The organism is Comamonas sp. BIGb0152, assembly GCF_024809975.1.
GTDB lineage: Bacteria > Pseudomonadota > Gammaproteobacteria > Burkholderiales > Burkholderiaceae_C > Comamonas.
The window spans coordinates 113,676-171,346 of the sequence record NZ_JANUDY010000011.1 but is presented as its reverse complement, the minus strand read 5'-3'; the positions used below and the strand labels follow the sequence as shown (position 1 = coordinate 171,346).

The following is a 57,671-nucleotide window of genomic DNA, read 5'->3' as shown; positions in this document are numbered from 1 at the left end:
GGTTCTTCCTGACGGCTGACTATGCTTTTGGCCATTCGCTCGAATCCGATACCACGGCCGTCATCAAGGCCAAGGGCGGCCAGGTGCTGGGCTCGGTGCGCCACCCACTCAATGCGTCTGACTTCTCGTCCTTCCTGCTGCAGGCGCAAAGCTCCAAGGCCCAGATCCTGGGCTTGGCCAATGCGGGTGGCGACACCATCAATGCCATCAAGGCAGCGCGTGAGTTCGGCATCAACAAGACCATGAAGACCGCCGGTTTGCTGGTGTTCCTCTCGGATATCCACAGCATGGGCTTGAAGAACACCGAAGGCCTGCTGCACACCACCAGCTGGTACTGGGATCTGAACGACGACACGCGCAAGTTTGCCGACAAGTTCTTCGCCAAGACCAAGCGCATGCCTACCGATCTGCATGCGGCGGACTACTCGGCCACGATGAACTACCTGAAGGCGGTCGAGGCGGTCAAGACCACCGATGCCGATAAGGTCATGGCCTACCTCAAGAGCACGCCGCTCAACGACTTCTACGGCAAGGGTGTCATCCGCCCTGATGGCCGCTACGCCCACGACATGTACCTGGTGGAAGCCAAGTCGCCTGCCGAATCCAAGAAGCCCTGGGATTACCTGAAGGTCCTGTCCACCTTGCCTGCGGACCAGGTCTGGACGACCAAGGCCGAATCCAAGTGCGCGCTCTGGAAGTAAGCACCGCTCACGCCTAAGCTGCGCCATGGCTGCCTGCTGCGGCCCCTGCCCACGCCTGGTGGATGGGGTGCCGGTGGCAGCAGCAGCCTGATGCCAGGCGTGTTGTGTTCATTCACCGATTCGTGAGCTTTTCATGGAAATCTTTGGTATTTCACTACCGGCCTTGATGAGCCAGCTGTTGCTGGGTCTGGTCAATGGCTCGTTCTATGCCATTCTCAGTCTGGGATTGGCCGTGATCTTTGGCCTGCTCAACGTGATCAATTTCGCCCACGGCGCATTGTTCATGCTGGGCGCCATGTTCACCTGGATGGCGGGGTCCTACTTCGGGATCAACTACTGGGTCATGCTGCTCTTGTCGCCGATTCTGGTGGGCATCATCGGGGTGCTGATCGAGCGGTTTTTGCTGCGCCATATCTACAAGCTCGACCACCTCTATGGCCTGCTGCTGACCCTGGGTCTGTCCTTGCTGATCGAGGGCGTGTTCCGCTCGATCTACGGGGTGTCGGGCCTGGGCTATGACACGCCCGAGCTGCTCGAAGGCGCCACCAATGTCGGCGTGATGCTGCTGCCCAACTACCGCATGTGGGTGGTGGTGGCGTCCTTGGTGGTCTGCTTTGCGACCTGGTTCGTGATCGAAAAAACCCGCCTGGGCGCCTACCTGCGTGCCGGCACCGAGAACCCGCGTCTGGTGGAGGCCTTTGGCGTCAACGTGCCGCTGATGATCATGCTGACCTATGCCTTTGGTGTAGGCCTGGCCGCCTTTGCCGGTGTGCTGGCAGCGCCGGTCTACCAGGTCACGCCACTGATGGGCCAGAACCTGATCATCACGGTGTTTGCCGTGGTGGTGATCGGCGGCATGGGCTCCATCATGGGGGCCATCGTCACCGGCTTGGGCTTGGGCGTGATCGAAGGGCTGACCAAGGTTTTCTACCCGGAAGCTTCGGCCACGGTCGTGTTCGTGATCATGGTCATCGTGCTGCTGGTGCGCCCGGCTGGCCTGTTTGGCAAAGCGAAGTGAGGTGAGGGGATGAATTCCAAGAAGTTTGCCAAACTGGGTTATGGGCTGCTGCTGCTCGGCATGATTGCTGCACCGTTCATGGGGGCCTACCCCGTGTTCGTGATGAAGCTGATGTGCTTCGCGCTGTTCGCCTGTGCGTTCAACCTGCTGCTGGGCTACACCGGTCTGCTGTCCTTCGGTCACGCCGCCTTCTTTGGCGGTGCGGCCTACATCACCGGCCATGCGATCAAGGTCTGGCATCTGACGCCGGAGCTGGGCATCTTGCTGGGTGTGGCCTTTGGTGCCGCACTGGGCGTGGTGTTCGGTTGGCTGGCCATCCGCCGCCAGGGTATTTATTTCTCGATGATTACCTTGGCGCTGGCGCAGATGCTGTTCTTTGCCTGCCTGCAAATGCCCTTTACCGGTGGTGAAGACGGCCTGCAAGCGGTGCCGCGCGGCAAGCTGTTCGGCGTGCTGAGCCTGGAGAGCGACTGGACCATGTACTACGTGGCCCTGGCCATCGTGGTGTTGGCCTTCCTGCTGATCATGCGCACCGTGCATTCGCCCTTTGGGCAGGTGCTCAAGGCCTTGAAGGAAAACGAGCCACGCGCCATCTCGCTGGGCTATGACGTGGACCGCTTCAAGCTGCTGGCCTTTGTCATCTCTGCCGCACTGGCCGGGCTGGCAGGTTCGCTCAAGACCGTGGTGCTGGGTTTTGCCACCCTGACGGACGTGCACTGGACGGCATCCGGCCAGGTCATCCTGATGACCCTGGTCGGCGGCCTGGGTCTGCTGTCCGGCCCGATCGTCGGCTCGGCCGTGATCGTTGCCTTGGAGAACAAGATCGGCGATATCGGCACCTGGCTGTCGCGCCTGACCGGCGTCGAATGGTTCAATACCTTGGGCGAGTCGGTGACCATTGTGACCGGCCTGATTTTTGTGATCTGTGTGCTGGCGTTCCGCCGCGGCATCATGGGCGAGTTGATCGCCTTCATCGACCGCAAGAAGAAATAGCGGAAGGTCGCAGACCTCCTCCAAGTCAAAGGCCCGCATTGCGCGGGCCTTTGTTTTTTGCCGGGAAGAGGGGAAATCTACTTCCAGAGCTTGCAAGTGGACTCGGCTTTGGTCGTCCAGACCTCGTCGGGGCTCAGCGTCTTGAGCACCTTGAAGTAATCCCAGGCGCCCTTGGATTCGGCAGGCGCTTTCACCTGCATCAGGTACATGTCATGGGCGTAGCGGCCATCGGGCCGGACGATGCCCTTGGCATAAAAGTCAGACAAGGGCTCGGCCTTGAGGGCGGCCATCACTTTGTCCGAATCGGTGGATTTGATCTTGTCCGCCGTCTTCAGGTAGGTCATCATCGCGGAGTAATCTGCCGCCTGCAGCGAGGTCGGCATCTTCTTGAATTTCTCGAAGAAGCGCTCAGAGAACTTGCGGCTCTCGGGGTTCAAGTCCCAATGCCAGCTGTCGGTGAACATCAGCCCTTCGGTCTGCTTGAGCCCCAGGCTGTGGATGTCCGAGCTGAACAGCAGCATGCCAGCCAGCTTCATGGTTTTGGTGACGCCAAACTCCCGCGCGGCCTTGATGGTGTTGATGGTGTCACCGCCTGCATTGGCCATGGCCAGAATCTGTGCCTTGGAGCTTTGGGCCTGCAGCAGGAAGGAGGAGAAATCCGAGGCATTGATCGGGTGCCGCACGGCCCCAATCACGCGGCCGCCCGCCGCCTTGATCACCTTGGTGGTATCGGCCTCCAGTGCATGGCCAAAGGCATAGTCGGCCGTCAGAAAGAACCAGTCCTTGTCTCCCAGGCCCACAATGGCGCCGCCGGTGCCCTTGGCCAGTGCGACGGTGTCATAGGCGTAGTGCACGGTGTAGGGGCTGCACTGGTCGTTGGTGAGGGCCGATGTGCCCGAGCCATTCACGATAATGAGGCGCTTTTTCTCTTCGGCCACCTTGGCCATCGCCAGGCCGGTGCTGGAGGTGGTGCCACCCACCAGCATCTGCATATCACGCTGGTCAAACCACTCTCGGGCTTTCGAAGCCGCCACGTCCGCTTTGTTCTGGTGGTCGGCCACCATCAGCTCCAGTGGTTTGCCCAGCAGCTTGCCGCCAAAGTCGTCCATCGCCATCTGCAGCGCCAGGGCGCCGCCCTTGCCATCGACGTCGGCATAGACGCTGGACATGTCGGTGATAAAGCCGATCCGGACCTTGTCTTGCGCCAGCGCACCCTGGGCAAACAGGGCCAGCACGCAGCCGGCGGCAGCGGCCGCAACCGCTCGTCGCCGGTGCGGCAGCGCAGAACGCAAAGAGGGCATTGCAGGAACTTTCATCGGAAGGTCTCCTTGTTCATATAGACATGCGTACAGCGCGACGGCCAGGTGCGGCGCACCCGTGGGCTGCTGCGCCCCGATGGTTGCAGGCTGCATGGCGTGCGCCTACTGGGGTAAGCACCAGCGCAGGCCCGCCCTGCGGCAGCATCCGGGCGGCGGGGGCTGGCGCAGCAGGGCCTGAAACCGCTATACTCCACGCAGCTCCGGGGTGTGCATAAGCGCTGAGATGCCAAAGGGCTGTTGATTGATACGAATCGGCAGCTGCTGCGGTGAACCCGACGAACTTGATCCGGTTCATGCCGGCGGAAGAAGAGCGGGACCCTGAAGCACAGCCCTTGGTGGGCAGGCAGCGTTGCATGGCACGCGCCTGCAAGCCTAGGCAACGCACACCCCAGGCGCCTCGCGCACTGGGGTTTTGTCTTTTTGGGGCAGCACCTGTCAGCGCGCAGCAGGTGCCGCCATCGCCCCCAAAGGGGCCGACGGCGCAGCGCACAGCACGGCCGGGCCGGTGTGCAGAGCATGGGGATGGTGCGGCCAAGCAGCAATGCCTGGCCTGGTGCATGCAGAGCAGGGCCGGCAGGTCTCGGAGCGTTCGATGAAATCAACCGCTTTGAGGAGACAGCCATGAACGCACCTGAGTCCCTGTTTACCCCCGCCGCAGGCGATGCCCCCGATGCCGCCCGCTTTACCGAGTTGCTGGCCCAATCGCGCCAGCCTTTTCCGGCATCGACCAAGTCCTATCTGAGCGGCGCCATCCACCCGCAGCTGCAGGTGCCGGTACGCGATATTGCGCTCACCTACGGCGAGCAGGTCAGCGTCTACGACACCTCGGGCCCCTACACCGACCCGGCCGTGGCCATTGACGTGCGCCAGGGCCTGCCGGCTTTGCGCGCCGAATGGATCGCTGCGCGCGGCGACAGCCAATACTATGTGGGGCGCCAGCGCGTGGCCTTGGATGACGGCGGCAAGCGCGGCGAAGAGGACCTGCGTGTGGCCCAGCTGCGTGCCGAGGCCGCTGCCTTGCAGCGCCAGCCGCGCCGCGCCAAGAGCGGCGCCAATGTGACCCAGATGCACTACGCCCGCCGGGGCATCATCACCCCCGAGATGGAGTATGTGGCCCTGCGCGAGAACGGCCGCCGCGAATGGATGGCCGAGTACCAGCGGGATGCCGCGCGCGAGGCACGCCTGGCCGGCAACAGCCTGGGCGCGGCCATCCCCAAGATCATCACCCCGGAGTTTGTGCGCGACGAGGTGGCGCGGGGCCGCGCCATCATCCCCGCCAATATCAACCACCCCGAGATCGAGCCGATGGCCATTGGCCGCAACTTCAAGGTCAAGATCAATGCCAACATCGGCAACTCTGCCGTGACATCGAGCATTGAGGAAGAGGTGGAAAAACTGGTCTGGGCCATCCGCTGGGGTGCCGACAATGTGATGGACCTGTCTACGGGCAAGAACATCCACACCACACGCGACTGGATCGTGCGCAACTCGCCCGTGCCCATTGGCACCGTGCCCATCTACCAGGCGCTGGAGAAGGTGGGCGGCGTGGCCGAGGACCTGACCTGGCCCATCTTTCGCGACACCTTGGTGGAGCAGGCCGAGCAGGGCGTGGACTACTTCACCATCCACGCCGGCGTGCGCCTGGCCTATATCCACCTCACGGCCCAGCGCCGCACGGGCATCGTCTCGCGTGGCGGCTCCATCATGGCCAAGTGGTGCATGGCCCACCACCGCGAAAGCTTTCTGTACGAACACTTCGAGGATATCTGCGACATCATGAAGCAGTACGACGTGAGCTTCTCGCTGGGCGACGGCCTGCGCCCGGGCTGCGCATCGGATGCCAATGATGAAGCGCAGTTTGCCGAGCTGGCCACCTTGGGCGAGCTGACCCAGCTGGCCTGGAAGCACGATGTGCAGACCATGATCGAAGGCCCCGGCCATGTGCCCATGCACATGATCCAGGCCAATATGACCGAGCAGCTCAAGCACTGCCATGAGGCGCCGTTCTACACCTTGGGCCCGCTGACCATCGACATCGCACCGGGCTACGACCATATCGCCAGCGCCATTGGTGCGGCCATGATTGGCTGGTTTGGCACCGCCATGCTGTGCTATGTCACGCCCAAGGAGCACCTGGGCCTGCCTGACCGCGATGACGTCAAGCAGGGCATCATTGCCTACAAGATCGCCGCCCATGCGGCCGATGTGGCCAAGGGCCACCCAGGCGCCCGGGCGCGTGACGATGCACTGAGCCAGGCGCGTTTTGACTTCCGCTGGGAAGACCAGTTCAACCTGGGGCTGGATCCGGACACGGCCCGTGCCTTCCACGACGAAACGCTGCCCAAGGACAGTGCCAAGGTGGCGCATTTCTGCTCCATGTGCGGGCCCAAGTTCTGCTCGATGAAGATCACGCAGGAAGTGCGCGAGTTTGCCAAGAACCAGGGGGTGGCAGCGGAGCAGGGCATTGCCGTGGGCATGCAGGCCAAGGCGGCGGAGTTCAACCGGGCTGGGGGCGATTTCTACATCCCGATCGCCAGCGACACCACGGCGCGGTAAGGCGGTGAGGGATTGGAAGGCGCTAAGAGATCGAGATCGATAGCGATAGCCAAGGCGACCACAGCGCGTGTGGCCGCCTTGGCGCATCGGTGTCAGCTGCTTTTGCTGCGCTGCACTAAACTGCGTGCTGCAATGTGCCAGCCCCTTTCAACGCCAGAAAGCCCTTTGCCATGAACGTCACGCAAGCCATGAAAGAGCGCCGCTCGGTGCGCTCCTTTTTGCCCAAAGCCCCGCCTGCCCTGGAGGTGCGCAGCCTGATTGCCGACGCGGCGCAGGCGGCATCAGGTGGCAACCTGCAGCCCTGGCGGGTGGTGGCGCTGGCAGGCGATGCCTTGCAAGCGCTGACCGATGCCATTGGCAGCGCGCAGCCGCTGCCCGAAGGCGGCAACAACTACACCTACCCGCCCAACCTGTGGGAGCCTTATCGCAGCCGCCGCTTCAAGAACGGCGAGGACCTGTACAAGACGATTGAGATCCCCCGCGAAGACAAGACCGCGCGCCTAGAGCAGCTGGCCAAGAACGGCCGATTTTTTGATGCCCCCGTGGGCCTGCTGGTGTTTGCCGACGAGCGCATGGGTTATGCGCAGTGGGTGGACCTGGGCATTTATCTGCAGTCCCTCATGCTGCTGGCCACCGAGCGCGGCCTGGCCACCTGCGCCCAAGGCTACTGGCGCCGTTATGGCGATACGGTGGAGCGGGTGCTGAAGGCGCCCGAACCCTACCGGGTGGCCTACGGCATTGCGCTGGGCTATGAAGACCTGGCCGCACCCATCAACACCCTGCGCGCCGAACGTGCGCCCTTTGCCGACTGGGCGCAGATGCGCGGGTTTGACGGCATTTAGGCCGAGAGATCAGACCGCGATATAGCGGTCTTTGCGGTGGTTCATCGCCACGATCAGGTTCAGGATCACCGCACCGGCAATCGACCAGGCCACCGACACCGCTGGCACCAGCCACAGCGCGAACGCGACGATGATGCAGTCCAGGCCCATCTGCAGCTTGCCGGCCGACCAGCCATGGCGCTCCTGCAGGTACAGCACCAGAATGCCAAAGCCGCCCAGGCTGACCCGGTGGCGGAACAGAATCAAAAAGCCGGTGCCCAGCAGAACGCCACCCAGAATGCCGGCTAGGGGCTGCGATACATAAGAGATGGACAGCAGGCCGGGCAGCAGCTCGGTGAGCCAGGAGGTGGCGACGACGCTGATAAAGGTCTTGACCACAAAGGCCGTGCCCATGCGCTTGGCGGCGAGCCAGTAAAACGGCAGGTTCAGGCAGAAAAACAGCAGGCCCAGATCGGTGCCCGTGGCGTAGTGCCCCAGCAGGGCAATACCTGCAATGCCGCCGCTCAGCAGGCCGGCGCTTTTGTACAGCACCAAGGCGGTGGAGATCAGCAAAATGCCGACGGCCATTGCAATGCCATCCTCCAGCCAGGAATGGCCGGAGGAGCCGGACTTGAGGGCCCAGCGGAATTTATCAGTCGTGAGCTGGCTCACGCGCGCAAAGCCGGCGCTGGCGGAAAGTCGGTATCGGGTCATGGCAAGAGGGCAAGCAAGAGTCCTGCCAGCTTGGGCGCAACGCATGCGCCCCCGTCTGGCCAGGCCCCGGCAAAAGGCGAGATAGCCCTGAAATATAGGGCTAACCCTTATCCCTCAAACCCTGACGAGGATTGGCGCAGCGTTATGGCTGGTTGCGCACATCGCTGCATGTCAGCCGCTGGCACGGCCCAGCAAACTGCAGGTTTGCGGTTGAGACTTGGCGCCCCCGACTAGGCGCCCCCGACTAGGCGTCCCCAACTAGGCGTGAAGCCGCAGGCAGTACAAGCGTACGACAAGGCTTCACAACGACGTATCCAGGGTCGTGGTCGCGGCGCTTACTTCCAGATCGGGCACTGCGCCTCTTGCTTGCTGGCAAACAGCGTGTCGCCCGGCAGCGCCTTGATCAGCTTGAAGGAGTCATGCTTGCCCTTGGATTCCTGCGGGGTCTTGACCTGCAGCAGGTACATGTCGTGCACATAGCGGCCATTGGGTTCAATCTTGCCCTTGCCGAACATGTCGTTCAGCGGCATGGACTTGAGCGTCTGCATCACCTTGTCGGCATCCAGGCTCTGGGCTTTTTCCACAGCCTTGAAGTAGCTCATGGCCGACGAGTAATCGGAGGCCTGCAGGGAGGTGGGCATCTTCTTGGTGCGGGCGTAGAAGCGGTCCGTCCAGGTGCGTGCCTCGGGCGAGCGGTCCCAGTACCAGCTGTCGGTAAACATCAGGCCACCGGCCAGCTTGAGGCCCAGGCTCTCGACCTCGTTGGCAAACACCATCAGTGCGACGGGTTTCATCTTGGGGGTGATGCCAAACTCACGCGCGGCCTTGAGCGCGTTCATGAAGTCGCCGCCGGCATTGGCAAAGCCCAGAATCTCGGCCTTGCTGGCCTGCACCTGTACCAGGTAGGACGAGAAATCGTTGGCATGGAAGGGCGCGCGCACCGATTTGACGATCTGGCCGCCTTGGGCCTGCACGACTTGGGTCACATCGGCTTCCAAGGTGTGGCCAAAGGTGTAGTCGGCCACCAAGAGCGCCCAGGTCTTGGCGCCTTGCTCGGACACCGCCCGGCCCGTGCCGCGCGCAATGGCGGTGGTGTCGCTGTTGTAGTGCACCCAGTAGGGGGAGCATTGGCTGCCGGTCAGGTTCGATGAATAGGCACCGTTGATCAGCAGCACGCGTTTTTTCTCATTGGCCACCTGGCCCATGGCCAAGGCGGTCGCCGTGTTGGTGCCGGCAATCAGCAGCTGCACATCCTGGGTGTCTACCCATTCGCGCGATTTGGTGGAGGCGATATCGGCCTTGTTCTGGTGGTCGGCCGACAGCAGCTCAATGGGCCGGCCCAGCAGCTTGCCGCCAAAGTCTTCGATGGCCATCTGGATGGCGGTCACGCCGCCTTTGCCATCGCCGTCCGAGTACTGGCTGGACATGTCGGTGAGAAAACCCAGGCGCACCGGCTCTTGCGCATGGGCGGCGCTGCTGAGCGCGCAGCAGGCCAGCGCGCAGGCGCTGAGTGCGGGCAGACGAAAGCGCAGAGAAGAGGGCTTGGACATGTTGACTCCTTTGTTATGGGTAGGTAGGTGCAGGAAGACCCATGCTAAGAGCAGAAGCCGCCCAGCGCCAAGGGGCCAGCGGCGCCAGTGCGCCATGCTTGTCACCCACGTTACCGGCCAGCGGTGGGTGGGCAATATTTAGTAATTTGATAAATACAAATACACACCAAATAACACTAAGTTTTTTCTGTCTAGAGGGCATGCTGTTCTCAGAGCGGGAATGTCAAATTTTCTTCATCAGGATGTCACCTATCGTTGCAACACTCCCGCCTTTCTGTTGGGAACCCTATGCGACGCTTACCCCTTGTGGCCGCCCTGGCCTCTTTGCTCATCCTCACGACACAAACCACCGCAGCCGCAGACCTGGGTTTGCAGGCACAGGCCCGCCAGGCACTGGAGGCTAAGCTGGCCGTGGCCGATCCCCAAGGCCAGGTCTATGCCGACCATGTCTTCAGCAACAAAGCGGCCGTTGGCTTGCCCGCAGGCTGGCGCACCGCGAGCTGGAACAAGGGCACGGTCTCGATCGATGCGAACACCGGCAATCTGCTGATCAATGGCAAGGCCGACAGCACGGCGATGACGGCTGTGCTGTTGCCGCAAAGCCTGGAATCGCTGTCCAACTACCGGGTGGACATGGAGTTCAGCTTCGAGCAGCCCAACAACACCGCGCGTTGGGGCAGCGTGATGTACCGCAGCTCCGCGGCTACCAACACCCCGGCGCATGAGCCTTACTACCAGTTCGCCATTCGCCAGGCAGCCACCGCCAACAATGGCACCGAGTTCGCATACCGCAATGCGGGTGCCTGGTCGGTGCAAGCGACCAAGCCCTTCAGCGAAGCCATTGACCAGACCAAGACCTATACGGCCAGCGTGGTGGTGCACGGCAACCGGGTGCGCCAGTACCTCAACGGTGCCTTGCAGCATGACACCATCCTGAGCGCCGAGCTGGCCAAGGGCGGCATCGGCATGCAGACGGCAGGCCTGATCATGCGGGTCAAGAGCATCAAGGTGACCGAGCAAATCACGCCACTGCCCGACCTGGACATGCCCGTGGCCGTGCAGGACACCGGCACACCGGCAGCGATGGCGCCCACCTTGGTGCAGGCCGCAGAAGGCCTGCCATCGGTCGAGGGCACTGGCGCTAGCAACGCGCTGTGGACGCTGGACAGCGCCCTCAACCTGCGCGACGCCAGCGGTGCCGCCGTGGGCACGCTCCAGGCCTACTACGCCCAGGCCAAGCGCAACACCATCCCACTGCTGCGCATCCAGGATGAAGCCACCTTGAATGCCTTGCTGAGCTTCTCCGACCAGGTGCACAACCTGGCCGATCTGACCCTGATGTCCAGCGATGTAACGCTGCTCAAGCAGGCCCGCGTCGCCCTGCCCAAGCTGCGCACGGCGGTGGATTTCAGCGAGCGCAAGCTGACGACCTCCCCAGCCGATCTGCTGACCATCGTCGGTGACACCAACCGCGCGGGTGCCAAGATCGCCATCCTGCCCGAGAGCCTGACCAGCCGCGCGTTGGTGTCCCACCTGCAGCGCCTGCTGATCACGGTGTGGAGCAATGCCGAGGCCACAACGCCCGAGCAAGCTGCCCAGGTGCTGGTGAGCGGCGTCAACGGCGTGGTCTCGCGCAACAGCGCCGCCTATGCCGATGTGCTGCGCAAGCTGCCGGCCAACACCTTGCTGCGCAAGCCCCTGGTGATTGGCCACCGCGGCATGCCCAGCCGCGAGGACGAAAACACGCTGGAAAGCGCCCGTGCGGCGGTCGCAGCCGGTGCCGATGCGGTGGAAAACGATATCTACATCACCACCGATGACCACCTGGTCATCATGCATGACGACACCGTCAACCGCACCACCAGTGGGACCGGCAATGTCGAGGGCATGACGCTGGCGCAGGTCAAGGCCCTGACCACCAAGACCAAGGGCTACCAGGTGCCCACCATGCGCGAGTACTTCAAGGCGTTCAAGAACGATCCCATCACCCATGTGATCGAGCTCAAGAGCAGCAACCCGCGCATCATTGCCCAGCTCAAAAAGGAAATGGCCGAAGAGGGCGTGGCGGACCAGTCCGTCGCCATCTCCTTCATGGCCGATCAACTCAAGCGCAGCGGCGAGCAAATGCCTGAGCTGACCGGTGGCTTCCTCAACAGCATTGCCGACAGTGCCGACGTACCGGCCAGCGTGCGCAATGTGCTGGAGGCCACGCAGGCCAACTCTTCCACCTTCAACCCCAGCTTTGCCGCCATCCGCCAAAGCACGATGGAGGCGGCCAAGCACCGGGGCGTGAGCTTCTGGCCCTGGACCGTGAATGACGCGGCTACGTTCTACAAGTACTACAGCTGGGGCACCAACGGCATCACCACCGACCATGCCTACCTGGCCAGCAACTTCCCCGTGGAGATCGCCGCCAAGCCGCAGACCGCCGCACTGGCCTTGAACGAGCCGCTGAGCCTGGGCTTGAATTTGACCACCCAGATCCGCACGCAGACCGAGGCCGTGGCCAATGAGTTGGTGTACCTGGGTGGCACGGCTACCGCCGTGCGCAATGGCAATGGGGCGCTGAGCTTCAGCAGCGCTGGCACGGCTATCGTCATGCCCGGCTACCGCCACCAGATGGATGGCACCTACAGCTATGTGATCATGGGCAAGCCTGTGACCTTGGTGGTGGGCGACGGCAGCGATGGTGTGGTGGGCACGCCCAATGCGCCCGCTGCCGGCAATGTAGCCTGCAGCAGCGCCGTACCCGGCCAGACCAGCACCTGCACGGTGCTGCCGCAACCGGGCTACCAGCTGGTGGGCCTGTCGGTAGACAGCACCTGCCCGGCTGGGCAATGGAACGCCGATAACACGGCCTACACCACCGGCACAATTGCCGCGCAATGCCAGCTTCGCTTTGACTTTGCCGCCAAGCCCGCCAGCGCCTCCCTGACGCCTATCGGCAAGGAAGGCGAGATGCAAGCCACCGTGCGCGGCGGTGGCACGGGCCTGTGGGCCTTTGATGCCGCGCAAGCCGTTGCCGTCAGCCCGGCTGCCGCACCGCCCAAGGGGGTGAGCTTTCCCTTCGGCGTGGTGAGCCTGCAGCTGAACGGCGGCCAGCCAGGGCAGAGCGCCACGGTGGAGATGACCTACCCCCAGGCGCTGCCCGCGAATGCCAAGTACTACAAGTACGGTAAGACCACCGACAACAAACAGGACCACTGGTATGCCTACCCCAACGCCACGATCAGCGGCAACAAGGTCGTGCTGACTTTGACCGACGGCCAGACCGGCGACGACGATCTGCTGGCCAACGGCGTTATTCGCGATCCAGGTGGTGTGGCGCTGTTGGCGGATGACCCAGGCAGCCCTGGCACGCCGGGCGCGACTGCAACCCCGGTGCCAACTTTGGGGCACGCCGCGCTGGCACTGCTCTCAGGCGGCATGGGCTTGCTGGCCTGGCGCCGCAAGCGCAAGGCGCTGGTCTGATCTTTAGCTTTTGAGCGGTAGTTGACCGCCAGGGTGTCTTAGGGCGCCCTGGCGGTTTTTTTAGGAGAAGTGGGGACGGTCCGCATGCCTCGCGGTGGTGCTATTGCATTGCAATTGCCATGGCCGACGCTGCTTGCGGCCACGCTGCTGACAGCGGGTGTGCACCGCTCCGGCGCTAATCCCGTCTGGGAAAGCGAAGGCTGAACTGGGTGCCCGCATCCGTGCTGCTGACCACCACTTCACCACCATGCATATGCATGATCGACTGGACAATGGCCAGGCCCAGGCCGCCTGAATCATCGGGGTGGGAGCGGGATGCATCACAGCGGTAGAAACGGTCAAATATCCGGGGGAGGTGTTCTTCTGCGATGGGCGCCCCTTGATTCAGCACCTCAATATCCAGCCACTTCGGGGAAGGCGTGTTGCAGCGCAATGTGACGACGGTATCCGCCTCCCCGTAGCGAATCGCGTTTGCCAGAAGATTGGCCAACGCACGGCGTACCAGGCTGCTGTCCGCGCTCAGATGGCCGTGGGCGGTGGCCTCGATCCGAATTCCCCGCTCTTGGGCCATTCCCTCGAAGTAGCCAGAAAGCTGTTGGAATAATTTTTCCAAATCCACCGACTCCAACTGCAAGGCCGCGTCTTGCTTTTCTGCGCGGGCCAGAAACAGCATGTTGTCGATCATCCGCGCCAAACGCTCGTATTCCTCCTGCTGGGAGTCAAGCAACTGCGCATAGTCGTCAAACGTTCGGGGCTGGCTCAAGGCCAACTGGTTTTGAAGCATGAGATTGTTCAGCGGTGTCCGCATCTCATGGGCCAAGTCTTCCGAAAACTGGCCCAGTTTTGCATAGCCTTGCTCAAGCCGTGCAAGCATCAAGTTCAAGGCAGCCGTCAAGGCTTGCAGCTCTTGGGGCTGTTTTTGTTCATCCAGACGCAGGCCCAGATGCTGGGGGCTGACAGCGGCCGCTTGCTGGCTGAGCCGGTGCAAGGGGAAAAGCCCACGGCGCACCACTTCCCAGCCGACAGCAAAAGCCAGAAGCACACCGACCATCCACGCCGCGCCCAGGTTCCAGCGATAAGCGGCCATCATCTGCTCTCGCTCGGCCAGTAATTTGCTGGCGATGATAAACAGGTCCGAATCTCCGTTGTTGATCCGCTTCCAGGCCATGCGCGCTGTTTTTGCGCCTGCGGTGGTGAACAAGGGAAGGGGATTGAGTTCGGAGATGACCGGTGTCGGCAGGTTTTCCGGGTTCACCTCAATCAAAAGCGCACCGCTGCCATCCATAATCCATAGCGCATTGTCTTTGTTGCCCAGCATATTGGAATAAATCTTGGGCTGCTTTTTTAATAAATCGATGTTGTTATTGTCTTTGATAATGTTTTTGATGCGATCAATTCGCCCAAGCAAGGCCATGTCATCGCGGTAGGCGACTTCTCTTTCCAGCGCGTTGAAAACATAAGCCCCCATCAAGGCAAACAAAACTGCACTTGCCAATGCAAACAGCAAGGCGAGTCGTAACCGCAGGCTGGCATATTTTTGGCCTGTCACGGCAGTGGGTCCTCCATGCGGTAACCCATTCCGCGCACGGTTTGGATGAGCTTGACTGCAAACGCATCATCAATCTTGGCGCGCAGGCGGCGGATGGCCACATCCACCACATTCGTGTCGCTGTCGAAGTTCATGTCCCAGACCTGGGAGGCAATCTGGCTGCGCGACATCACCTCCCCCTTGTGCTGCAGCAGCAATTGCAGCAGGGCAAACTCTTTGTTCGTCAGGTCAATGCGCTGGCCGCCGCGCGTGGCCCGGCGTTTGCGAATGTCCACCTCCAGATCGGCCAGCGCAACAATGTCTTGCTGGCGCATCGGGGTTCTGCGCAGCAGGGTACGCACCCGCGCCAAAAGCTCGGCGTAGGAAAAAGGTTTGATCAGGTAGTCATCAGCGCCCAGCTCCAGGCCTTTGACGCGGTCCTCCACGGAATCTCGCGCCGTCAAAAAAAGCACGGGAACCTGGCTGCGCTCGCGAAAGCGGCGGATCACACCCCAGCCATCCATGCCGGGCAGCATGACATCCAGGATCAGTAGATCAAAGTCGCTGGATTGGGCGATGAACAGGCCATCAATACCATCGTGGGCCACCTCGACCTGATAGCCTGAATCTCGGAGACCCTTCTTCAGGTATTCTGCCGATTTTGTTTCGTCTTCAATGATTAATATGCGCATAAATTTATTAGTATTAATGCTGCGTTTTTAAAATCCAGAAATCATAACCATAAATAGAGGCTGGAACATTAAAAAAATGTAATGAAGCTGCCATCTTGGTGTTAAGCGCCCTGCGCAAAATGCCCGCTAATCGCTAAACAATTCGAATGCAGGATGACCAAAATGCAATGGCTTTCCACCACACCCGTGTGCGGTGTTCTTCTGATGACCGCAGTCCATGCCTTTGCCGCCCCGCCTGCGCCACTGCAGCAAAGCAATATGTCTCTCCCTTTGGCAAATGCTTTGGTGGAGGCAACCATGTCGGCCTGCCACGCACAAGGCCGTGTGGCCGTGGCCGCCGTGATTGACCGGGGTGGCCATCTGCTGTCTTTGCAGCGCGACGACCGGGTCGGCCCGCATAACACCGACGCTGCGATCAAGAAGGCATTCACTGCGCTTTCAACCAAGACACCTTCGCGCATTTTTGCGGAAAACGCCCGCAAGAACCCCGAATCCAACAATCTGAACACGATTGACAGCCTCTTGCTGATCGGCGGCGGCGTGCCCGTCAAAGTGGGCGACGAAGTCATCGGCGCGATCGGCGTGGGTGGCGCAGGGGGCTCCGTCTTTGACGAGGCTTGCGCCTTGGAAGCCATCGACAAAGTGCTGGGCACCGCCAAGTGACTGCCTTTATTACTTCAATTTCTTGTTCATTGACCTAAACCCAGGAGTTTTCATGCAAAAAACCAAACTGCTTCTCACCGGCCTGCTGCTGAACGCCGCCATCGCCACCTCCGCGCTGGCCGCGCAGAACCCTTTGAGCGTTCATGTGCTGAACTTGCAAGACGGCCTGCCGTCAGCGGGTGTGAACGTGAAGCTGGAAAAGAAGGTCAATGACAAGTGGGTGCAAATCAATGAAGGCGTCACCAACGCCCAAGGACGTATTGCCGCACTCTACCCCTCCGAGTCCACCATGGACAAAGGCAGCTACCGCGTCACCTTCCAGACCGAGGAGTGGTTCAACAAACAAAACACCTCCACCTTCTTCCCGGAAATCCCAGTGATCTTCAAGGCAGACGGCTCGGTCCCGCACTACCACATCCCCTTGCTGCTGAGCCCTTATGGCTTCTCAAGCTACCGGGGTAACTGATCGAGGTTTGAATGCTTGGCGGGCCTCGGGAACAGCAGCAACCTGAAGTGCTCTAGGACCGGCCAAGCGCGACCCTGGTCATCCATACGCGCTCAAACCGCCTGCCCAACCCCCCGCGTATCCGGCATGCGCGAAGCCCAGGCAAACACCGCCATCCCCAACAGCACCGTCACCGCCAGCCCTAGCGCCAGCATCAGGCCGCTATGAAAGAGCTGGGGGGCAACCAGGGCGGAGATGATGGTGAAGACCATCATCTGGCTAAAGCCCTGCAGCGACGAGGCCAGGCCGCGCATCTGGGGGAACTGGCCCATGGCTTCCAGGGTCAGGATGGGCATCAGCTGGGAGATGCCAAAGGTGTAGAGCGTGATCGGCAGGACGGCCCAGGGCACAGTGGGCTGCTGGGTCAGGCTGTTGTAGAGCAGGTTGCAGGCGCAGGCGATGAGCAGGCAGGCGTAGCCGATGCGCTTTTGCACGGTGGGCGGAATGCGGCGGGCAAAGATGCTGGAGACGGCCGAGCCCAGCATGGTGCCGGCGATCAGCGGGATGAACAGCCAGCCCAGCGAGGTTTCGTCCATGCCCAGGATGGTCATCACAAACTCAGCCGCTGAGCTGATGTAGATGGAGTTGGCGCCAGCCATCAGCGCCAGGCCGATGAGCATGGTGCGGAACTTGCGGTTGCGCAGCGCCTGCAGGTAGTTGCCGGCGATGACCTTGAGCTTTAACGGCGTGCGGCGCTCGGGCGGCAGGGTCTCGGGCAGTTGGCGCCAGATCAGCAGTGCCAGCACGGCGCCAAAGGCGGACAGAAAATAGAAGCTGTAGCGCCAGCCGCCATGGCTTTGCAGCCAGCCACCCAGCACGGGCGCCAGGGCTGGGGCCAGGCCAAACACCATCATGACGAGCGCCATCATGCGCTGCGCCTCGGCCCCTTGGTGCTGGTCTTGCACCATGGCACGCACGATCACCATGCCCGAGCCGGCGCACAGGCCTTGCACCAGGCGCATCAGCACCAGCGATTCGATGGATGCGGCAAAGGCCGCTGCCAGCGAGGTGACGCAGTAGCCCAGGGCGGAGACCAGCAGCACCCGGCGGCGGCCAAAGGTGTCGCTGAGCGTGCCGTAGAACAGCATGGTGGTCGCCATCGCAAAGACATAGACGCTCAGGGTCTGCTGCACCGCTATGGGTGATGCACCAAATTCCTGCCCAATGGCATGGAAGGAGGGCAGGTAGGTATCGATGCCCAGTGGACCAATCATGGTGCACAGGGCGAACAGCAGGGTGAGCGTAACGGGTGACTTTTGCATGGGGCGCTGGGCGCGCTGCCCCAGGCCGCAATCGCAGCAAGCGCTGCTTGGCCGTGCTGGCCAAAGGCTTGGATGGAGGAACAGGCGGGTGGGGGCGAGGGCGCCGAAATGAAGAAGCACTGGCCGCCCAGAAGACCTGAGCGGCAAAGCGGCAAGCAAGCATTTAACCAAAAAATGCGGTTGCCCGTGCTGGCTGGCTGCGCAGCTTAAAAGACCTGGGGCATTGGCCGCCTGAAATGCAAAGAGCGCGAAACTGTGTACACATTTCGCGCTCTTGGTTGGTGATCTTTGCTGTCTGGAGCGCCTAGCCCGCGCTGGGGCGTTCGGCGCCTTTGGGGCGGAAGGCTTTGCAAACAGCTTCCACGGTCTGCAGATAGGGGCCGCCGATCAGGTCGATGCAGTAGGGCACTGCCGCAAAGATGCCGGGCACCTGCTGCTGGCCGTCTGCGTCCTTCAGGCCTTCCAGGGTTTGGGCAATCGCCTTGGGCTGGCCGGGCAGGTTGATGATGAGGCTGCTGCCCCGGATGACGGCCACCTGGCGCGACAGAATCGCGGTGGGCACAAACTGCAGGCTGATCTGGCGCATTTGCTCGCCAAAGCCGGGCATCAGCTTGTCGGCCACGGCGAGGGTGGCCTCGGGCGTTACATCGCGCAAGGCGGGGCCCGTGCCGCCGGTGGTCAGCACCAGCGCGCACCCAGCGTCCACCAGCGCCACCAGGGTCTGGCTGATCAGCGCCTGCTCGTCGGCAATCAATCGGGTCTCGTACTGCACGGGGTTGCGCAGGGCGCGGCCCAGCCAGTCTTGCAGTGCGGGCAGGCCCTTGTCTTCATAGACGCCAGTGCTGGCGCGGTCGCTGATGGAGACCAGGCCAATCTTGACGGTGTCGTAGCTTGCGCTCATGGGGTTGCTTGCCTTGCTTGGCTGTGGTTAAGCCTGGTCGTCTTCATCGTCGCCGTCTTCGGCATCGGCAGCGCTGCGGCTGGCACCGTGCGAGGCCATCACGTGGTCGCGCACCAGCTGGAACAGCTCGCGGTAGGCCCGGCCTTTGCGGGCGGCCAGGCCGGTGGATTCCTGCACATTCGCGTCATGCGCGCTGGGCAGATCCTTGCGGGCCTGGCGCACCAGCGAGCGCAGCTGCTGGATGTCGGTATCGGGGGCTTCGTTGATCCATTGGGCGACCGCGTCGTCGCTGACGATCATGCGATCGCGCCACTGCTCTGCCGCATGCAGCAGGCCTTTTTCCAGGCTGGAGCCTTCTTTTTGCTCGGCCAGGGCGGCGTTGACAGCGGCGAGCTCTTTCTCATCGAGCTTGCGCATCAGCTTGCCGATGAACTGCATCTGGCGGCGCTTGCCTTCAAAATTGGTGATGCGCTTGGCCTCGGCCAGGGCAGTGGCCAGGATCTCTGGCAGCTCCAGCCGCTTGAAGAGGTCGCTGCGCAAGGTCAGCAGTTCTTTGCCCAGGTCTTGCAGGCCATCCATCTCCTTTTTCAGGTCGGATTTGCTCGACTCGGTGGTGCCTTTGAGTTCGGCCTTCAGCTCGATATCGAGTTCGCTGCCTTCGGCCACGAACTTGCCGCGTACGAAATAGCCTTTTTTGGGTTTGCGTGACATGGTTAAATGCTTTTGTTCAAAAGGCCATCGCCCGGCGCAGTGCCTGGGCGATGGCGGTTATCAGTATCATAGCGGGCAGTATGAAAAAATCCGTATCCAGCTCTAACAGCCAAGGCGATGCCAAGGCTGAGTCCGGCTTTAGCTACAGCCGCGCATTTTTCAAAGATCTAGTCGAGCAGGCGCTCTCGCATGCCAAAAAACTGGGGGCCAGTGATGCCGGGGCCGATGCCTCCGAAGGCTCCGGTCTGTCGGTCAGTGTGCGCAAAGGCGAGCTGGAGACGGTGGAGCGCAACCGGGACAAATCACTGGGGGTGACAGTCTATCTGGGCAAACGCCGTGGCAATGCCAGTACCTCCGACTTTTCTGCCCAAGCAGTGCAGCGCACCGTGCAGGCGGCCTATGACATTGCACGCTTCACCGCCGAGGACCCGATCGCAGGCCTGCCCGACGCAGCCGACATTGTGCCAGTAGCCGAGCACCGTGACCTGGAGCTATTCCATCCTTGGGCCATTGACAGCGAAGCAGCGGCCCAATTGGCCCTGCAATGCGAGGCCGCAGCTTTTGCCACCGACAAGCGCATCAGCAACAGCGAAGGCGCCGGTGTATCGGCCCAGCAAAGCCATTTCTACAGCGCCCACACCAACGGCTTTGCCGGTGGCTATGCCAGCTCGCGCCACAGCCTGTCGGTGGCGCCCATCGCTGGCAAGGGTGCCGATATGCAGCGCGATGCCTGGTACAGCAGCATGCGCCATGCGGGCGATCTGGCCGATCCGGCGGTGGTAGGCCGCTATGCCGCAGAGCGGGCGCTGTCGCGCCTGGGCGCACGCAAGATCCCCACCACCGAATGCCCGGTGCTGTTCGATGCACCGCTGGCCGCAGGCCTCGTGGGCTCGCTGGTGCAGGCCATCAGCGGTGGCGCCCTGTACCGCCGCAGCTCCTTTTTGCTGCATTCGCTGGGCAAGAAGGTCTTCCCCAAGCACATCCAGCTGGTGGAAGACCCGTTCATCATCGGCGGCAAGGGCAGCGCGCCTTATGACGATGAAGGCGTGCGCGTATCCAAGCGCTCGGTGATCGAGGACGGCAAGGTGGCCGGCTATTTCCTGTCCACCTATTCGGCCCGCAAGCTGAGCATGCACACCACTGGCAATGCCGGCGGCGCGCACAACCTGCACTTCTACTCGACCAAGACGCGCCCTTCGGACGACCTGGACGCCATGCTGCAAAAGCTGGGCACGGGCCTGTTTGTGATCGAGCTGATGGGCCAGGGCGTGAACCCGGTCACCGGCGATTACTCGCGTGGCGCCAGTGGCTTCTGGGTCGAGAACGGCAAGATTGCCTTCCCGGTGGAAGAAATCACTATCGCCGGCAACCTCAAGGACATGTTCAAGGGCATTGAGGCAGTGGGCGCCGATGCGTACAACGCCGGCTCCAAGACTTTGGGCAGTATCCTGATCAACCGCATGAAGGTGGCAGGGTCCTGATCCCTCGCCGCTGACTAGCGTCCAGCCCGCTCACAGCCATCCAATCGACGGGCGGCGGGCGGGTTTTATTTTTTTGTGTCAGCCGCTGGCCCAGGCTTGCCAGCGCTGTAAGGAGTGGGCTGTGTTTACCGGCATTATTCAAGCAGTGGCGCGCATCAGCGCCATCGACGACCAACCGGGGCTGCGGAGCTTTACCGTGGCCTTTCCCGATGGCTTCTGCGAAGACCTGGCCATAGGGGCCAGCGTGTCGCACGACGGCGTATGCCTGACGGTGACCGAGCTGGTGGATGCCACGCACGCACGCTTTGATGTGATGCAGCAAAGCCTGAACATCACCACCTTGGGCGCGCTGGAACTGGATTCGCCCGTCAACGTGGAGCGCGCCGCCAAGGATGGCGCCGAGATTGGTGGCCACCCGCTGTCAGGCCATGTGGACTTTACTGGCACCCTGGCGCAGGTGCGCCAGTTCGACAACAACCATGTGATGCGCGTGGCGGTGCCCGAGGCCTTCCGCCGCTATGTGTTTGCCAAGGGCTACATCGCCATCAATGGCGCCAGCCTGACCGTCGCCGAGGTGAACCGGCAAGAGGGCTGGTTCGAAGTCTGGCTGATCCCCGAGACCTTGCGCATGACCGTGTTTGGCAGCAAGCGCGCTGGCGACCGCCTGAACATCGAGATCGAGCGCAGCACTCAGGTGGTGGTCGACACCGTGCGCGAAGCGGTGGACGAGAGCCTGGGCCAACTCAAGCCCCTGCTTGAAGCGCTGCTGCGCGAGAAGGGCTTGAGCCTGGATGACCTGGTAACGCCGCCGCAGTTGCCCAAGGCCTGAGGCCCAAGGCCCAAGGACTGGATTAACGGGTCGCCACGATAAAGATCCGAGGAAAGGGCAGCAGTACCGTGCCGCTGGGCAGCGCCGGATAGGCCTGGCGGATGGCGGCCAGGTAGTCCGCCAGGTACTGCGCCTGCTCTTGCGCATCGAGCTGGGCCAGAAAAGGGCGCAGCGCCGAGCCTTTGAACCATTCCACCACCGCCTGGTGGTTGGCCAAAGGATGCATATAGGTCGTGCGCCAGGCATCGACCCGGCTGCACAGCGGCTGCAGCAGCGCGTAATACCAGTCAATGCTGTGCCGGTCCGGGTGGCGCACCGCGCCGATGCGCGAAGCCCAGGGGCCTTGTGCCGCCACCTCGCGCGCCAATACATGCGCAGGCTCTTGCAGGTTGTCGGGCGTCTGCACCGCCAGGCTGCCGCCAGCGCGCAACTGCTGCAGCAAATGCGGGTAGAGGCGGGCGTGGTCGGGCAGCCATTGCAGGCTGGCATTGGCCAGAATCACATCGACGGCTGGCGCCGCTTGCCAGTGGCCGATATCGGCCAGTGCAAACGCCGTTTGCGGCAGGCGCTCGCGGGCAGCGCGCAGCATGTCTTCGTCGTTGTCCAGGCCCGTCACGGCGGCGCCGGGGTAGCGGGCTTGCAGCACCTCGGTGGAGTTGCCGGGGCCGCAGCCCAGGTCAATGGCGGTCTGTACCTCCGTGTTCGGAATGGCGGCTACCAGGTCGCGCACGGGGCGGGTGCGTTCGGCTTCAAACTGGCTGTACTGCTGGGCGGACCAGGTCATGGGGTTCTCCTTGTGTGGTGCAGGGCACTGTAGTGCGCTTTACCCATGCTGACAAATGCGCTATAAAAACCTTATCCATACTTTTGAGGTATTGCTAGATGGAGCTGAGACATTTGCGGGCCTTGGTCTGCATTGCCGAATGCTGCAACCTGACCCGGGCTGCGCAGCAGCTGGGCATGCAGCAGCCGCCGCTGACGCGTTTGCTGCAGCAGCTGGAGGCGGAGATGGGGACTGCCTTGATGGAGCGCCTGCCGCGTGGCATGCGGCCCACCGCCGCTGGCCTGGCGCTGGTGCAAGAGGCACGCATTGTGCTGGCCAAGGTCGAGGCGATGGCCGCCCTGGTGCAGGATGCCGCCCAGGGCGGGCGTGGCCATGTGGCCATCGGCTTTACCAGCTCGGCAGCCTTGCACCCCTTGGTGGCCCAGGTGCTGCGGGCCTTCCGTGCCCAGTGGCCGCGTGTGAAGGTCACGCTGGAAGAGGCCGGCTCGGGTGAATTGCTGGAGGCCTTGCTGGCGCAGCGCCTGCATGCGGCCCTGGTGCGCTCGGCCTGGGAGGCGCAGCCCAGCCTGCACAGCCGGCATTTGCTGAGCGAGCCCATGGTGGTGGCCGGGCCGGCCGGGCATGCGCTGATGCAATCCAAGCGCGCCTTGCCGTTGGCCCAGCTGCGGGGCCAGCCGCTGGTGCTATACAAGCGGCCTGCGGGCCCGGGTCTGCACGATGGCATTGTGGCCGCCTGCGTGGGTGCGGGCTTTCATCCCCAGGTGGTGCAAGAGGCCCCGCGACTGACGGCCACCCTGAGCCTGGTGGCTGCGGGCCTGGGCCTGAGCATTGTGCCGGCCTCTATGCAGCACCTGCGCAGCGATGGGCTGGCCTACCGGCGGTTGACTGCTGCGCCCGGCCTGGTGGCACCGCTGATCCTGGTCAGCCAGCGCCGCCCGGAGGCCCAGGCCCGCGTGCTGCTGCAGCACCTGGGCAGCATCCTCGACCAGCAGCTGGCCCTGCAGTCGCCGCGCAAGGGAGCCGCCTGATATGCAAAAACGCGTTATGCCGTCGATGATGGCCTTGCAGTGCTTTGAGGCCGTAGCGCGCCACATGAGCTTTACCCTGGCGGCCCAGGATTTGTTTCTGACCCAAAGCGCGATCAGCAAGCAGATTGCGCAGCTCGAGGCCACCGTCTGCCAGGCGCTGTTCCACCGCTCGGCGCGTGGGCTGGCGCTGACCCCTGCTGGGCGCATGTACCTGGGCGAGGTGCGCAGCATCCTGAACCAGGTCGATGCCTCGGCCCGCTATGTGATGGGCTATGGCGAGGCGGACGAAACCCTGACGATTGCCGTGCAGCCCACCTTTGGCATCACCTGGCTGATTCCGCGTTTGCGGCAGTTCATGCAGGCCTACCCGCATATCCAGGTCGTCACCAAGGGCGATGCGCGGCCTTTTGACCTGATGCAGTCGCGCATTGATATCTCGCTGTTTTATGGCGAAGGCAGCCTGCCGGGCGCGGATTGCCATCGCCTGTTCGAGGCCGGTGTGGCGGTGGTCTGTGCGCCGGAGATCCTGCCCGCCCATGGCCTGGCGTCGCTCACCGATCTGGAGCAGTTGCCAATGGTCCAGTGCTCCTCCCGCCCCGAGATCTGGCGCGACTGGTTTGCCTGCCAGGGCTTTGTGCCGGCCGATGCCTACCGGGGCCCGCGCTTTGACACCTTCTCGATGTGCTTGCAGGCTGCGCAAGAGGGCATTGGCGTGGCCATCATGCCGCGCATGTTTGCCGAGCAGGCGCTGGCCCGGGGCAGGCTGGTGCTGCCCTGGTCTTTTGTGCAGCCCAGCGACGGCGCCTACCACGTGGCCTATGCCAGCCATTGCGCGGCCTTGCCCAAGATCCGCCATTTTGTCGATTGGGTGCTGGCGCAGGCCAGTGCCAGCCCGCCGACCGCATGAGCTTTTGGAATAGCCCGATCATTTAATTTCGTTTGCCCCGGGCCGGGGTGCTGTCAACAATGCGTGGCTTGAAGAAGAAACAACCACGGAGACCGCGCACCATGGCCGCGCTGCACCACTACCTCTCGATTGCCGATCTGGAACGCGCTGCCCGCCGGCGCATGCCCGCCTGTGTGCGCGGCTATGTCTGCGGCGGCACGGAAGACGGCGTATCGCTGCAAGAAAGCCTGCAGGCCTTCTCGCGCCTAGGCTTTGTGCCGCGTGGCCTGCGCCATGTGGCCCAGCGCAGCACGGCCACCAGCTTGTGGGGACAGACCTATTCGCTGCCCATGGGCTTTGCGCCCACCGGCTTTGCCGCCATTGTGATGAAGGACTGCGATGCCGCGCTGGCCAAGGTGGCGCAGGCGCAGGCGCTGCCCTTTATCATCAGCGGCGCATCGACCGTGCCGCTGGAGCAGCTGCAAAGCGTCCATGGCCAGCGCTGTTGGTACCAGGCCTACCTGCCGGGCAATATGGCGCGCATTCTGCCGCTGCTGCAGCGCCTGGAAAGGGCGCAGGTGCCCGTGCTGGTGATCACGATTGATACCTGCGTGGGCGCCAACCGCGAGAACCTTCAGCGCCTGCGCTTTACCGTGCCGTTTCGCCCCAGTTGGCGCCTGCTGCTCGACGGCCTGTGCCACCCGCGCTGGAGCTGCGATGTGTTCCTGCGCACGGTGTTGAGCCAGGGCGTGCCCCGCTTTGCCAACCTGGCCCATGAGGCCGGGCCGGCCATCACCGCCGACCCGCCCAACGGCTTTCGGGGCGAGCGCGACCAGCTCGACTGGGACTGCATTGACCAGATACGCGCCGCCTGGAAGGGCAAGCTGGTGCTCAAAGGCGTGATGCACCCGGATGACGCCAGGCAGGCCGTTGCCCACGGCGCTGATGCCGTCATCGTCTCCACCCATGGCGGGCGCCAGCTCGACGCCTGCATCTCGCCTTTGCAGGCGCTGCCCGAGATTCGGCAGGCCGTGCCGGCCGGCTATCCGGTGTTTATCGATGGCGGCTTTCGCCGGGGCAGCGATGTGCTCAAGGCCATGGCGCTGGGCGCCGATCTGGTCTTTACCGGCCGGCCGCAGCTGTTTGGCGCGGCCGTGGCTGGCGAGGCGGGCATTGCGCACGCGGTGCAGCTGTTCCGCCAGGAGCTGATGACCAACCTGGCCTTGCTGGGCGTGAACCGCCCGCAGGAGCTGACACCCGACTGGCTGCGGGTCCAGGGAGATTTTTCGCTGCGCCAGGGCCAAAGCTCAAGCCAACGCTAAAAGCTAGAAGCGGGAAGCGCAGCCTTCGTTTGCAATCAAGGAGACAAAAAATGATGAAACCAAGCAAGGCCGTACTGGCCGTGGCCGCCGCATTGGCGGTGTTGCCTGCAGCACATGCACAAGGCGCCGGCTACCCCAGCAAGCCCGTCAAGCTGGTGGTGGGCTATGCACCCGGCGGCGCCACCGACATTGGTGCGCGGCTGATGGCCGACGCGCTGGGCAAGGACCTGGGCCAGACCTTTATCGTGGAAAACCGCCCGGGCGCCAACAGCAATATCGGTGCCGAGTATGTGGTGCGCGCGCCGGCCGATGGCTATACCTTGTTTGTGGGCTCTATCTCCACAGCGATCAACCAGGGCCTCTACACCAAGCTGGGCTTTGATGCCGGCAAGGACCTGGTGCCCGTGGCTCAGCTCAATGTGGTGCCCAATATTCTGGCGGTGAGCGCCAAGCTGCCGGTCAACTCGGTGGCCGAGTACATCGCCTACGGCAAGCAACACCCGGACAAGCTGAGCTGTGCGTCGCCGGGCAGTGGCTCGTCGGCCCATCTGGGCTGTGAGCTGTTCAAGCTCAAGACGGGAACCAGCATCTTGCATGTGCCCTACCGCGGCAGCGGCCCGGCCGTGTCGGACTTGCTGGGTGGCCAGGTGGATTCGATGATGGACAACCTGCCGCCGCTGCTGGCGCAGATCCGTGCGGGCAAGCTCAAGGGTTTGGCGGTGACCACGGCCGAGCGCGTCGATTTTGCGGCAGACATCCCCACCGTGGCCGAATCCGGCGTGCCCGGCTTTGAGGTGGCCGCCTGGTTTGGCGTGTTTGCGCCCGCCGGCACACCGGCACAGGTGGTGGAGTCCGTCAACAAGGCCATCAACCGGGCGCTGAATACCAACCCCGATGTGCGCGCCAAGTACCAAGCCAACGGCTTTATGCAGCCGCCGGCGCCCAACTCGCCGGCCAGCTTTCAGCGCTTTTTCAACAGCGAAATCAAGCGCTGGGCCGACGTGGCGCAGGCCACCAAGCTGAAGATCGACTGATACCGTTCTCGGTCCGGGGCGGCCGCATCAGTGCGTCGTGGCTGCCAGCTTGCTGGGCAGCAGCAGCGACACCCCGGCGGCCAGCACCAGCAGCACGGCGGCAGCGCCAAAGGCAATCCAATGGGTGCCGAACTGCTCGTAGGCCCAGCCGCCCAGCCAGCTGCTGATCATCGCGCCAATTTGGTGGCCCAGGTAGGCGCAGCCATAGAGCATGCCGACCAGCTTGATGCCGTAGAGATCACCCAGAATGGCCGAGGATGCGGCAATCGAGCCGGCCCAGACAATGCCGCCCAGGGCGGCCACGGCATAGAGCTGCCAGTGGTGGATGACGGCAACGAGCCCGACAAAGCCCAGTCCGCGCACCAGGTAGATGACGGCCAGGATATAGCGGCGCGGCACCATGTCGGACAGCTTGCCCAGGCCCAGGGTGCTGAAGATGGCGACCAGGCCAATCAAGCCGATGCCGCCTGCGCTGCTGCCGGCATCAAAGCCATGGTCCATCAGCATGGGCACGCCATGGGTGCCCAGCAGGTTCATGCTGAAGCCGCAGGCAAACAGGCCCAGAAAGATCTGCCAAAAAGGTGCCGTGGCAACGGCTTGCGCAAAGCGCAAGCTGGGCGCGGCCGGCTGGCCGGCCATCGCGCGCAGGCGCTCCTGGCGGGCCGCCTGCTCGGCGGGGGTCAGGTCGGTGTGCTCAGGCGCATCGTCGCGCACCACCCACAGCGCCATGGCCGTGACGATCAGCGCAAACACCAGCGCAAAGCCCAGCAGGGTGTGCTGCCAGCCCCAGCGCGCAATCGTGAAGGTGAAGACCGGCGTCATCACCGCAATGCCGGCCATGGAGCCGGTGGACAGAAAGAACAGTGCCATGCCGCGCTGGCGCGTGAACCAGCTGCTGATCATGGGCGTGACCGCCACCGGGCTGGTGAAGGCCAGGCCCAAGGACAGTGCCACGCCGTAAGACCAGAAGAACAGCCAGGGCGTGCGGGCGTTGACGGCCCAGATGCTGGAGAGCACCACGATGACGGTGCCCAGCAGCAATACCCGCCGCGTGCCATGGCGCGCTACCAGCCAGCCGGCCAGGGGCATGCCCAGGCCATAGCACAGCATGCCAATGGCGATGATGGAGGACAGCAGGCTGCGGCTGAAACCCAGGTCTTGCGACAGCGGCACGATGAAGGGACCGATCCCCATGCGCATGCCCACCGTGAGCAGAGTGAGGAGGGTGGAAGCTGCGACGATCACCCAGCCAAAATACAGGCCGCTCGGCGGCGTAGGGCCCGGAGGCAGGGAGGGGTTGAGCGCTGTCATGACGCGTTGGCCGCGAGGCGCCCGTCAGAGGCCTGCGCAACAAGGGATGAGTGAGTGCCGATGATAGGCCTGGGCGCAGGATCGGCAAGCCCGAAGGCAGGGCTGGATGTCGCCCGCGCGGCAGCCTTGCTGGACGGGTGTTCAGCGCTGGGGTGCTGGAGCGGCCGTTGCTGCGGTATCGGGCAGCAGCATCAGCAAGCTGCGGTTGTAGTCTTCAACCACCATCAGCTGGCCTGCATGGTTCAGTGCCAGGCCGGTGGGGCGGCCCAGCGGGCGGGTTTTGCCGTCTGCTGTCCATCCAGTGAGCCATTCCACGGGTTGGCCACCGGGTTTGCCGTCTTTCTGGCGGGCAAAGCCCACCACGCGATGGCCTTGTGGGCCGTGCCAGGCCGCCAGCAGCTGGCCGTTGAAGGGGCTGGCCAGCGGGGTGGCGAGCAAATGCAGTGGTGCGGTGTGGGCGGGCCAGCGCATATGGGGTGTCTTGGTGGCCGTGCAGCGGGCGCGTTGCTCATAGCCGCGTGCCAGGCGCTGCTGGCCCAGGCAATAAGGCCAGCCATAGTCGGCGCCTTCCACCAGCTCGTTGAGCTCTTCGGGGGGCTCGTTCTTGTCGCGGTAGTCGATGTTGTTTTCGGCCTGCCACAGGCTGCCGGCAGCGGGGCCGTCGGGTAGGGTGGCAAGTGCCACAGAATTGCGCAGGCCCAGCGCAAAGGGCGCAAACTGCTGCACCGGCGACTGCCCTTTTACAGCGGGGTTGCGCAATACCGCGCGCCAGACCGCGCCCCGGAACTGCATCGCGCCGCGCTCGGGGCAGGGGTAGGGCAGCGCGCCCTGCGCGTCTTGGCAGCGGTCGCTGACCGAGCCTATGTTGACGTAGAGGCTGCCATCGGGCCCGAACGTGATTTCCTTGAGCGGGTGGGCACCGTCGTCGGGCAGCTGGTCCAGAACGGTCTGCGCCTGGATCGCCTGGCCTGCAGCGGGCACGGGTGTGCGCCAGATACGGCCTGCCTCGCCAATATAGATCTGCGCATCGGGCCCGCGCACCAGGGCCAGCGGGCGGTCGAGCTTGTCGGCCAGCACGTGGACCTGGGGGCGCTGTGCGGGGGTGGCAGACGGCTGCGCTGGCAAGCGCAGCTCCAGCAGCCGGCCCTGGCGTGGCACCCAGCTGCCCATGTCGATGATCCACAGGCGCCCGGGGCTGATCTCCAGCAGCCGGCGCGGCGCGCGCAGGCCCTCGCGCTCATCGGCGACCAGGGCCACGCAGCTGCCGGTCGGGCTGGCGATGCTGACTTTTTCATAGCCGCCGCAGCGGCCCTGGGGCGTGTAGCCCCGTGCATGCGCCAGCGGCGCCCAGGCCAGCAGCACGCTGGCCAGCGCTGTGACCGTTGCCTGGAGCGCCAGGCGCTCAGTCCAGCAGCTGCGCAATCGCCTTGCCCACATCCGGCGTCTTGCCCTGGCCACCCAGGTCGGGCGTGCGCGGGCCGCTCAGAATCGTCTGGCTGATGGCCTCGACGATGGCATCGTGGGCGCTGCGCCAGGCGCCCTTGCCGTCACCCAGGAAGTCCAGCATCAGCGCGACCGACCAGATCATCGCGATCGGGTTGGCAATGTTCTGGCCATAGATATCGGGCGCCGAGCCATGCACCGGCTCAAACAGCGAGGGGAAGTCGCGCTCGGGGTTGAGGTTGGCAGAAGGTGCCAGGCCAATGGTGCCGGTAGTGGCAGGGCCCAGGTCGCTCAGGATGTCGCCAAACAGGTTGGTGGCAGCCACCACATCGAAGCGGCCCGGCTGCAGCACAAAGCGGGCGGTCAGGATGTCGATGTGCTGCTTGTCCAGCACTACATCGGGGTAGTTCTTGGCCATGGCCTCGGCGCACTTGTCCCACCAGGGCATGCTGATGGCAATGCCGTTGGACTTGGTGGCCAGGGTCACATGCTTTTTGCTGCGGCTTTGGGCCAGGTCAAAGGCAAATTTCAGCAGGCGGTCGGCGCCCTTGCGGGTGAACACGGACTCTTGCAGCACCATCTCGCGGTCCGTGCCTTCGAACATGATGCCGCCCAGCGCGGTGTATTCGCCCTCGGTGTTCTCGCGCACCACGTAGTAGTCGATATCACCGGGCTTGCGGCCGGCCAGTGGGCAGGGCACGCCTTCAAACAAACGCACCGGGCGCAGGTTCACGTACTGGTCGAACTCGCGGCGGAACTTGAGCAGCGAGCCCCAGAGCGAGACATGGTCGGGCACGGTGGCGGGCCAGCCCACCGCGCCAAACAGGATGGCGTCAAAGCCTTGCAACTGGGCCTTCCAGTCGTCGGGCATCATCTGGCCGTGGGTGGCAAAGTAGTCGCAATGCGCCCAGTCAAAATGCTGCATCTCCAGCGGCAGGTCAAAGCGCTTGGCGGCGGCCTCCAGCACGCGGATGCCCTCGGGCATCACTTCCTTGCCAATGCCGTCGCCCGCCAATACCGCGATACGTAGTTTCTTGCTCATGCTGGTCCTGAAATTCTGGTGAATAGGGATGTTGGCCGCCCGGGTGACTGGCCGCGCTCGCAAAGGCCATGGCTGGGCTCTACAATCGCTCGTCCTTGCACCTGGGTGCCGGGGCTGGGGTGTCTGGATGGCATCCTAGCGCTGTTGGAGCGGCTGCGCAGCATGGTGCGAGACAGCCTGCACCGCTGGCGCCTCATTTTGCAGTCTGCCGTGTCGCCTTTTCCTTTTCCCCCTGAGTCCCTGGCCGTATTGGCTGCCGCCTGTTGGGCGATGGCTGCGCTGTTCTCGGCCCCTGTTGCACGCAAGATGGGGGCCTTTGCCTTTACCCGCTGGCGCATGGTGTTTGCCACCGTGATGCTGGGCGGCTGGGCCACAGCGGCGGGCACCTGGGGCAGCCTGAACCTGGCCTTGGTCAGCGTGCTGGTGCTGTCGGGCTTTATCGGCATCTTCATTGGCGACACGGTGCTGTTCGCCTGCATGAACCGGCTGGGCCCGCGCCGCTCGGGCATTTTGTTTGCCACGCATTCGATGATGTCGGCCGTGCTGGCGGCCTTGTTCTTGGGCGAGCGCATGGGCGCCGTCGCCATGCTGGGTTGCGCGCTGGTGCTGAGCGGCGTGATGTGCGCCATTGCCTTTGGCAAGCGTGCAGGCAACGAGTCGAGCCTAGAGGCCACGCGTGGCCGGTTGGGCATTGGCGTGGGTCTGGGTCTGATTGCGGCCTTGGGCCAGGCGCTGGGCACCTTGGTGGTCAAGCCGGTGATGGGCCCGGATGTGGACCCGGTGGCCGCATCGGCCGTGCGCATGGCGGCGGGTTTTGGCTTTCATGCGGTGCTGCTGCTAGTGGGCTGGAAGCCCGCGCGGCTGACCGCCATGATGGAGCGCCGTGACTGGTTGCTGCTGGCGGGCAGCGCTTTCCTGTCGATGGCCATGGGCATGACCTTGATTCTGGCCGCCCTCAAATATGGCAGCGCCGGCCTGGTGGGCATGCTGTCTTCCGTCTCGCCCATCCTGCTGCTGCCGCTGCTGTGGTGGAAGACCCGGGTGCCGCCCACCCTGGGTGCCATGGCCGGCGCGGTGCTGACCGTGGCCGGTGTGGTGCTGATTCTGATGCGCGCCTGAGACGCACGCAGCCACCGGGCTAGAAAGCCGTACCCAGGCCCCGCTTCATGCCTCGGCGGTCGGCCGTGCGCAGCGCCAGCAGGGAGTTTTTCTGGGTGCTGCTGTCATCGGGCAGTGCATCGCTGCGCGCCAGCTCACCTGCTTTCAAAGCCTTGCCCGAGCCCATATCGGTCTGCAGCACAAAGCGGTAGTCCTTGAGGTAGACACTGCCCCGGCCGGAGATCGTGAAGGTCTCCACACAGCGCACTTGGGCAGTGGCCGGGTTCAGAAAGCTGCAGCGCACGCCGCCGCCAGCCGTGGTGGCGGCCGTGCCATCGACCTGGGTCAGCGCTACATGCGCGGTCTCCTTGTTGGTGGTGTCGTGGAAGGTCCAGTTGCCCAGCAGGCTGGCAGGGTCTGGCGCGACGGGCGCGAACACAAAGCGCTCGATGGCCACCGCCCCTTCACCCGGAAAACGGATATGGCCGCGTGTGGGCGAGCTGAAATCCAGAAACACCTCGCCAGCGCTGGAAGCCTCGGTACCACTGCGCGGGCCGCTGCCAAAGTAGCGGCCGCCCTGGTAGCTTTTAAGCGGCGCGCTGGCCTGGCCATTGGCAAAGGCGCCCACGCCCAGGTGGAAGGTGGCATGGCCATCGGCCTGGTAGTTGTAGACCTGCATGACCAGGGTGCCGGTCTGCACATCGATGGCCATGCCGCGTCCGGGCTGGCCATTTTTCTCGCCGGTCACGATCCAGGTGCCGCTGGCGGGCACGGGCGTGGTTTCGCTGAACACCAGGGAGTCATAGCCATCCGGGCTGAGCAGGCGCTGCCCCACCAGCTGGTAGCTGCTGCCGTCCAACTGCGCCGAGCCGCTCAACTGGTGCAGCACCGTCTGGAACTGCAGCCTGACGGCGGGCGTGGCACTGCCGTTGCTGCAGTTAAAGCCTTGCAAGGTCGGGCTGTAGCTACATGTTGTCGGGATTTGCGTGCCATCGGCCAAGGCCATGATCAGGTAGGGACTGGTGCTGTCCACCCCGCTGAGTGCGAGGGCCGATGAGACCGCCCTGCCGGTGCTGTCTTGCATGGACAACAGCCAGTAGGCACCCGGTAAGGCGGAGGGCGCGGTGTTGTCGAAGCGGAAGCGCTGTATCGCCACCGTAGGCTCGCCGGGAAAGCGCAGCTGTGCCTGGGTGGCGCTGGTGAATTCAATGCGGACCTCGCCAGCATCGCCATCCTCGACGCCTGACAAAGGCCCGCTGCCGAAATAGCGCCCACCCCGGTAGCTTTTGAGCGGGGCGGCCACCTGGTTGCCATCGATGCTGCCGACGGCCAGATGGAAAGTCGCATTGCCATTGGCCCCGTAGTTGTAGACCTGCATCACCAGCACGCCATCCTGCACATCGATGGCCATGCCCCGACCCGGCTTGCCGTCTTGCTCGGCGCTGACGATCCAGGTACCCGGCAAAGGGGTGAAATCGCTGGCCGCCTGTGCCGGCGGGCTGCCCAGCAGCACCAGGGCGCCGGCCAGCAAAGAGGATCGAAAGAGCGGGCTGCGCTGCAGCCAAGGGCGAACAGTACGGGACATGATTCACTCCTGCTAGCCGGGATGGCTACGGCGCCCATATTGCTACAAATGTTTACGGCTTGTGGGATTGGTCGACGGTGGCAAGTGGTTAATCACTTGCGGGGGAAGGGCGCAAAAAAGCCAGGGAATGGTTTCGCTGCCATCACCTGGCCTGGGTTGGGGTGAGCGTTGGTCAACTGCGCACTTCAGGCGCCGCTTACTTGATCAAACGCACTGCGCCCGACATGCTGACCGACACGGTGGTGTAGCCGGGCTCCAGGCCCACGGGGGCGCTGCTGTCTTCCATCTTGCTCATCATGGCCACGCCCCGGCCCATGCGGGGCATCGGCTGGCTGCTGCCACTTTGGCTCAGATTGATGGTGTCGTACTCGTACTGCGCGTAACCCATGGCATTGGCGGTGACCTTGGCCTTGGCGTTGAAGTTTTTGACCGCCTCGGCAATCAGCTGGTCTTGCGCCTTGTTGCGCGCCGCATCCGACAGGCGGAAGCCCGATCCGCTCAGGCGGGCCTTGTCCATCAGTGCTGCCATGGTCTGGCCGAGCACGGCGGTGTCCGTCGACTCCAGCTGCACATTGAACTGGGTGCGCCAGCTGGTGACCTTGCCGTCCTTGTTGTAGACCGGGGTGGTGAACAGGTTCTCGGTCGTGACCTGCAGGACCTGGGACTTCTTGGCGGTGGCCAGCACATCGGCCAGCGCCGTCTTGCCCAGTTGCTGGGCCTGGGCCTGGTCCTTGGATTCCTTCTCGACGCTGAACTGCGCCCAGGCCGTGTCTTCAGGCACGCGGGTGGTGGCTTCTGCATCCAGGTTCAGGCTGGGGCGTTTGTCGACAGTGGCAGGCGTGGTGTTTTGGGCCATGGCAGTAGAGGCTACAAAGGGGGTGGCGGCGATCAAGGCGGCGGTGGCCAGCATGCGCATTTTTTTCATCAAAATTCCTTTTCAAAACAGTCACGGAGGGCATCCTGCCGAAGGCCTGGGTGCCCGGGTTGCCGGGCTTGGAGTGGGCGATGGGCTGCAAGTTTCGCAAGCCTTACCATCTGTTCCAAGTCTCTTGGGGCAGGCCCTGCCCCGCAGCAAAGAGCCACAGCGTAGGCTGGCGTTGGCGGCAGCCATGTAGGACAGACTGCCGCAATGGCCCGGGTTGAGGGATTTTCACATTTGGGCCTGGGCCGTGGACCCATTCTTAACCCGCAATGGCCTGGCTGTCGCGCAACGCCGCAATGCTGTCGTCGCCATAGCCCAGGCTGCGCAGCAGCTCCTGCGTGTGCTGGCCCAGTTGAGGCGGGTCCATGCGCACGCCCAGGCGCTCACCGGCCATGCGCAGCGGCAGCAAGGTGGTAGGTGCCATTTGTCCGGCGCGTTCCCCATCGCTCAAGCGCACAGGGGCCAGGCCGCCGCTGGCCAGCAGATGCGGGTCGTCCAGCAGTTCTTCGGGCTTGCTGATCGGGGCATAGGGCAGGCCGTTGTCCTCAAATACCTGGCCAATGTGCGCCGCAGTCATGGTGGCAAAGCGCTGGCGCAGCTCGGGCAGCAACTGGGGGCGCAGGCGCACCCGCTCGTTGTTGCTGGTGTAGCCGGGGTGGGCCAGCAGATCGCCCCAGCCAAAGGCCTTGCACAGGGTGCTCCACTGCGCATCGCTCACCGCTGCCAGAAAGATCTGGGCGCCATCCTGCACGGTGAACACGTCATACACCGACCAGGCCGAGATGCGGTTGGGCATGGGCTCGGCGGCCTGGCCGGTCACCGCGAACTGCATCATGTGCTGGCCCACCAGGAACACATTGTTCTCGAACAGCGCCGAATCGATCTCCTGGCCCCGGCCGGTCTGGGCACGCTGCATCAGTGCGGCCATGGCACCTATGGCACCGAACATGCCGCCCATGATGTCATTCACGCTGGTGCCCGCGCGCAGCGGGTCGCCGGGGCGGCCGGTCATATAAGCCAGGCCGCCCATCATCTGCACCACCTCATCCAGCGCGGTGCGGTGCTCGTAAGGGCCGGGCAGAAAGCCGGTGTGGTTTACATAGATCAGGCGCGGGTTGAGCTGGGACAGCGCGCGGTAGTCCAGCCCGTACTTGCGCATCACGCCGGGCTTGAAGTTCTGCACCACGATATCGGCCGTGCTGGCCAGGCGGATCGCCGCCTCCAGCCCCGAGGCCTGGCGCAGATCGATGGCCACGCTCTTCTTGTTGCGGTTGAACATCGGGAAAAAGCCGGCGCCCGCGCCCAGCAGATGGCGGGTGCGATCGCCCTCAACCGGCTCAACCTTGATGACCTCAGCGCCCAGATCGGCCAGCACCAAACCGCAGGTGGGTCCCATCACCATGTGGCTGAATTCGACCACGCGCAGGCCGGCCAGCGGCAGGGTGGAGGGGGCGGGGGGCGTGCTCGGTGGTGTGTTCGGGGGAGCGGAAGCGTCGTTGTGGTGCATGACTCAGGAAAGCGAAAGCGAAAGCGTCGGCAGGCCGGGGGTTGAGCGCAGGGCTCGGCGTATCTTGCCGCAGTTGCGGTAGCAGCTGGCAAGCCGTGTAGGGACAGCGGTGTTTGCCGTATGTACCACATCCGGGCTAGACCCGGTGCTCTGGGCTGTCCCGGTTGCGAAGAAGCTGGGCAAAAAAAAGCCTTCCGCCGCTGGGCAGAAGGCCGGGTTGCTGGCGGGGCTAGGCGCGGATGTCACCGTGCCATGGATGTCCCGCCACCAGACCTCAATTGGTTCTAAAGGTGTTGGTGTAGATGAAGGCCTCACCGGTTTCCTTGATCGTGAAGCTGAACTTCAGATTAACCGTCTTGCCATTGGTATAGGTGCTGCGCAGCGCAAAGGATACAGGTTTGTCCGAAGTGACCACTTGGCCTTCAGTCAGACCTTCAAAAGACGCTTTGATGCTGGACCCCGAGGTCAGGTTGGTCGCTTTGAGGTCGGCAATCGTGTAATCCGCGCCATTGACTTGGAGCTTGTACTGCGCAATCTTGTAGGTGTTATCGCAAGCACCCACGCAAGCTACGCTGGCGCTGATCTCCGACGAAGCGGTGTATGGCCAGCTCAGCGCCTGGCCCGACGCGGAGGAGTCATCGTCGCGCAGCAGCTGGATGCCGTCCTTGGGCATGACGGTTACCGTCACCTTGGCTGCCGCACTGTCCTTGCTGCCATCATTGACCACGAGCGTGATCACATAGCTGCCAGCTTTGTCGGCGACAAAGCTGGGGCTGATGGTGTCGGCAGACTTCAGTTGTGCCTCGCTGCCTGCAGGGGCAGAGCTCAGCGTCCACTTGTATGTCAGGCGCTTGCCGGCCGCAGCCTTGCCGCTGCCTTCCAAGGTCACGGTGCCGCCTTCCACTGCGCCGGTCACCGTGCCGATTTGGGCGGTAGGCGCTATTGCCTCGCCGTTGCCGGGGTTGCTGCCTTCGTCGTCGACGGGGTAGAGGGGGCCGCCTTGCACGAGGTTGCCCTGGCCGTCAGCAATACGGATAGCGGTCAACTCGGGAGAGCTGTTAGGCAGGGAGCCGCCATCGCCCAAAATAGCGCGGGCCGCACCATAAAAACCGGCGCCCAGGCGAATGCGCTGCTGGTCAGAGGTGACTGTCTTAGGTTCGCAGACAAAGCGCAGATCCAGCCAGTAAGACACCGTGCAGGTGTAGCCCGCATCCTTGTCTTCGACCACACCGCTGGAGGTTTTCTTCAGGTTGAGAATGCGGTGCTTGACGGCGCCAGCATGCGGCACCAGTGCCCAGGTGCCAACGAGACTGTCCACGCTGTCCTGGTTGATCCCGAAGTAAAAGCGCTTGAAGGCCATGGGGTCTTCTTTGGGGAACTGAACCAGGCCGGTCACGGTGGTGTTGAAGGTGATCTGTTCAGGTCCAACATACACGTCTTCTACGCCATCTTGCGCAGGGCCGCCCAGATAACGTCCGCCCTTGTACTTCATCACCGGGATGGCAGGCAAAGATGGGTTGACCGAGCTGGGGCTATGGGTGGCCATGCCGATATGGAAAGTCGCATTGCCCTTTTCATCGTAGTTGTAGATGGGCATGAACAGCAGGTGCTTGCTGCCGACCGGCTTTTGCAGGTCCAGGGAGATGCCTCGGCCCGCTTTGCCGGTGACTTCGCTGCTGATAATCCAGGTGCCGGCTTCGGGCAGAGAGTTGCGGCGGAAATAAGCGCGCGTGACGACCTTGTTTTCTTCGATCGCGTACGCCGTTTGCTCCACCCGAGCGCCCATCACCTTGGTGTCGCTACCGTCAAGCGTCATCGTGCCTTGCAGGTCGTCGATGCTGCGCTGCATGACCAGGCTGATGGGCTTGCGCACGGCACTTCCCGAGCTGGTGTCCACTTGTTCGCCGACGCAGCTGAATTCCATGTTCGAGCCCAGGTACTCGCATTCCATGAAGCCATGTTTGTTGGGCGTAGCCAGGTCCAGCGTATGCACGGTAAATTTGCTGCTGGATTTGTAAGGCCAGCCTGCAGCCATGTTTGGGACCATGGCCATTTGGGTGCCAATGGCCGTATCGGCAAAGAAGGTCGAGGTGGGTTTGCCATCCGCATCCATCGTCACCATGGCCCAGCGCTCGACAAAGGCGGGGTCGGACCATTGGTCCTCTGGCGTGCTTTCGTAGTTGAAGCGTTGCATCAGCTTGGGCTCTTCGCCTGGGAGCTGGATGGTAGCGGTAGTGCGGCTGGTGAATTCAATCTTCACATTGCCGGCATTTCCAGCTTCCACGCCATCGCGGCGGCCGCTTCCAAAGTAAGGTCCATCCTTGTACTTTTTGAGGGGTGCGTCCACCTTGTTGTCAACCACTGCGCCTGTTGCCATGTGGAAGGTGGCACTGCCGTCTTTGTTGTAGTTGTACAGCTGCATCAGGAAGATGCCGTCTTGGACATCAATGCCCATGCCGCGGCCGGGCTTGCCGCCCAATTCCTCGGCAATGATCCAGTTTCCGTTCTGTGGGGCAATCGTGTTGGCAGCCCAACCTGCGGAGACGGCGCAAGATATCAGCGCAGCTGTAATGCTTTTGGAGATCAGTCGCATGGGTGTTTTCATAGGAAGTGAAACTAGGCGGTACGGCACGCAAAGACATAGCAACATGTCGTTGAGACCGACGGTCAACCGGGCATTGTAAAAGCAGGATGGCAAGATGCGAGATTTTGCTGGTATTCGTTACTAATTCCTGCACTTAGGCGTCCCATTCCGGGCGGTATTGGCCTGTGGCTACACATGGCATCAGGAAGATGCACCGGTCCTGTCAAGTGCCGACCGGTCAGTGGAAGCCCAGGCCGCAAAGTGATCGGTCCTGAGGGGGGATACACCTGTGGCTTGGTGGTATACCGATTGTGAAATAAAATGATACAAATATCACATATTGAAATTATGACTCTGGTCCGTGTTGCGATGAAGGGTGGTTTCACGCTTTGTTAACCAAAGTGAATACATGGAATCGAAGGCTTGGTTTTGATAATTGATTAAGTTAATATATTTTTTGAATTTCCTCTGATGAGTACAGGCCCTGTTGCTGCGCAGGCAGGCAGGGCTTTGGTACGTCAGTGACCGTGGTTTCAACAAGATTGGTAAAGGTGTGATGGGTTCAGTTAATGGGATGGCACTGGGTGACAGGCTGGTGCGCGCGACGGTGGGGCTGGGTTGTCTGGTAGGGCTGGCTTGCGCCCATGCCGCGGACAATGTGGGTGCCGTCTGGGGCAGCTTCAACAGCAACAGCTGGACGGCGACGACCAGCAATGCCGCCACCGCAGCGGCGGCCAATGGGCGCAATGATTTGTTGGCGTTCACCGCCGGTGGCGTGCGCTACTCGACCGGGGTCAACGATGCCGTGTTGACTGGGGCCTTCCAGGCAGCGGTGTTCCAGGCCTTTACGCCCAACCCCAGCTCACTGCCGGCCACTGGCGGGCTCAATGCCATTGCCCAAAGCGGCAGCTACGACGTCTCCAAGACGCGGGCGTCGTACTTGTCCGACGGCGTGCATGGCCTGGACCTGAGCACCGCCTTGTTCAATATCCCTGCGGGTTCGCTGCGCTTCAATGCCAGCGTGGGCAATCCCGAGTCCACCACGGATGCGGTGCCCGATGTGCTGGTCACCCAGGTGGGCCAGCCATCGAGCAGGTCAGACCAGTTCTACTTTATTGACGACACCGGCGCAGTGGTGGGCAATACCGTCACCATCACGCTGAGCAGCGTGCCAGTCGTAGCCCGGCAGAACTGGCAGTTCTGGAACCCCAACCACACCAAGTCCACGGTAGGCGATGGCAGCCGCGATCTGCGCATGCGCGCCTACCATTTCGCCGACTTCGGCATCACGCCTGAGAACATGGCGCGGGTGGCCGGTTTTGTGCAAACGCTCAGCGGTGACTCTGACATTGCCTTTGTGGCCTACAACCAGGAGGCGGTAAGCACGCCTGCCTCCCTGAGCGTGCAAAAGACCAACCAGGTCGCGGCGCTGACGGCGGGCGCCAGCGCGGTCTACACCGTGACGGTGAGCAATGCGGGCGGCTCGGTGGCCAGCGATGTGTCCTGGCTGGACAGGCCAGACGGTGTGCGCGTGCTGGGTATCCAGGCCGCTGCGGTGGGCGCGGGCAGCGATGCCGGGGTCTGCGACAGCAACGGCTGCAGCGCTATGGTGCTTGCGCCTGGTGCGTCCATCACCTACCGCGTGGAGGCCGAGGTGACCGGGCCGGTGGGATCGATGGCATCGAACACCGCCTCGGTGGATGGGGCCAATTGCAGCAGTGGCAGCCCCAGCAGCTGCACCAGTACCGACACCGATCTGGTCGTCGCGGCCGACTCGGTCAGCGTGGTCAAGACCAATGGGGTTGACCGCCTCACGGTGGGCGCCGAGACCACTTACACCGTGACCTTGAGCAACAGTGCGGCGACTGCATTCTCGGGGCTGAGCTGGGCGGATACGCCCGTCGGCCTGACCGTCACGGGCATCCGTGCGGGCAGCGTGGGCGCTGGCAGCCTGGCAGGTGCCTGCACCACCTCGGGTTGCAGCGGCATCAGCTTGGCAGCAGGGCAATCGATTCAGTATTTCGTCACCGCCCGGGTGCTGGCTGCGGTGGCAGCCGGCGCCTCGGTCAGCAACAAGGCGGTGGTGCGCGGCGGCACCTGCACCAGCGAGTCGGTGGCCGGCTGCGCGAGCACGGATACCGATCTGGTCGTCGCTGCCGCCAACATGCATATCAGCAAGAGCAATGGGGTGGATGTACTGGCCCAGGGTGGCAGTACCGTCTACCAGGTGCTGCTGCGCAATACCGGCGGCAGCGTGGCCGCGGGCCTGCGCTGGGCAGAAAGCCCGGTGGGCCTGCGCATTGACCGCATCGCGGCCACCACGGTGGGCGCCAACAGCGAGGCGGGCCTGTGCACGGTCAGTGGCTGCTCGGATATCACGGTGGCGGCGGGGGATGCCATTGTGTACGCGGTGCAGGCCACGGTGATCGGCGAAGTGGGCCCGGACAACGCCCGCAATGCGGTCACCCTCAGCGGTGCCAGCTGCACGGGCGGCAACAGCTGCAGCGCAGAGGACCGGGACGCCATTGCGCTGCCCGCCGCGCTCAGCATCAGCAAAGGTAATGGCGTCGATGCGCTGAGCGAAGGGGCCCGCAGCACCTACACCGTCAGCATCCGCAACAGCGGCGGCATGCCCGCCACGGACCTGGCCTGGCTGGACAGCCCCGAAGGCATGGAGATTGAGGCCATCACGCCGCTGGGGGCAAGCCCGCCCAGTGATGCGGGCAGCTGCCGCCTGGAGGCCCCGATGGGCTGCACGGGCATTACCGTTGCTGCGCAGGCCAGTGTCAGCTACCAGGTGCAGGCACGGGTCACCGCGCTGGTGGAGGGGCGCGCTGATGCGGTGGTGCGCAACACGGCCACGCTGACCGGTGCCCACTGCAACGCCGCGGCCCCTTGCGTGGCCACCGATACCGACAGTTTGCGCACGCCTGTGCATTTGAGCCTGACCAAGACGGCTGCGAATACCGTGGAAGCCGGCCAGGCGTTGGACTACCACTTCCGCATTGGCAACAGCGGCCAGACCGCTGCTGCAGCCGGGCAAACGCTGATTGTGGCCGAGGCCTTGCCGGATGGCATGCGCTTGACCGGTGCAACGGCTGGTGCGGGTGTGGCATCGGTGGCATGCACCGGTTCGCCCTTGCTGTGCGAGGTGGTGCTGGATGCGGCACTGGAGCAGGGTGCAAGCGCGGCCTATACCTTGCATGCCACCGCGCCGGCTGTGGCAGGCACCATCACCAACCATGCCGCCATCGATCCGCTGGGAGGCCGTGAGCCCCCCGTTCCTGGCGCTGCATGCCTGCCCGCCGAGAGCTGCGCCCAGGCACGCACCGAGGTGCTGGCGCCAGCCCAAATCACGGTGCACAAAAGCAATGGCGTGGACCAGGTACTGGAAGGCACCCGCACCCGCTACTTGGTCACCCTCAGCAACCAGGGCGGAATGCCGGTGCAGCTGCAGTGGGAGGATGTGCCCACCGGCATGGTGGTGACCGAGATCAGCGCGACCGAGGTGGGAGCCCATAGCGCGGCCGGTGTTTGCAGTCCCTCAGGCTGCACCGGGGTGACCCTGGCAGGGGGCGAGTCCATCGGCTATGCAGTGCTGGCCCAGGTGACTGCCACGGCGCCAGCCCGTATCCGTAACCTGGCCCGGGTGCGCGATGCCGCCCAGTGCAGCAGCGAGGCAGCGTGCAGCAGTGAGGATGAGGACGAGGTGATCCGCAATGCCATTGATGTGGATCCGCCGGTGCCCCCGCCCGAGCCCGAGGCGGTGCCAGTGCCCGTGCCGACGGTGTCCATGGGTGGGCAACTGCTGATGTCCTTGCTGCTGGCCCTGGCCGCAGCGCTGGGCTTGCGCAGCGCGCGCCAGCGCAGCTTGACCTAAGCGCAACACGCAACTGCCGCCCGCAAAAAAGCCACTGCCGCCAGATGCTGCAGTGGCTTTGCTTCGATTCGGGGTCCCAGAGGGCCTCGGCCCCCTGCGATCAGGGGGCCAGTGCCGCCTTCACGGCAGCAGAGACCTGGCCCATGTCGGCCTTGCCAGCCAGCTGGGTTTTGACCGCGCCCATGACCTTGCCCATGTCGCCCGGGCCGGCGGCGCCCAGCTCCGCCACGATGGCCTTGACGGCGGCAGTCACTTCTTCGGCGGACATGCGCTCTGGCAGGTAGGCCTTGATGACCTCGATCTCGGACTTTTCCTTGTCGGCCAGATCCTGGCGATTGGCGCTTTCAAAAGCGGCAATGCTGTCCTTGCGCTGCTTGATCATCTTGTCGACGATGGCGATCACCATGGCGTCATCGAGCTCGACGCGCTCATCGACTTCTTTTTGCTTCATCGCGGCTTGCAGCAAACGGATGGTGCCCAGGCGTTCCGTGTCCTTGGCGCGCATCGCGTTCTTCATGTCTTCGGTGATTTGTGCTTTCAAGCTCATAACAGGCTCCTGGTGGCAGGCCGTCCGAGCAAGCAGCGGTCTGCCTAACAATGCTGGCCGTGGCCAGAAAATAAAAAACCCGCGCCTGGCGTCCCGAGCGCGGGTGGTGTCACAGCCTGGGCTAGTTGCTCCGGGCGTGTGAACGCTGCAATTAGTACAGCTTTTTGGGCAGCTGCATGCTGCGAACGCGCTTGTAGTGGCGCTTGACGGCAGCAGCCTTCTTGCGCTTACGCTCAGCCGTTGGCTTTTCGTAGAACTCGCGAGCGCGCAGGTCGGTCAGCAGGCCCAGTTTTTCGATCGTGCGCTTGAAGCGGCGCAGTGCAACGTCAAAGGGTTCGTTTTCTTTTACACGGATAGTCGTCATTAGCTAATATTTCAATTGGTGCCAACAGCGGGTTTTGGGAAAGATCGGGCCCCAAAGCCTTGAATGGCGGTTTTGCCCTGTCATATTGACTAGTATTGGCAGACAGGGCTTTGCCAGCAAAGTCGTGGGATTATAACCAGATTTTCAGCCAATGGCAAGAGGGCCGCTGGCGGCAAGCCGCATGCCAGCCTCGCGCTGTGGTTCCAAAACACCAAGGTATTGGGCTTGCTCGGGGCTGGGGCTGCTATTGGCTTTGCGCCATCCCCGCAGCGCAGGCTGCTGCGCTGGCCCAGGCCCACTGGAAGTTGTAGCCGCCCAGCCAACCGGTGATGTCCACCACTTCGCCAATGCAGTACAGGCCTGGCGCACGTTTGGCCTCCATGGTCTGCTGGGACAGCTCCCGGGTGTCCACACCGCCGACGGTGACCTCCGCCTTCTTGTAGCCCTCGGTACCGGTGGGCGTCAGCTCCCAGCGTGTCAGGCGCTCGGCCAGGCGCTGCAAGGCCTTGTCGCTGGCCTCCGCCACGGGGCGCTGCCAGTCGGCATCCTGGGCAACCCAGGCATCGGCCAGGCGGGCGGGCACCAGGCCGGCCAGTTCATTGGCGATCAGCTTGCGCGAATGCTGCTTGACCCCCAGAAGGTGCGCGGCCACGTCGACATCGGGTAGCAGGTTGATGTCGATGGGGGTGCCTGGTGTCCAGTAGCTGGAGATCTGCAAGATCGCCGGCCCGGACAGACCTCGGTGGGTGAACAGCAGGTCTTCATGGAAGGTCATGCGGTCTTTTTTGCTGCCGGTGCCAATCACCACCGGCAAGGCCAGTCCCGCCAGTTGGGCATAGGGTGCCCAGGCGCTGCCATCGAAAGTCATCGGCACGAGGCCGGGCACACGCGGCACCAGCGCCAGCCCAAACTGCTGGGCCAGGCGGTAACCCAGGTCCGTGGCACCAATCTTGGGGATGGACAGGCCGCCGGTGGCAATCACCAGGTGGCGGCAGTGCACGCGGCCCTGGGCGGTGGCCACTTCGTAGCGGCAGCCTTGGGGGTCTGCGTCCAAAGCCGTGACGGCGCTCACCGCACAAGGCTGCCAGTGGGTCACCTGGCCCGCGCGGCACTCGGCCATCAGCATGGCAATGATGTCTTCGGCCGAGTTGTCGGCAAACAGCTGGCCCTTGTGCTTTTCGTGGTACGCGATACCGTGCTTGTCGACCAGGGCCACAAAATCTGCCGGGCCAAAGCGCGACAGCGCCGAGCGGCAAAACTGCGGGTTCTGGCCGACAAAATGCCGGTGGGGCTGGCGCACATCCAGATCGCGGTTGCTGAAGTTGCTGCGGCCGCCGCCCGAGATACGGATCTTTTCCGCTACCTTGGCCGCATGGTCGATCAGCAGCACCTTGAGCCCACGCTGGCCGGCCTGCGCCGCACAAAACAGGCCGGCAGCGCCTGCGCCAATGATGACGGTATCAAACAGGTGGGTGGGAGCGGGAGAAGACATGCGGATCCGGAAGATGGCCAGGCACTGCGGGGAGTACCTGCGCCGACAAAAGCAGCGATTATCGGTGATACGGCGCAAGGGAGGCTCTGCATGACCCTCGCCCAATGGCATGGATGCGGATCGCCCAAGTCCGCGTTCAGGCCGAGGCAGGGAGTTTGGCAGAGGTTCCCAAACCCTGCGCTCGGCCCAGCTGGGCCAGGCAATGCCAGGCTTTTTTCAGCAGTGGGGCGGGGTAGCGGCCGCAGGCCTGGGCCTGGCCTACGTCGGCGGGGGTCAGACAGCCCGGCGCGTGCTCCAGCATATCGGCCAGCACCTCGGCCACCTCGGCGCCCCGGTACAGGCTGGCTTGCGCCAACTGCCCGGCATGCAAGCGGTAGCCCGGGTGAAAGCGCAGCACCAGGCCGCAGTTCTGCACGGCCTGCGCGAGAGGGCTGTCGGTGTAGCAGGGATCCAGCCAGATAGCAGCCACGTCGCGCGCCAGCAGCAAGCCACCATGCACTTGCGCTTCCACATAGTGGTCCAGCGGGTCGGCCAGTTGCAGGCATTGCAGCTGCTGCCAATCCATCTGCTGCCATAGCCCCGTATGGCGGGGTTGCCAAAAGCTGTCGGGGTCGCAGAAGCTGCTGCGCGCGGCGGCGGCGCTGTGCAATTGCAAGTAGGCCGATCCAAAACGCGGTGCCGCCCCATAACCGTGGTGGCCGGGGTGGCCCAAAGGTCCCAGATCGACGGCGCCGTACACCGGCCGCTCGCCTGGCGTGGCCTGGTTGTAAGCGCCCGCAAACCGCTGGTCCTCCCACTGCCAGCGTTCGCCCTGGGGCTCGGGGCTGTAGCTGCCATTGCTGCTGCCGCTTTCAAACTGCGACAGGTAGCGCCCTTGCTGGCACAGCAGCGCCAGCAGGCCTGTGCCCTGCACCAACCAATCGGGGTGAAAGTGCACATGGATGGCGGTAGTCGGGGGTGAGTGCTCGCGCACCTGCCCGCCATGGCGCTGTGCGGCTTGCAGCGCTTGCTGTTGGGCGGTAGTCAACGTCGGTTCGGAGTTGGGCATAGGCAGTGCAGGTTCGGTGCGCAGTTGAGCGCGGGGCACTGTCAGATCGTAGCCGGTTATGTATTGCAGGCATGTCCTGCCGCCTGTGGGGTTGGTTCGTGCAAACCCTGGCAGCCCTGGCCGACAATCAGCGCTTGTCCAAGATCCCCCTAGGAGTTTCCATGTCGTTCTGCCAGGCCCTGTGGCAAGCCAACCAAGCGCTGTACCAGCGCACCCTGGACCACCCTTTCAACCGCGAGCTGGCCGCAGGCAGCTTGTCGGTCGAGCGCTTTCGCCATTACATGATCCAGGATGCGCATTACCTGGTGGCCTATGGCCGCGCGCTGGCGGTGGCAGCTGCCAAGGCCGACCAGGCAGAAGGCGTGGTGCAGTTTGCCAATGCGGCGAACGAGGCTGTGGTCGAAGAGCGCAAGCTGCACGATGGCTTTATGCGTGATTTCGGCATCTCGGCGCAAGACTTTGCCGCCACGCCGCTGACGCCGGCCTGCCACCACTACACCAGCTTTTTGCTGGCCAACAGCTGGTCGGAAAGCTACCCGGTCGCGCTGGCCGGTTTGTTGCCCTGTTTTTGGATCTATGCCGAAGTGGGGCGCGACATCCATACCCGCTCACAGCCCGGCAACCCTTATCAGGCCTGGGTGGACACCTATGCGAGTGAGGAATTCCATGCCGCCGTGCGCGCCGTCATCGCCACGATTGACCGTGTGGCCGAGGCCGCAGACAGCGCCACCCGCACGCGCATGGCCGAGGCCTACCGCTACAGCGCTGAGCTGGAATGGATGTTCTGGGACAGCGCCTACCAGTTGGGAAGCTGGCCTACCCGCTAAACGGCTTGTGCTGGGTTGGGTTGCGGTGGGCTGTAAAGCCTGCGCAGCGGCGGCGTAAAGTTATGCAATGCGGCGTCTGCGGGCGATAGGCTAGCGGTATTCGCCTACAGGCGCTTGCCAAAATCGGTCTTACGCTTCGTGGCATTCATTTACCAGATGCGCCAACGCGCAGACCCCGAGCGCAACCCGAGGCCTACACGCACGCATCGCAACCATACAAGGAGTTGCCATGTTGTCTACAAACGCTGCCCATACCCACACCACTTACCACGCCCCCGTGTTTGAACCCACGGTCGATGAGTTGGCGGTGCTGAAAAAGCTGGAGCTGGGCCAATCGATTTCTTTGGAAGATGCTTTGCATGACCACGTCTCCAAGCGCTTGCTGGAGCGCGGCATGGTGGTGCAGCGCGATGGCCATATCAGCATTACCGAGCAGGGTTTGCAACTGATCAAGCGCAACGATGCCTGATCCCCGCACGCCAACGCCTCGCAGCGTGAGCCCAGGCAGCCTTGCAGGCTGCCTTTTTTTTCATCATGGATTTCTTTGTCTCATGGTTTCAAGGGCTTGGCAGGCTTATCTACAGCTGTGCACAGAGCTTTCCACAAGATTGTGCCCACGGACTGGGGACAAGCTGGCCCAGGCCTGAAAACCGGCTTTCCGCCTAGCCAAACGGCGGGCTGCAGGCCCCTAAGGCCCCCGGCGAGCGAGATAAAGGGGCTAAAAGCAGCGCGGCCGGGCTGCATGCCTCAATTTTGGGCAGCATCGGCATTGTCTTTGTGAATCAATCGCCTGACTGGCTTATCTACAAGCTTCTTCACAGCTTTCCACAGCATTGTGCCCGTGCATTGGGGACAAGGGGCGCTGCCGCAGTTTTGGGGGCTCTGCCTTTGTGCGCAGGCGCTGAGAGGCGGGCTGCGCAGGCTTAGCGTGGGCGTCTGCGCATTGGGTTTCGGCCGCGCAAAGCGGCGCAGCCAGCACGAGGTTGCAGCCCGCCAAAAGCTGCAAAAACCTGGGCTCCCAACAGTCTTGCAACCAGCCTGCTGCCAGCGAATCTCAGTAGACTCAGGGGCTGGCGGTGGAGGTGTTTACTTATCTTCGCAGTCGGTACAGGCCTGGTGCAACATGGCTGCACTAGGATGCGGTCATTCTTTACAGGCCGCTGCCGATGGTGGAGTTTCGCCCCACGCCGCTGTAATACACCTCTGACCGATTGCTGCCATGGACCATAACTCCAATAATTCAACCCGTCCCTCCCACCCAACAGCCCCGGGTGCCACGCAGCCCTTGTCTGATCCAAGCGGTGCAGCAGCGCCCAAGCGGCGCAGCCGCTGGCTGGGCTCAGCGATTGCGATTGCGCTGGTGGCAGCGTTGGCGGGCGGGGCTTGGTACCTGGTGCAGAGCAAGAAAACCCCCATGGGCATGGCCGGCGGCCCGCCCGGTATGGGAGGCCCTCCGGGCATGGGTGGCGGTGCTGCGATGCGCGCCATGGCCGTCACCGTCGGCAGCGCTGCCGTACGCCGCGAAACCTTGCCCGTCACCCTGACGGCCATGGGCACCGTGGTGCCCACCACCACCGTGACCTTGACCACCCAGGTCTCTGGCGTTTTGCGCGATGTGCTGTTCACCGAAGGCCAGATGGTCAAGAAGGGCCAGAAGCTCGCCCAGATCGATCCCCGCCCGTTTGAGCAGGCCTTGCAGCAGGCCAAGGGCCAGTTGGCGCGCGACCAGGCGCAGTTGGATGCGGCGCGGGTGACGCTGAAGCGCTACCAAACCCTGTGGGACCAGGATTCGATTGCCCGCCAAGATCTGGACACGCAGGCCGCGTTGGCCAAGCAGCTTGAAGGCACGGTGGTTGCCGACCAGGCCCAGGTGCAGACGGCCCAGCTCAACCTGGGTTATGCCAGCATCACCTCGCCCATCGATGGCCGTATCGGTCTGCGCAGCACCGACCCAGGCAACTACGTCAGCGCCGGTGGCACCACCGGCATCGCCGTCATCACCAAGATCGCGCCGATCGATGTGAGCTTTACCGTGCCGCAAGACCATATCCCCTCGGTCATGGGCGCACAAAAAACCGATGCCCGGCTGCAAGTGGTGGCGCTGGACCGCGCTGGCAACAAGACCCTGGCCCAGGGCGTTTTTCTGACTTTGGACAACCTGGTGGACACCGCCACCGGCACCGTCAAGGCCAAGGCCCGGTTCCAAAATACCGATGGCGCGCTCTTCCCCAACCAGTTTGTGAACACCCGTTTGACGTTGAAAGACGAAAGCGCGCTGGTGGTGCCGGTGACCGCCATCCGCACCGGCGGCAATGGCGATTTTGTCTATGTGATTAATTCGGATCGCACGGTCACCCAGCGCACCGTCATCCGGGGCATGAGCACGGTGGAGTGGATCGCCATCAACTCCGGCCTCAAGGAGGGCGAGCTGGTGGTGACCGAGGGCGCCGACCGCTTGAAGGACGGCGCTGTGGTGGCCTTGCAAGGCGACACGCCGACACAGGCCCAGGGCGCCAGCAGCGGCCGGCGCGGCACGCGTGACGGTGGTGGCCGACGCGGCAATGGCGAAGGCCGTGCAGCCGGTGCGGGCCCCGCGGCTGCCGGCACGGCGGCGCCAGCTGCGGCTGCGGGCAATGCGGCAAACGGTGGCGGTGCATCGGTCGAGCCCAATGCTGGCCAGCCCAGCCATGCAGCCCCTGCGGCCACTCAGGAGCCGGCTGCAGGCGCGTCCACTTCTTCATCCTCTTCCTCTTCTCCTTCTTCAGGCCAGCCTTCCGGCCAAGGCGCTACCACCACCAAGCCCGAGGAGCTGCCCAAGGGCATGGCGCCCGCGGCCACCGTGCAGCCCGGCCAGCGTGCCAACCCATAAGGCGGGCTGAGCGATGAGTCCTTCCCGTCCCTTTATCCAGCGGCCGGTAGCCACGGCCTTGCTGATGCTGGCCATTGTGCTGACAGGCCTGGTGGGCTTTCGGCTGCTGCCGCTGTCGGCGCTGCCTGAGGTCGACTACCCGACGATCCAGGTGCAGACCCTGTACCCGGGGGCCAGCCCCGAGGTGATGAGCCGCACGGTGACCGCGCCGCTGGAGCGCCAGCTCGGCCAGATGTCCGGGCTGGACCGCATGTCCTCGAACAGCGCAGCCGGCGTCTCGATCGTCACCCTGCAGTTCCAGCTGGGCCTGTCGCTGGATGTGGCCGAGCAAGAGGTGCAGGCGGCGATCAATGCCAGCAGCGCGCTGCTGCCGGCCGATCTGCCCGCGCCGCCCGTGTATGCCAAGGTCAACCCGGCCGATACGCCGGTGATGAGCCTGGCCATCACCTCCAAGGAGCTGCCGCTCACCGAGGTGCAGAACATCGTCAACACCCGCCTGGCGCAAAAGATCAGCCAGGTCGCAGGGGTCGGTCTGGTCAGTCTGGAAGGCGGACAAAAGCCTGCCATGCGCATACAGGCCAACACCCAGGCGCTGGCCGCCAATGGCATCACCCTGAGCAGCTTGCGCACTGCCATCAGCAATGCCAATTCCAACAGCGCCAAGGGCAGCTTTGATGGCCCCAAGCGCTCCTACTCGATCAACAGCAATGACCAGCTGCTGACCACGGACGACTACATGAACCTGGTAGTCGCCTGGAAAGGCAATGCCCCGGTGCTGATGAAGGATGTGGCGCGCGTGGTGGCCAGTGCCGAGAACGACCGGCTTGCGGCCTGGGTCGACGAGACCCCGGCCATCATCTTGAACGTGCAGCGCCAGCCGGGTGCCAATGTGATTGCCACGGTCGATGCCATCAAGCAGCGCCTGCCCGAGCTCACCGCCTCCTTGCCCGCGTCGGTCGAGGTCAAGGTACTGACCGACCGCACCACCGGCATCCGCGCGTCGGTCGAGCATGTGCAGATGGAGCTGGCGCTGGCCGTGGTGATGGTGGTGCTGGTGATCTTCTTCTTTTTGCACAGCCTGCGCGCGACGGTGATTGCCAGCCTGGCCGTGCCGATCTCGCTGATCGGCAGTTGCGGGGCCATGTACCTGCTGGGCTACAGCCTGAACAACCTGAGCCTGATGGCCTTGACCATTGCCACCGGCTTTGTGGTGGACGATGCCATCGTGATGATCGAGAACATAGCCCGCTATATCGAAAAGGGCGAGGCGCCAATGGCCGCCGCCCTCAAAGGCGCGGCGCAAATCGGCTTCACCATCATCTCGCTCACCGTCTCGCTGATCGCGGTGCTGATTCCGCTGCTCTTCATGGGCGACATCGTGGGCCGATTGTTCCGCGAATTTGCCGTGACCCTGGCCATCACCATCCTGATCTCGGCCGTGGTATCGCTCACCTTGGTGCCGATGATGTCGGCGCGCTGGCTCAAGCAAGAGGACACGACGGCGCATACGCGCGGCTGGGCTGCCTCGGTGCAGCGCGGTTTTGACAAGGTGATCCACCACTACGACCGGGGCCTGCACTGGGTGTTTCGCCACCAGGCGCTGACCTTGGTGGTGGCGGTGGCCACCGTGGTGCTGACGGCGCTGCTGTACCTGGCCATTCCCAAAGGCCTGTTCCCGACGCAGGACACCGGCCAGCTCAAGGCCCAGATTGAGGCGGCGCAAGAGGTGTCCTTTGCCCGCATGAGCCAGCTGCAGCAGCAGGCCGTGAGCGCCATCTTGCAGGACAAGGATGTAGCCTCGGTCAGCTCGGTGGTGGGGGTGGATGCGGCCAACAACACCATGCTCAACACCGGCAGCCTGTCGATCAACCTGACCCGCCCGCATGATGCGCAGGACGAGGTGATGCAGCGCCTGCGCGAGCGGGTGGCGCAGATAGCCGGTGTGCAGATCTTCCTGCAGCCGGCGCAGGATCTGACCATTGACTCGCAGACCGGCCCCACCGAATACCGCTTGTCGATTGGCGGGGTGAACACCGATCAGGTCAACCAGTGGACGCAAAAGCTCGTCACCCAGCTGCAGAACCTGGGCGAGGTGCGCAATGCCACCAGCGATGCCGGGCGCCAGGGCCTGTCTGCTTTTGTGAATGTGGACCGCGATACCGCATCGCGCCTGGGCATCAGCGCCAGCAGCATTGATGACACCCTGTACAGCGCCTTTGGCCAGCGCATTGTCTCGACCATCTTTACGGAGACCAACCAGTACCGCGTGATTCTGGAGGCGCAGCAAGACCAGCTCAACAGCGTGCAGACCTTGGGTAACCTGGCCATCAGCGCCAGCAGCACCGGTGCCACACCGCTGTCGGCCATTGCCAGCATTGAGGAGCAAATGGCGCCGCTGCAGGTCACCCGTGTATCGCAGTACCCGGCCGCCACCTTGGGCTTTGACACGGCGCCCGGCGTGTCGCTGGGCCATGCGGTCGATGCCATCAAGCAGGCGGCCAAAGATATCGGCATGCCCGCGTCGCTGACCATGGAGTTCATGGGCGCGGCTGCCGCTTACCAAAACTCGCTCACCAGCCAGCTGGTGTTGATTCTGGCCGCGCTGGTCTGCGTCTACATTGTGCTGGGTGTGCTGTATGAGAGCTATGTGCACCCGCTCACCATTCTCTCGACCTTGCCGTCCGCTGGGGTGGGCGCCTTGCTGGCCTTGATGATCAGTGGCAACGACCTGGGCGTGATCGGCATCATCGGCATCATCTTGCTGATTGGCATCGTCAAGAAGAACGCGATCATGATGATCGACTTTGCCATCGATGCCGAGCGCAACCAGGGCATGGCGCCGCAAGAGGCCATCCACCAGGCAGCCTTGCTGCGCTTTCGGCCGATCTTGATGACCACCTTGGCTGCGCTGTTTGCCGCGCTGCCGCTGATGTTTGGCTGGGGCGAGGGTGCCGAGCTGCGCCGCCCGCTGGGCCTGGCCATTTTTGGTGGGCTGATGCTCAGCCAGCTGCTGACCTTGTTCACCACGCCGGTGATCTACCTGGTGTTTGACCGCATCGGTGCGCGCATCGGCCGCCGCCAACACCCTGACGGCAACGGCAACGGCCCCGCCGAGGTGCAGGCATGAACCTGTCCCAGCCCTTTGTCAAACGGCCGGTGGCCACGGTCTTGCTGACCATCGGCATCGCGCTGGCGGGTATTGCAGCGTTCTTTGCGCTGCCAGTGGCGCCGCTGCCGCAGGTGGATTACCCGGTGATTTCGGTCTCGGCCAGCCTCTCGGGCGCGAGCCCGGAGAACATGGCCTCCAGCGTGGCCACGCCGCTGGAGCGCCATCTGGGTGTGATTGCCGGGGTTAACGAGATGACCTCGCGCAGCTCCACCGGCTCGGCCAATGTGACCTTGCAGTTTGACCTGAACCGCGACATCAACGGTGCTGCGCGCGAGGTGCAGGCCGCCATCAATGCCGCGCGCAGCGATCTGCCATCAGACCTGCGCAGCAACCCGACCTACCGCAAGATGAACCCGTCGGATTCGCCGATCATCATCTTGGCGATGACCTCGCCCACGCGCACGCCGGGCGAGCTGTATGACGAGGTCTCCAACGTCGTGAGCCAGCGCATCTCCCAGGTCGATGGTGTAGGCGATGTGGAAATTGGCGGCGGCTCGCTGCCCGCCGTGCGGGTGGAGTTGTTGCCCCAGGCCTTAAGCCACTACGGCATTGCCACCGAAGATGTGCGCGCCGCCATCCAGGCCGCCAATGCCAACCGGCCCAAGGGCGCCATCGAGAGTGGCGGCAACCGCCTGCAGATCTACACCCCAGCACCGGAGCGCAAGGCCAGCTGGTACCAGGGCCTGGTGGTGGGCTGGCGCGATGGTGCGGCCGTCAAACTGGGCGATGTGGCGCGGGTCATCGACGGCCCGGCCAATGTCTACACCATGGGCCTGTTCAACGGCCAGCCGGCCATTTTGGTGCTGATCACGCGCCAGCCCGGCGCCAACATCATCAACACCGTGGACAACGTGCGCAAGCTGCTGCCCGAGCTGCAGGCCCAACTGCCCAAGGATGTGAAGATCCAAGTGGCCAGCGACAGCACCAACTCCATCCGCTCGTCGCTGCGCGAGATCGAGACGACCTTGATGGTGTCCGTTGTGCTGGTGGTGCTGGTGGTGGGCGCCTTTATCCGCAAGGCACGGGCCACGGTGATACCGGCAGTGGCCACCGTGGTGTCCCTGCTGGGCACCTTCGGGCTGATGTACCTGCTGGGCTATAGCCTGAACAACCTGAGTCTGATGGCGCTGACGGTGGCCACCGGCTTTGTGGTGGACGATGCGATTGTGGTGCTGGAGAACACCAGCCGCCACATTGAACAGGGCATGGACAAAATGGCCGCCGCGCTGCAGGGCGCGCGTGAGGTGGGTTTTACCGTGCTGTCCATCAGCCTGTCTTTGGTGGCGGTGTTCATCCCGCTGCTGTTCATGGAAGGCCAGATCGGCCGTTTGTTCAAGGAGTTTGCGGTCACCTTGTCGGTGGCGGTGATGATCTCCTTGGTGATATCGCTCACCACCACGCCGATGATGTGCGCCTGGTTTTTGCGCAATGAAGATGCCATTGAGACGGCACCACGCGGCCGTTTTGCCCGCGCGCTGGAGGGTAGTTACAACGCCATGCTGCGGGTGTACGAGCGCTGCCTGGATTGGGCCTTGCATGCCAAGACGGTGGTCATGCTGATCTTGGTGATCGTCATCGCGATGAATGGCTACTTGTTCATGCATGTGCAAAAGGGCTTCTTCCCCCAGCAGGACAACGGCCAGCTGGCGGGCGGCCTGCGCGCTGACCAGAGCATCTCGTCTACGGCGATGGCCGGCAAGCTCAAAGAGGCGCTGGCCATCATCCAGCAGGACCCGGCCATCGACACAGTGATTGGCTTTGCTGGCGGCAGCCGTTCGGGCGGGGGCTTTGTGTTTATCAACCTCAAGCCAGTGAGCGAGCGCGATGTGACCAGCTTGCAGGTGGTGGCGCGGCTGCGGCCGCAGCTGGCGCAGATCACCGGGCTGCGCGTGTTTCTGAACCCGGTGCAGGATTTGCGCATGGGCGGGCGCTCGTCCAACTCCACCTACCAGTACACCATCAAGAGCGACAACACCGCCGACATGAAGAAATGGGCCACGCGCTTGGCCGAGCGTTTGAAAGAGGAGCCCTTGCTGCAGGATGTGGACACCGACCAGTCGGAGAGCGGCGTCGAGGTCTATGTCGAGGTGGACAAGCAGGCGGCCGCGCGCCTGGGGGTGAACGCCAAGTCCATCAACAATGCCCTCTACAACGCCTTTGGCCAGCGCTCGGTGGCCACCATCTACAGCGATCTGAACCAGTACTCGGTGATCATGGAATGGGCGCCGGAGTACACGCGCGGGCCACCGGCGTTGCAGGATATCTATGTGCCATCCAACCTGAGCGGCACCGAAGGCACGGCAGCCAACCCGGCGCAGCGCAGTGCATCGACCGGCAGCGTGATCAGCACAGCGGTGGCGACCATGGTGCCGCTGTCGAGCTTTGCCAAGGTGGTGGAGCGCCCCGCGCCCACCAGCGTGAACCACCAAGACGGCGAGCTGTCCACCACCATTTCCTTCAATCTGGACGATGGCGTGGCCTTGGGCGAAGCCCAGCAGGTGATTGCCCAGGCCGAGGCCGATATCGCCATGCCGATCAATGTGCGCGGCAGTTTCCAGGGCACGGCGCTGAGCTTTCAGAAATCGCAAAACCAGCAGCTGTACCTGATCCTGGCGGCCATTGTGGTGATCTACATTGTGCTGGGCATGCTCTATGAAAGCCTGGTGCATCCGATCACCGTGCTGTCCACCTTGCCATCGGCGGGGGTGGGCGCGGTGATTGCGCTGATGCTGTTTGACATGCAGTTCACGGTGATTGCGCTCATTGGAGTCTTCCTGCTCATTGGCATCGTGAAGAAAAACGCCATCTTGATCATTGACTTTGCGCTGGAGGCCGAGCGATCGCGCGGGCTGTCTGCCATCGATGCGGTGCGCGAGGCCTGCCTGCTGCGCTTTCGTCCCATCCTGATGACCACCTTGGCCGCTGCACTGGGGGCCTTGCCACTGGCCATTGGCTTTGGCCAGGGCTCGGAGCTGCGCCAGCCGCTGGGCATTGCCATCATCGGCGGCCTGCTGGCCAGCCAGCTGCTGACCCTGGTCACCACGCCGGTGGTCTATGTGCTGCTGGACAAACTACGCCGCCGCGCGCCCAACGAGCGCGACCTGGGCCGTGCCCCCACCGATGGCGCGCCCACACCGGAACACGGATAAGCCATGACGCAATCTTTTGAATTCTCCACCCCTCTTCGCGCGCCCATGCTGCGCAGCCTGGCTGTGGCGCTGTGCTGCGCAGGCCTGCTGAGCGCCTGCTCCGTCGCGCCCGTCTACCAGGTGCCCGCAACGCCGGCGCCGGCCAGCTTCAAGGAAGCCGGCGCGCTGTGGCAAAGCGCCCAGCCCAATGATGGGGTGGACCGGGGCGACTGGTGGACGCTGTTTGGCGACGAGCCGCTCAACCAGTTGGCCGCGCAGGTGCAGATCAACAACCAGAACATTGCAGCGGCCGCTGCCGCTGTGCAGCAGGCCCAGGCGGCCTTGCGGGTGGAGCAGGCCGGTTTGATGCCCACGGTCAACGGCACGCTGGGCCAGACGCGCCAGGGTGGTAGCCAGTCCAGCGGCAACGGCAACGCATCGCTGGGTATCAGCGCTGCCTGGGATGCGGATCTGTGGGGCCGGCTGCGCGAGTCGGTCAGCGCGGCCCAAAGCAGTGCCCAGGCCAGCGAGGCCGATCTGGCCGCTGCGCGGCTGTCGGCCGTCGGCAGCCTGGTGCAGAACTACTTCAGGTTGCGTGAGGCCGATGCCGAGATGCAGATCCTGCAGCAATCGATCGAGGGCTACCAGCGCAGCTTGCAGATTGTGCAAAACCGCTACGCCGTGGGGGTGGAGGCGCGCACTGCCGTGTTGCAGGCGCAGACCACCTTGACGAATACCCAGGCCAGTGTGGAGTCCCTCCGCCAGTCGCGCCAGACCTCGGAGCATGCGATTGCCGTGCTCACTGGCCAGGCCCCGGCGCAGTTTGATCTGCCGCCAGCGGCCTGGAATGTGACCGTGCCGCAAGTCCCGGGCGTTGTGCCCTCCACCTTGCTGGAGCGCCGGCCCGATATTGCTGCGGCCGAGCGCGCCGTAGCCGCTGCCAATGCCCAGATCGGCGTGGCCCAGGCCGCCTACTACCCGAGCCTGAGCCTGAGTGGCTCCTTGAACCGCTCCGGATCGAACATTGGCAACCTGTTCAGCGCCTCGGGCCTGCTGTGGTCCTTGGGCGCATCGCTGAGCCAAAGCATCTTTAACGCCGGGGCCACGACGGCGCAGGTGGATTCTGCCCGCGCTGCCCACGCAGCCCGCAGCGCGAGCTACCGCCAGTCGGTGCTGTCGGCCTTCCAGGCGGTCGAGGATGTGCTGAGCAATGTGGCAGCCCTCAACGCCCAGCGGCCCTTGCTGGCGCAAAGCCTGGATTCGGCCGAGAAGGTGGAGCAGCAAATGCTCAACCGCTACAAGCAAGGCCAGGTGCCGTACACCGATGTGGTGACGGCCCAGGCCACGGCCCTGTCCGCGCGCCGGGCGCTGATCCAGCTGCAGCTGAACCAGCAGCTGGCGGCGGCGCAGCTGATCCAGGAACTGGGTGGCGGCTGGCATGCCGACTGGATGAAGCCCGACGCTTAAAGCTTCCGGCGAGGGCGCTCAGTGCAGATGGGGCAGAAAATTGCGCCCCGTCCGCTGCACAAACTGGGCGTAGCTCATCGGCGCGCCCAGTTGCACATCGGCCCGGTTGGGCAGCACCCAGGCCCAGGCGCGCTGCTGCTGCTCATCAAACACCAGCTTGTACAAATGGCTGGGCACCCAGACCTGGTTGCGGCCAATGGTAGTAGGGGTCTGGCCTTCGAACAGCGGGCCGGTGTAGACAAACACATTGCCGCGCGCGCGCTTGGCGTACTTGCGCACATCCGCTTCCAGCTTGGACCAAACCTGGCGGTTGTGCGTTGGGTCCTGCGGCACCATGTTGGACAGTGCAAACGACTGCGCCATGCCGTTGGCCGTGCTTTGGTCGGCCGCAGGCGCCATGTGGCCACGGTCATAGCCGCTGGCTTGGTAGTCAGCCAACTCGGCCTTGTAGGCGGCGCGCAGGCGCGCATCTGCATAGAAGCGGTCGGTGCGCTGCAAGCCGGCTGCGCTTTGCAGCCGCTGGCGGCTCAGGCGCTCTACCGTCACGATGGGGGTTTTGGACAGCCCCGAGTACAGCACCGCAAAGCCGGTGGAGCACAGCGTCACGGGCATCCAGTTG

Annotated in this window: 43 protein-coding genes and 1 riboswitch (2 of these 44 cut by a window edge); of the genes, 22 read left to right on the top strand and 21 right to left on the bottom strand. The window is 63.6% G+C overall.

Going from position 1 to position 57,671, the window contains the following annotated elements:
- The 3 genes from M2375_RS19775 to M2375_RS19765 form a co-directional block, all read left to right on the top strand.
- Positions 1-701: the 3' portion of an ABC transporter substrate-binding protein gene (locus tag M2375_RS19775; protein WP_259169767.1), read on the top strand. The gene continues 496 nt to the left of window position 1, outside the view; 701 of the gene's 1,197 nt are visible here — the last part of the coding sequence; its start codon lies off the left edge, out of view; its stop codon occupies positions 699-701.
- A 133-nt stretch (positions 702-834) separates the two neighbouring features.
- Positions 835-1,719, top strand: a complete 885-nt coding sequence (locus tag M2375_RS19770) for a branched-chain amino acid ABC transporter permease (RefSeq protein ID WP_259169765.1) — start codon at positions 835-837, stop codon at positions 1,717-1,719.
- A gap of 9 nt (positions 1,720-1,728) precedes the next feature.
- Positions 1,729-2,712, top strand: coding sequence for a branched-chain amino acid ABC transporter permease (locus tag M2375_RS19765; RefSeq protein WP_182324347.1), 984 nt, complete (start codon positions 1,729-1,731; stop codon positions 2,710-2,712).
- A 77-nt stretch (positions 2,713-2,789) separates the two neighbouring features.
- Here the strand turns inward: M2375_RS19765 and M2375_RS19760 are convergent, their stop codons facing one another.
- Positions 2,790-4,013, bottom strand: a complete 1,224-nt coding sequence (locus M2375_RS19760) for an ABC transporter substrate-binding protein (RefSeq protein WP_259169879.1) — start codon at positions 4,011-4,013, stop codon at positions 2,790-2,792.
- Positions 4,014-4,222: 209 nt separating this feature from the next.
- Positions 4,223-4,356: riboswitch (TPP riboswitch) on the top strand.
- A gap of 296 nt (positions 4,357-4,652) precedes the next feature.
- Here M2375_RS19760 and thiC point away from each other — a divergent pair.
- Positions 4,653-6,587 carry a phosphomethylpyrimidine synthase ThiC gene (gene thiC, locus M2375_RS19755; protein ID WP_259169763.1) on the top strand — a complete coding sequence of 645 codons (1,935 nt, stop codon included), beginning with the start codon at positions 4,653-4,655 and terminating at the stop codon, positions 6,585-6,587.
- A 170-nt stretch (positions 6,588-6,757) separates the two neighbouring features.
- Positions 6,758-7,429, top strand: coding sequence for a nitroreductase (locus M2375_RS19750; protein ID WP_259169762.1), 672 nt, complete (start codon positions 6,758-6,760; stop codon positions 7,427-7,429).
- A gap of 9 nt (positions 7,430-7,438) precedes the next feature.
- On the opposite strand, the gene M2375_RS19745 is transcribed toward M2375_RS19750, so the two are convergent.
- Positions 7,439-8,122 (bottom strand): YitT family protein, encoded by a 684-nt coding sequence (locus tag M2375_RS19745; protein WP_259169759.1) that lies wholly within the window; start codon positions 8,120-8,122, stop codon positions 7,439-7,441.
- Between the two features lie 335 nt (positions 8,123-8,457).
- The gene (locus M2375_RS19740; RefSeq protein ID WP_404979354.1) at positions 8,458-9,672 is read right to left on the bottom strand and encodes an ABC transporter substrate-binding protein; all 1,215 of its coding nucleotides are present in this window, start codon (positions 9,670-9,672) and stop codon (positions 8,458-8,460) included.
- Between the two features lie 288 nt (positions 9,673-9,960).
- Here M2375_RS19740 and M2375_RS19735 point away from each other — a divergent pair, with 288 nt between their 5' ends.
- On the top strand, positions 9,961-13,143 hold the full coding sequence (locus tag M2375_RS19735; RefSeq protein WP_259169757.1) for an IPTL-CTERM sorting domain-containing protein: 3,183 nt from the start codon (positions 9,961-9,963) through the stop codon (positions 13,141-13,143).
- A gap of 175 nt (positions 13,144-13,318) precedes the next feature.
- Here the strand turns inward: M2375_RS19735 and M2375_RS19730 are convergent, their stop codons facing one another.
- Both M2375_RS19730 and M2375_RS19725 read right to left on the bottom strand, forming a co-directional pair.
- Positions 13,319-14,692 (bottom strand): heavy metal sensor histidine kinase, encoded by a 1,374-nt coding sequence (locus M2375_RS19730; protein ID WP_259169754.1) that lies wholly within the window; start codon positions 14,690-14,692, stop codon positions 13,319-13,321.
- Positions 14,689-15,363, bottom strand: coding sequence for a heavy metal response regulator transcription factor (locus M2375_RS19725; protein WP_259169753.1), 675 nt, complete (start codon positions 15,361-15,363; stop codon positions 14,689-14,691). Before M2375_RS19725 ends, M2375_RS19730 begins: the two co-directional genes overlap by 4 nt.
- Before the next feature lie 153 nt (positions 15,364-15,516).
- Here M2375_RS19725 and M2375_RS19720 point away from each other — a divergent pair, with 153 nt between their 5' ends.
- Together M2375_RS19720 and uraH are read left to right on the top strand one after the other, a co-directional pair.
- Positions 15,517-16,026, top strand: a complete 510-nt coding sequence (locus tag M2375_RS19720; protein ID WP_310473190.1) for a heme-binding protein — start codon at positions 15,517-15,519, stop codon at positions 16,024-16,026.
- A 52-nt stretch (positions 16,027-16,078) separates the two neighbouring features.
- Entirely contained in the window at positions 16,079-16,492 is a 414-nt protein-coding gene (uraH, locus tag M2375_RS19715) for a hydroxyisourate hydrolase (RefSeq protein ID WP_259169752.1), read from the top strand.
- 92 nt (positions 16,493-16,584) lie between these two features.
- Here the strand turns inward: uraH and M2375_RS19710 are convergent, their stop codons facing one another.
- The 3 genes from M2375_RS19710 to yjgA form a co-directional block, all read right to left on the bottom strand.
- Complete coding sequence (locus M2375_RS19710) at positions 16,585-17,793, bottom strand: multidrug effflux MFS transporter (RefSeq protein ID WP_259169751.1); 1,209 nt, start codon at positions 17,791-17,793, stop codon at positions 16,585-16,587.
- Between the two features lie 304 nt (positions 17,794-18,097).
- Complete coding sequence (gene mog, locus M2375_RS19705; RefSeq protein ID WP_259169750.1) at positions 18,098-18,694, bottom strand: molybdopterin adenylyltransferase; 597 nt, start codon at positions 18,692-18,694, stop codon at positions 18,098-18,100.
- 27 nt (positions 18,695-18,721) lie between these two features.
- Positions 18,722-19,405 (bottom strand): ribosome biogenesis factor YjgA, encoded by a 684-nt coding sequence (yjgA, locus tag M2375_RS19700; protein WP_259169749.1) that lies wholly within the window; start codon positions 19,403-19,405, stop codon positions 18,722-18,724.
- An 80-nt stretch (positions 19,406-19,485) separates the two neighbouring features.
- Here yjgA and pmbA point away from each other — a divergent pair, with 80 nt between their 5' ends.
- Positions 19,486-20,886, top strand: coding sequence for a metalloprotease PmbA (gene pmbA, locus M2375_RS19695; RefSeq protein WP_259169747.1), 1,401 nt, complete (start codon positions 19,486-19,488; stop codon positions 20,884-20,886).
- Positions 20,887-21,007: 121 nt separating this feature from the next.
- Positions 21,008-21,715 carry a riboflavin synthase subunit alpha gene (locus M2375_RS19690; protein ID WP_259169746.1) on the top strand — a complete coding sequence of 236 codons (708 nt, stop codon included), beginning with the start codon at positions 21,008-21,010 and terminating at the stop codon, positions 21,713-21,715.
- A 22-nt stretch (positions 21,716-21,737) separates the two neighbouring features.
- On the opposite strand, the gene tam is transcribed toward M2375_RS19690, so the two are convergent.
- Complete coding sequence (gene tam / locus M2375_RS19685; RefSeq protein WP_259169743.1) at positions 21,738-22,499, bottom strand: trans-aconitate 2-methyltransferase; 762 nt, start codon at positions 22,497-22,499, stop codon at positions 21,738-21,740.
- A 98-nt stretch (positions 22,500-22,597) separates the two neighbouring features.
- Here tam and M2375_RS19680 point away from each other — a divergent pair, with 98 nt between their 5' ends.
- The 4 genes from M2375_RS19680 (at position 22,598) to M2375_RS19665 (ending at position 26,769) form a co-directional block, all read left to right on the top strand.
- Positions 22,598-23,527, top strand: coding sequence for a LysR family transcriptional regulator (locus M2375_RS19680; RefSeq protein ID WP_259169737.1), 930 nt, complete (start codon positions 22,598-22,600; stop codon positions 23,525-23,527).
- A 1-nt stretch (position 23,528) separates the two neighbouring features.
- The gene (locus tag M2375_RS19675; RefSeq protein WP_259169736.1) at positions 23,529-24,434 is read left to right on the top strand and encodes a LysR substrate-binding domain-containing protein; all 906 of its coding nucleotides are present in this window, start codon (positions 23,529-23,531) and stop codon (positions 24,432-24,434) included.
- A 101-nt stretch (positions 24,435-24,535) separates the two neighbouring features.
- Positions 24,536-25,735 (top strand): alpha-hydroxy acid oxidase, encoded by a 1,200-nt coding sequence (locus M2375_RS19670; protein WP_259169730.1) that lies wholly within the window; start codon positions 24,536-24,538, stop codon positions 25,733-25,735.
- Between the two features lie 50 nt (positions 25,736-25,785).
- Positions 25,786-26,769, top strand: coding sequence for a tripartite tricarboxylate transporter substrate binding protein (locus M2375_RS19665; RefSeq protein WP_259169729.1), 984 nt, complete (start codon positions 25,786-25,788; stop codon positions 26,767-26,769).
- Positions 26,770-26,796: 27 nt separating this feature from the next.
- Here the strand turns inward: M2375_RS19665 and M2375_RS19660 are convergent, their stop codons facing one another.
- The 3 genes from M2375_RS19660 to M2375_RS19650 form a co-directional block, all read right to left on the bottom strand.
- The gene (locus tag M2375_RS19660; protein ID WP_259169728.1) at positions 26,797-28,080 is read right to left on the bottom strand and encodes an MFS transporter; all 1,284 of its coding nucleotides are present in this window, start codon (positions 28,078-28,080) and stop codon (positions 26,797-26,799) included.
- Positions 28,081-28,221: 141 nt separating this feature from the next.
- Positions 28,222-29,517, bottom strand: a complete 1,296-nt coding sequence (locus M2375_RS19655; RefSeq protein WP_259169727.1) for a sorbosone dehydrogenase family protein — start codon at positions 29,515-29,517, stop codon at positions 28,222-28,224.
- Complete coding sequence (locus M2375_RS19650) at positions 29,483-30,565, bottom strand: tartrate dehydrogenase (RefSeq protein ID WP_259169726.1); 1,083 nt, start codon at positions 30,563-30,565, stop codon at positions 29,483-29,485. Before M2375_RS19650 ends, M2375_RS19655 begins: the two co-directional genes overlap by 35 nt.
- Before the next feature lie 210 nt (positions 30,566-30,775).
- On the opposite strand from M2375_RS19650, the gene M2375_RS19645 reads away from it, so the two are divergent.
- The gene (locus tag M2375_RS19645; protein WP_259169725.1) at positions 30,776-31,684 is read left to right on the top strand and encodes a DMT family transporter; all 909 of its coding nucleotides are present in this window, start codon (positions 30,776-30,778) and stop codon (positions 31,682-31,684) included.
- A 19-nt stretch (positions 31,685-31,703) separates the two neighbouring features.
- On the opposite strand, the gene M2375_RS19640 is transcribed toward M2375_RS19645, so the two are convergent.
- The 4 genes from M2375_RS19640 to M2375_RS19625 form a co-directional block, all read right to left on the bottom strand.
- The gene (locus M2375_RS19640; protein WP_259169723.1) at positions 31,704-33,248 is read right to left on the bottom strand and encodes a hypothetical protein; all 1,545 of its coding nucleotides are present in this window, start codon (positions 33,246-33,248) and stop codon (positions 31,704-31,706) included.
- Positions 33,249-33,444: 196 nt separating this feature from the next.
- Positions 33,445-34,173: an SIMPL domain-containing protein gene (locus tag M2375_RS19635; protein ID WP_259169722.1), complete on the bottom strand. Its 729-nt coding sequence runs from the start codon at positions 34,171-34,173 to the stop codon at positions 33,445-33,447.
- 256 nt (positions 34,174-34,429) lie between these two features.
- Positions 34,430-35,677, bottom strand: coding sequence for a CaiB/BaiF CoA-transferase family protein (locus tag M2375_RS19630; RefSeq protein ID WP_259169720.1), 1,248 nt, complete (start codon positions 35,675-35,677; stop codon positions 34,430-34,432).
- Positions 35,678-35,951: 274 nt separating this feature from the next.
- Complete coding sequence (locus M2375_RS19625; RefSeq protein ID WP_259169718.1) at positions 35,952-38,270, bottom strand: PKD domain-containing protein; 2,319 nt, start codon at positions 38,268-38,270, stop codon at positions 35,952-35,954.
- 547 nt (positions 38,271-38,817) lie between these two features.
- Between M2375_RS19625 and M2375_RS19620 the strand changes: the two genes are divergently transcribed.
- Positions 38,818-42,141, top strand: a complete 3,324-nt coding sequence (locus tag M2375_RS19620) for a DUF11 domain-containing protein (RefSeq protein ID WP_259169716.1) — start codon at positions 38,818-38,820, stop codon at positions 42,139-42,141.
- 100 nt (positions 42,142-42,241) lie between these two features.
- On the opposite strand, the gene M2375_RS19615 is transcribed toward M2375_RS19620, so the two are convergent.
- From M2375_RS19615 to M2375_RS19600, 4 genes are all read right to left on the bottom strand, one after another.
- Positions 42,242-42,688 (bottom strand): GatB/YqeY domain-containing protein, encoded by a 447-nt coding sequence (locus M2375_RS19615; protein WP_259169715.1) that lies wholly within the window; start codon positions 42,686-42,688, stop codon positions 42,242-42,244.
- A 151-nt stretch (positions 42,689-42,839) separates the two neighbouring features.
- A complete protein-coding gene (rpsU, locus tag M2375_RS19610; RefSeq protein WP_007833691.1) occupies positions 42,840-43,052 on the bottom strand; it encodes a 30S ribosomal protein S21 in 213 nt (70 codons plus the stop codon).
- Positions 43,053-43,296: 244 nt separating this feature from the next.
- A complete protein-coding gene (locus tag M2375_RS19605) occupies positions 43,297-44,544 on the bottom strand; it encodes an NAD(P)/FAD-dependent oxidoreductase (protein WP_259169702.1) in 1,248 nt (415 codons plus the stop codon).
- A 136-nt stretch (positions 44,545-44,680) separates the two neighbouring features.
- Positions 44,681-45,571 carry a DUF3626 domain-containing protein gene (locus M2375_RS19600; protein WP_259169701.1) on the bottom strand — a complete coding sequence of 297 codons (891 nt, stop codon included), beginning with the start codon at positions 45,569-45,571 and terminating at the stop codon, positions 44,681-44,683.
- A gap of 182 nt (positions 45,572-45,753) precedes the next feature.
- Between M2375_RS19600 and tenA the strand changes: the two genes are divergently transcribed.
- The 6 genes from tenA (at position 45,754) to M2375_RS19570 (ending at position 57,052) form a co-directional block, all read left to right on the top strand.
- Positions 45,754-46,419, top strand: a complete 666-nt coding sequence (tenA, locus tag M2375_RS19595; protein ID WP_259169875.1) for a thiaminase II — start codon at positions 45,754-45,756, stop codon at positions 46,417-46,419.
- A 229-nt stretch (positions 46,420-46,648) separates the two neighbouring features.
- Complete coding sequence (locus M2375_RS19590) at positions 46,649-46,888, top strand: hypothetical protein (protein WP_259169698.1); 240 nt, start codon at positions 46,649-46,651, stop codon at positions 46,886-46,888.
- Between the two features lie 750 nt (positions 46,889-47,638).
- On the top strand, positions 47,639-49,288 hold the full coding sequence (locus tag M2375_RS19585; protein ID WP_310473189.1) for an efflux RND transporter periplasmic adaptor subunit: 1,650 nt from the start codon (positions 47,639-47,641) through the stop codon (positions 49,286-49,288).
- Between the two features lie 13 nt (positions 49,289-49,301).
- Positions 49,302-52,415, top strand: coding sequence for an efflux RND transporter permease subunit (locus M2375_RS19580; RefSeq protein ID WP_259169696.1), 3,114 nt, complete (start codon positions 49,302-49,304; stop codon positions 52,413-52,415).
- Positions 52,412-55,606 (top strand): efflux RND transporter permease subunit, encoded by a 3,195-nt coding sequence (locus tag M2375_RS19575; protein ID WP_259169695.1) that lies wholly within the window; start codon positions 52,412-52,414, stop codon positions 55,604-55,606. Before M2375_RS19580 ends, M2375_RS19575 begins: the two co-directional genes overlap by 4 nt.
- Before the next feature lie 3 nt (positions 55,607-55,609).
- Positions 55,610-57,052 (top strand): efflux transporter outer membrane subunit, encoded by a 1,443-nt coding sequence (locus tag M2375_RS19570; protein ID WP_259169694.1) that lies wholly within the window; start codon positions 55,610-55,612, stop codon positions 57,050-57,052.
- 18 nt (positions 57,053-57,070) lie between these two features.
- Here M2375_RS19570 and M2375_RS19565 read toward each other — a convergent pair whose 3' ends face one another.
- Positions 57,071-57,671: the 3' portion of a DNA/RNA non-specific endonuclease gene (locus tag M2375_RS19565; RefSeq protein WP_259169693.1), read on the bottom strand. It continues 497 nt past the right edge of the window; 601 of the gene's 1,098 nt are visible here — the last part of the coding sequence; the start codon falls outside the window, past its right edge; it ends in the stop codon at positions 57,071-57,073.

What these genes read in the sequence shown, in the direction of transcription:
- M2375_RS19770 (WP_259169765.1), top strand. Translation starts at nt 835, where the DNA reads ATGGAAATCTTTGGTATTTCACTACCGGCCTTGATGAGCCAGCTGTTG.
- M2375_RS19765 (WP_182324347.1), top strand. Translation starts at nt 1,729, where the DNA reads ATGAATTCCAAGAAGTTTGCCAAACTGGGTTATGGGCTGCTGCTGCTC.
- M2375_RS19760 (WP_259169879.1), bottom strand. Translation starts at nt 4,013, where the DNA reads ATGCCCTCTTTGCGTTCTGCGCTGCCGCACCGGCGACGAGCGGTTGCG.
- thiC (WP_259169763.1), top strand. Translation starts at nt 4,653, where the DNA reads ATGAACGCACCTGAGTCCCTGTTTACCCCCGCCGCAGGCGATGCCCCC.
- M2375_RS19750 (WP_259169762.1), top strand. Translation starts at nt 6,758, where the DNA reads ATGAACGTCACGCAAGCCATGAAAGAGCGCCGCTCGGTGCGCTCCTTT.
- M2375_RS19745 (WP_259169759.1), bottom strand. Translation starts at nt 8,122, where the DNA reads ATGACCCGATACCGACTTTCCGCCAGCGCCGGCTTTGCGCGCGTGAGC.
- M2375_RS19740 (WP_404979354.1), bottom strand. Translation starts at nt 9,672, where the DNA reads ATGTCCAAGCCCTCTTCTCTGCGCTTTCGTCTGCCCGCACTCAGCGCC.
- M2375_RS19735 (WP_259169757.1), top strand. Translation starts at nt 9,961, where the DNA reads ATGCGACGCTTACCCCTTGTGGCCGCCCTGGCCTCTTTGCTCATCCTC.
- M2375_RS19725 (WP_259169753.1), bottom strand. Translation starts at nt 15,363, where the DNA reads ATGCGCATATTAATCATTGAAGACGAAACAAAATCGGCAGAATACCTG.
- M2375_RS19720 (WP_310473190.1), top strand. Translation starts at nt 15,517, where the DNA reads ATGACCAAAATGCAATGGCTTTCCACCACACCCGTGTGCGGTGTTCTT.
- uraH (WP_259169752.1), top strand. Translation starts at nt 16,079, where the DNA reads ATGCAAAAAACCAAACTGCTTCTCACCGGCCTGCTGCTGAACGCCGCC.
- M2375_RS19710 (WP_259169751.1), bottom strand. Translation starts at nt 17,793, where the DNA reads ATGCAAAAGTCACCCGTTACGCTCACCCTGCTGTTCGCCCTGTGCACC.
- mog (WP_259169750.1), bottom strand. Translation starts at nt 18,694, where the DNA reads ATGAGCGCAAGCTACGACACCGTCAAGATTGGCCTGGTCTCCATCAGC.
- yjgA (WP_259169749.1), bottom strand. Translation starts at nt 19,405, where the DNA reads ATGTCACGCAAACCCAAAAAAGGCTATTTCGTACGCGGCAAGTTCGTG.
- pmbA (WP_259169747.1), top strand. Translation starts at nt 19,486, where the DNA reads ATGAAAAAATCCGTATCCAGCTCTAACAGCCAAGGCGATGCCAAGGCT.
- tam (WP_259169743.1), bottom strand. Translation starts at nt 22,499, where the DNA reads ATGACCTGGTCCGCCCAGCAGTACAGCCAGTTTGAAGCCGAACGCACC.
- M2375_RS19680 (WP_259169737.1), top strand. Translation starts at nt 22,598, where the DNA reads ATGGAGCTGAGACATTTGCGGGCCTTGGTCTGCATTGCCGAATGCTGC.
- M2375_RS19675 (WP_259169736.1), top strand. Translation starts at nt 23,529, where the DNA reads ATGCAAAAACGCGTTATGCCGTCGATGATGGCCTTGCAGTGCTTTGAG.
- M2375_RS19670 (WP_259169730.1), top strand. Translation starts at nt 24,536, where the DNA reads ATGGCCGCGCTGCACCACTACCTCTCGATTGCCGATCTGGAACGCGCT.
- M2375_RS19665 (WP_259169729.1), top strand. Translation starts at nt 25,786, where the DNA reads ATGATGAAACCAAGCAAGGCCGTACTGGCCGTGGCCGCCGCATTGGCG.
- M2375_RS19660 (WP_259169728.1), bottom strand. Translation starts at nt 28,080, where the DNA reads ATGACAGCGCTCAACCCCTCCCTGCCTCCGGGCCCTACGCCGCCGAGC.
- M2375_RS19655 (WP_259169727.1), bottom strand. Translation starts at nt 29,517, where the DNA reads ATGTGGGCAAGGCGATTGCGCAGCTGCTGGACTGAGCGCCTGGCGCTC.
- M2375_RS19650 (WP_259169726.1), bottom strand. Translation starts at nt 30,565, where the DNA reads ATGAGCAAGAAACTACGTATCGCGGTATTGGCGGGCGACGGCATTGGC.
- M2375_RS19640 (WP_259169723.1), bottom strand. Translation starts at nt 33,248, where the DNA reads ATGTCCCGTACTGTTCGCCCTTGGCTGCAGCGCAGCCCGCTCTTTCGA.
- M2375_RS19635 (WP_259169722.1), bottom strand. Translation starts at nt 34,173, where the DNA reads ATGAAAAAAATGCGCATGCTGGCCACCGCCGCCTTGATCGCCGCCACC.
- M2375_RS19630 (WP_259169720.1), bottom strand. Translation starts at nt 35,677, where the DNA reads ATGCACCACAACGACGCTTCCGCTCCCCCGAACACACCACCGAGCACG.
- M2375_RS19625 (WP_259169718.1), bottom strand. Translation starts at nt 38,270, where the DNA reads ATGCGACTGATCTCCAAAAGCATTACAGCTGCGCTGATATCTTGCGCC.
- M2375_RS19620 (WP_259169716.1), top strand. Translation starts at nt 38,818, where the DNA reads ATGGGTTCAGTTAATGGGATGGCACTGGGTGACAGGCTGGTGCGCGCG.
- M2375_RS19615 (WP_259169715.1), bottom strand. Translation starts at nt 42,688, where the DNA reads ATGAGCTTGAAAGCACAAATCACCGAAGACATGAAGAACGCGATGCGC.
- rpsU (WP_007833691.1), bottom strand. Translation starts at nt 43,052, where the DNA reads ATGACGACTATCCGTGTAAAAGAAAACGAACCCTTTGACGTTGCACTG.
- M2375_RS19605 (WP_259169702.1), bottom strand. Translation starts at nt 44,544, where the DNA reads ATGTCTTCTCCCGCTCCCACCCACCTGTTTGATACCGTCATCATTGGC.
- tenA (WP_259169875.1), top strand. Translation starts at nt 45,754, where the DNA reads ATGTCGTTCTGCCAGGCCCTGTGGCAAGCCAACCAAGCGCTGTACCAG.
- M2375_RS19590 (WP_259169698.1), top strand. Translation starts at nt 46,649, where the DNA reads ATGTTGTCTACAAACGCTGCCCATACCCACACCACTTACCACGCCCCC.
- M2375_RS19585 (WP_310473189.1), top strand. Translation starts at nt 47,639, where the DNA reads ATGGACCATAACTCCAATAATTCAACCCGTCCCTCCCACCCAACAGCC.
- M2375_RS19580 (WP_259169696.1), top strand. Translation starts at nt 49,302, where the DNA reads ATGAGTCCTTCCCGTCCCTTTATCCAGCGGCCGGTAGCCACGGCCTTG.
- M2375_RS19575 (WP_259169695.1), top strand. Translation starts at nt 52,412, where the DNA reads ATGAACCTGTCCCAGCCCTTTGTCAAACGGCCGGTGGCCACGGTCTTG.
- M2375_RS19570 (WP_259169694.1), top strand. Translation starts at nt 55,610, where the DNA reads ATGACGCAATCTTTTGAATTCTCCACCCCTCTTCGCGCGCCCATGCTG.